General features: G+C 71.9%; 46 protein-coding genes and 1 pseudogene (2 of these 47 running past the window's edge). 31 read left to right on the top strand and 16 right to left on the bottom strand.

All coding sequences use genetic code 11. From position 1 onward, the window contains the following. Window positions 1–342: the beginning of a glycoside hydrolase family 15 protein gene (locus NE234_RS21290; RefSeq protein WP_252782226.1), read on the bottom strand. The gene continues 1,902 nt to the left of window position 1, outside the view; only the first 342 of its 2,244 coding nucleotides appear in the window; its start codon is at window positions 340–342; its stop codon lies off the left edge, out of view. A 241-nt stretch (window positions 343–583) separates the two neighbouring features. Between NE234_RS21290 and NE234_RS21285 the strand changes: the two genes are divergently transcribed. Then, window positions 584–1,429 carry a peptidoglycan-binding domain-containing protein gene (locus tag NE234_RS21285; protein WP_252782225.1) on the top strand — a complete coding sequence of 282 codons (846 nt, stop codon included), beginning with the start codon at window positions 584–586 and terminating at the stop codon, window positions 1,427–1,429. Window positions 1,430–1,500: 71 nt separating this feature from the next. On the opposite strand, the gene NE234_RS21280 is transcribed toward NE234_RS21285, so the two are convergent. Beyond that, window positions 1,501–4,128: a SpoIIE family protein phosphatase gene (locus NE234_RS21280; protein WP_252782224.1), complete on the bottom strand. Its 2,628-nt coding sequence runs from the start codon at window positions 4,126–4,128 to the stop codon at window positions 1,501–1,503. 78 nt (window positions 4,129–4,206) lie between these two features. Here NE234_RS21280 and NE234_RS21275 point away from each other — a divergent pair, with 78 nt between their 5' ends. From NE234_RS21275 to NE234_RS21255, 5 genes are all read left to right on the top strand, one after another. After that, window positions 4,207–4,902: a hypothetical protein gene (locus tag NE234_RS21275; RefSeq protein WP_252782223.1), complete on the top strand. Its 696-nt coding sequence runs from the start codon at window positions 4,207–4,209 to the stop codon at window positions 4,900–4,902. Between the two features lie 146 nt (window positions 4,903–5,048). After that, window positions 5,049–5,792 carry an SCO family protein gene (locus NE234_RS21270; protein WP_252782222.1) on the top strand — a complete coding sequence of 248 codons (744 nt, stop codon included), beginning with the start codon at window positions 5,049–5,051 and terminating at the stop codon, window positions 5,790–5,792. Then, window positions 5,789–6,298: a copper chaperone PCu(A)C gene (locus NE234_RS21265; protein ID WP_252782221.1), complete on the top strand. Its 510-nt coding sequence runs from the start codon at window positions 5,789–5,791 to the stop codon at window positions 6,296–6,298. Before NE234_RS21270 ends, NE234_RS21265 begins: the two co-directional genes overlap by 4 nt. Next, window positions 6,295–7,539: a Dyp-type peroxidase gene (locus NE234_RS21260; protein ID WP_252782220.1), complete on the top strand. Its 1,245-nt coding sequence runs from the start codon at window positions 6,295–6,297 to the stop codon at window positions 7,537–7,539. Before NE234_RS21265 ends, NE234_RS21260 begins: the two co-directional genes overlap by 4 nt. Continuing rightward, on the top strand, window positions 7,536–8,603 hold the full coding sequence (locus tag NE234_RS21255) for a cytochrome c oxidase assembly protein (protein WP_252782219.1): 1,068 nt from the start codon (window positions 7,536–7,538) through the stop codon (window positions 8,601–8,603). Before NE234_RS21260 ends, NE234_RS21255 begins: the two co-directional genes overlap by 4 nt. Before the next feature lie 52 nt (window positions 8,604–8,655). On the opposite strand, the gene NE234_RS21250 is transcribed toward NE234_RS21255, so the two are convergent. The 3 genes from NE234_RS21250 to NE234_RS21240 form a co-directional block, all read right to left on the bottom strand. Further along, on the bottom strand, window positions 8,656–9,624 hold the full coding sequence (locus NE234_RS21250) for an SMP-30/gluconolactonase/LRE family protein (RefSeq protein WP_252782218.1): 969 nt from the start codon (window positions 9,622–9,624) through the stop codon (window positions 8,656–8,658). Window positions 9,625–9,698: 74 nt separating this feature from the next. Then, a complete protein-coding gene (locus NE234_RS21245; RefSeq protein ID WP_252782217.1) occupies window positions 9,699–10,595 on the bottom strand; it encodes a helix-turn-helix domain-containing protein in 897 nt (298 codons plus the stop codon). A 106-nt stretch (window positions 10,596–10,701) separates the two neighbouring features. Continuing rightward, entirely contained in the window at window positions 10,702–11,013 is a 312-nt protein-coding gene (locus NE234_RS21240) for a hypothetical protein (protein WP_252782216.1), read from the bottom strand. Between the two features lie 356 nt (window positions 11,014–11,369). On the opposite strand from NE234_RS21240, the gene NE234_RS21235 reads away from it, so the two are divergent. Both NE234_RS21235 and NE234_RS21230 read left to right on the top strand, forming a co-directional pair. Continuing rightward, a complete protein-coding gene (locus NE234_RS21235) occupies window positions 11,370–11,909 on the top strand; it encodes a CHAP domain-containing protein (protein WP_252782215.1) in 540 nt (179 codons plus the stop codon). A 129-nt stretch (window positions 11,910–12,038) separates the two neighbouring features. Next, window positions 12,039–13,559, top strand: a complete 1,521-nt coding sequence (locus NE234_RS21230; protein ID WP_252782214.1) for an FG-GAP-like repeat-containing protein — start codon at window positions 12,039–12,041, stop codon at window positions 13,557–13,559. A 114-nt stretch (window positions 13,560–13,673) separates the two neighbouring features. On the opposite strand, the gene NE234_RS21225 is transcribed toward NE234_RS21230, so the two are convergent. Further along, a complete protein-coding gene (locus NE234_RS21225; protein ID WP_252782213.1) occupies window positions 13,674–14,117 on the bottom strand; it encodes a MarR family winged helix-turn-helix transcriptional regulator in 444 nt (147 codons plus the stop codon). A 164-nt stretch (window positions 14,118–14,281) separates the two neighbouring features. Here NE234_RS21225 and NE234_RS21220 point away from each other — a divergent pair, with 164 nt between their 5' ends. Beyond that, window positions 14,282–15,739, top strand: a complete 1,458-nt coding sequence (locus NE234_RS21220) for an MFS transporter (RefSeq protein WP_252782212.1) — start codon at window positions 14,282–14,284, stop codon at window positions 15,737–15,739. A 74-nt stretch (window positions 15,740–15,813) separates the two neighbouring features. Here NE234_RS21220 and NE234_RS21215 read toward each other — a convergent pair whose 3' ends face one another. The 3 genes from NE234_RS21215 to NE234_RS21205 form a co-directional block, all read right to left on the bottom strand. Further along, window positions 15,814–17,673: a serine/threonine-protein kinase gene (locus NE234_RS21215; RefSeq protein WP_308206912.1), complete on the bottom strand. Its 1,860-nt coding sequence runs from the start codon at window positions 17,671–17,673 to the stop codon at window positions 15,814–15,816. A 161-nt stretch (window positions 17,674–17,834) separates the two neighbouring features. Next, complete coding sequence (locus NE234_RS21210; RefSeq protein ID WP_252782211.1) at window positions 17,835–18,116, bottom strand: hypothetical protein; 282 nt, start codon at window positions 18,114–18,116, stop codon at window positions 17,835–17,837. After that, window positions 18,113–18,610, bottom strand: coding sequence for an ATP-binding protein (locus tag NE234_RS21205; protein WP_252782210.1), 498 nt, complete (start codon window positions 18,608–18,610; stop codon window positions 18,113–18,115). Before NE234_RS21205 ends, NE234_RS21210 begins: the two co-directional genes overlap by 4 nt. Window positions 18,611–18,785: 175 nt before the next feature. Between NE234_RS21205 and NE234_RS21200 the strand changes: the two genes are divergently transcribed. Together NE234_RS21200 and NE234_RS46015 are read left to right on the top strand one after the other, a co-directional pair. Then, on the top strand, window positions 18,786–19,643 hold the full coding sequence (locus NE234_RS21200; RefSeq protein ID WP_252782209.1) for a helix-turn-helix domain-containing protein: 858 nt from the start codon (window positions 18,786–18,788) through the stop codon (window positions 19,641–19,643). A gap of 17 nt (window positions 19,644–19,660) precedes the next feature. Beyond that, the gene (locus NE234_RS46015; RefSeq protein ID WP_406567040.1) at window positions 19,661–19,762 is read left to right on the top strand and encodes a DUF397 domain-containing protein; all 102 of its coding nucleotides are present in this window, start codon (window positions 19,661–19,663) and stop codon (window positions 19,760–19,762) included. Window positions 19,763–20,128: 366 nt separating this feature from the next. Here the strand turns inward: NE234_RS46015 and trxA are convergent, their stop codons facing one another. Next, window positions 20,129–20,443 carry a thioredoxin gene (trxA, locus tag NE234_RS21195; protein WP_252782208.1) on the bottom strand — a complete coding sequence of 105 codons (315 nt, stop codon included), beginning with the start codon at window positions 20,441–20,443 and terminating at the stop codon, window positions 20,129–20,131. Window positions 20,444–20,469: 26 nt separating this feature from the next. Beyond that, window positions 20,470–20,685, bottom strand: a pseudogene (locus tag NE234_RS21190) (MerR family transcriptional regulator); the annotation flags it as partial. Window positions 20,686–20,843: 158 nt separating this feature from the next. Here NE234_RS21190 and NE234_RS21185 point away from each other — a divergent pair. The 7 genes from NE234_RS21185 to NE234_RS45405 are packed head-to-tail and all read left to right on the top strand — an operon-like array spanning window position 20,844 to window position 36,164. After that, window positions 20,844–21,830: a TauD/TfdA family dioxygenase gene (locus tag NE234_RS21185; RefSeq protein WP_252782207.1), complete on the top strand. Its 987-nt coding sequence runs from the start codon at window positions 20,844–20,846 to the stop codon at window positions 21,828–21,830. Between the two features lie 34 nt (window positions 21,831–21,864). Next, window positions 21,865–22,863: a 2,3-diaminopropionate biosynthesis protein SbnA gene (gene sbnA / locus NE234_RS21180; RefSeq protein WP_252782206.1), complete on the top strand. Its 999-nt coding sequence runs from the start codon at window positions 21,865–21,867 to the stop codon at window positions 22,861–22,863. Between the two features lie 34 nt (window positions 22,864–22,897). Then, window positions 22,898–23,875, top strand: coding sequence for a 2,3-diaminopropionate biosynthesis protein SbnB (gene sbnB, locus NE234_RS21175; protein ID WP_252782205.1), 978 nt, complete (start codon window positions 22,898–22,900; stop codon window positions 23,873–23,875). Between the two features lie 18 nt (window positions 23,876–23,893). Continuing rightward, entirely contained in the window at window positions 23,894–24,094 is a 201-nt protein-coding gene (locus NE234_RS21170) for an MbtH family protein (protein WP_252782204.1), read from the top strand. A 3-nt stretch (window positions 24,095–24,097) separates the two neighbouring features. Beyond that, on the top strand, window positions 24,098–28,843 hold the full coding sequence (locus NE234_RS21165) for a non-ribosomal peptide synthetase (RefSeq protein ID WP_252782203.1): 4,746 nt from the start codon (window positions 24,098–24,100) through the stop codon (window positions 28,841–28,843). Continuing rightward, window positions 28,840–34,935, top strand: a complete 6,096-nt coding sequence (locus NE234_RS21160; protein ID WP_252782202.1) for a non-ribosomal peptide synthetase — start codon at window positions 28,840–28,842, stop codon at window positions 34,933–34,935. Before NE234_RS21165 ends, NE234_RS21160 begins: the two co-directional genes overlap by 4 nt. After that, window positions 34,932–36,164: a cytochrome P450 gene (locus NE234_RS45405; RefSeq protein WP_252782201.1), complete on the top strand. Its 1,233-nt coding sequence runs from the start codon at window positions 34,932–34,934 to the stop codon at window positions 36,162–36,164. The genes NE234_RS21160 and NE234_RS45405 overlap by 4 nt, the downstream gene beginning before the upstream one ends. On the opposite strand, the gene NE234_RS21150 is transcribed toward NE234_RS45405, so the two are convergent. The 3 genes from NE234_RS21150 to NE234_RS21140 all read right to left on the bottom strand — a co-directional run bounded on the left by NE234_RS21150 (window position 36,124) and on the right by NE234_RS21140 (window position 39,648). Then, complete coding sequence (locus NE234_RS21150) at window positions 36,124–37,473, bottom strand: cation:proton antiporter (protein ID WP_252782200.1); 1,350 nt, start codon at window positions 37,471–37,473, stop codon at window positions 36,124–36,126. The two genes, NE234_RS45405 and NE234_RS21150, sit on opposite strands and share 41 nt — an antisense overlap. 15 nt (window positions 37,474–37,488) lie before the next feature. Then, window positions 37,489–37,986: a flavin reductase family protein gene (locus NE234_RS21145; protein WP_252782199.1), complete on the bottom strand. Its 498-nt coding sequence runs from the start codon at window positions 37,984–37,986 to the stop codon at window positions 37,489–37,491. Between the two features lie 72 nt (window positions 37,987–38,058). Beyond that, the gene (locus NE234_RS21140; protein WP_252782198.1) at window positions 38,059–39,648 is read right to left on the bottom strand and encodes a tryptophan halogenase family protein; all 1,590 of its coding nucleotides are present in this window, start codon (window positions 39,646–39,648) and stop codon (window positions 38,059–38,061) included. Between the two features lie 143 nt (window positions 39,649–39,791). Here NE234_RS21140 and NE234_RS21135 point away from each other — a divergent pair, with 143 nt between their 5' ends. The 9 genes from NE234_RS21135 (at window position 39,792) to NE234_RS21095 (ending at window position 51,265) form a co-directional block, all read left to right on the top strand. After that, a complete protein-coding gene (locus NE234_RS21135; protein ID WP_252782197.1) occupies window positions 39,792–40,049 on the top strand; it encodes an acyl carrier protein in 258 nt (85 codons plus the stop codon). A gap of 3 nt (window positions 40,050–40,052) precedes the next feature. Further along, a complete protein-coding gene (locus NE234_RS21130; RefSeq protein WP_252782196.1) occupies window positions 40,053–41,402 on the top strand; it encodes a condensation domain-containing protein in 1,350 nt (449 codons plus the stop codon). A 24-nt stretch (window positions 41,403–41,426) separates the two neighbouring features. After that, on the top strand, window positions 41,427–42,335 hold the full coding sequence (locus tag NE234_RS21125; protein WP_252782195.1) for an ornithine carbamoyltransferase: 909 nt from the start codon (window positions 41,427–41,429) through the stop codon (window positions 42,333–42,335). Continuing rightward, window positions 42,332–43,576, top strand: a complete 1,245-nt coding sequence (locus NE234_RS21120) for an MFS transporter (protein WP_252782194.1) — start codon at window positions 42,332–42,334, stop codon at window positions 43,574–43,576. The genes NE234_RS21125 and NE234_RS21120 overlap by 4 nt, the downstream gene beginning before the upstream one ends. Window positions 43,577–43,601: 25 nt before the next feature. After that, window positions 43,602–44,363, top strand: a complete 762-nt coding sequence (locus tag NE234_RS21115; RefSeq protein WP_252782193.1) for an ABC transporter ATP-binding protein — start codon at window positions 43,602–43,604, stop codon at window positions 44,361–44,363. Further along, window positions 44,363–46,891, top strand: a complete 2,529-nt coding sequence (locus tag NE234_RS21110) for an FtsX-like permease family protein (protein WP_252782402.1) — start codon at window positions 44,363–44,365, stop codon at window positions 46,889–46,891. The genes NE234_RS21115 and NE234_RS21110 overlap by 1 nt, the downstream gene beginning before the upstream one ends. A gap of 74 nt (window positions 46,892–46,965) precedes the next feature. Continuing rightward, the gene (locus NE234_RS21105; RefSeq protein WP_252782192.1) at window positions 46,966–47,985 is read left to right on the top strand and encodes a ketoacyl-ACP synthase III family protein; all 1,020 of its coding nucleotides are present in this window, start codon (window positions 46,966–46,968) and stop codon (window positions 47,983–47,985) included. Between the two features lie 71 nt (window positions 47,986–48,056). Further along, on the top strand, window positions 48,057–49,661 hold the full coding sequence (locus tag NE234_RS21100) for an acyl-CoA synthetase (protein ID WP_252782191.1): 1,605 nt from the start codon (window positions 48,057–48,059) through the stop codon (window positions 49,659–49,661). Further along, window positions 49,661–51,265 (top strand): HAL/PAL/TAL family ammonia-lyase, encoded by a 1,605-nt coding sequence (locus tag NE234_RS21095; RefSeq protein WP_252782190.1) that lies wholly within the window; start codon window positions 49,661–49,663, stop codon window positions 51,263–51,265. The genes NE234_RS21100 and NE234_RS21095 overlap by 1 nt, the downstream gene beginning before the upstream one ends. A gap of 94 nt (window positions 51,266–51,359) precedes the next feature. Here the strand turns inward: NE234_RS21095 and NE234_RS21090 are convergent, their stop codons facing one another. After that, complete coding sequence (locus tag NE234_RS21090) at window positions 51,360–53,087, bottom strand: AfsR/SARP family transcriptional regulator (RefSeq protein WP_252782189.1); 1,728 nt, start codon at window positions 53,085–53,087, stop codon at window positions 51,360–51,362. Window positions 53,088–53,746: 659 nt separating this feature from the next. Here NE234_RS21090 and NE234_RS21085 point away from each other — a divergent pair. The 3 genes from NE234_RS21085 to NE234_RS21075 all read left to right on the top strand — a co-directional run bounded on the left by NE234_RS21085 (window position 53,747) and on the right by NE234_RS21075 (window position 56,414). Continuing rightward, the gene (locus NE234_RS21085; RefSeq protein WP_252782188.1) at window positions 53,747–54,283 is read left to right on the top strand and encodes a helix-turn-helix domain-containing protein; all 537 of its coding nucleotides are present in this window, start codon (window positions 53,747–53,749) and stop codon (window positions 54,281–54,283) included. 577 nt (window positions 54,284–54,860) lie between these two features. Beyond that, complete coding sequence (locus NE234_RS21080) at window positions 54,861–55,160, top strand: hypothetical protein (RefSeq protein WP_252782187.1); 300 nt, start codon at window positions 54,861–54,863, stop codon at window positions 55,158–55,160. Continuing rightward, on the top strand, window positions 55,161–56,414 hold the full coding sequence (locus tag NE234_RS21075) for an MAB_1171c family putative transporter (protein WP_252782186.1): 1,254 nt from the start codon (window positions 55,161–55,163) through the stop codon (window positions 56,412–56,414). A 22-nt stretch (window positions 56,415–56,436) separates the two neighbouring features. Here the strand turns inward: NE234_RS21075 and NE234_RS21070 are convergent, their stop codons facing one another. Continuing rightward, window positions 56,437–57,453: a zinc-dependent alcohol dehydrogenase family protein gene (locus NE234_RS21070; protein WP_252782185.1), complete on the bottom strand. Its 1,017-nt coding sequence runs from the start codon at window positions 57,451–57,453 to the stop codon at window positions 56,437–56,439. 139 nt (window positions 57,454–57,592) lie between these two features. On the opposite strand from NE234_RS21070, the gene NE234_RS21065 reads away from it, so the two are divergent. After that, window positions 57,593–57,671, top strand: the start of a protein-coding gene (locus NE234_RS21065; RefSeq protein WP_252782184.1) for a helix-turn-helix domain-containing protein. 803 nt of this gene lie beyond the right edge of the window; the window shows 79 of its 882 coding nt (coding positions 1–79); it begins with the start codon at window positions 57,593–57,595; the stop codon falls past the right edge of the window.

Genomic DNA, 57,671 nt, shown 5'->3' with positions numbered 1-57,671 from the left:
CGTCACGACGAACCGCAGGTCACGGACGCTCGGCGTGCCCAGGTCGGGATAGTAGACCTCCGACAGGCCGCCGTCCTGCAGGGTGAACCAGATCCTGCTGCCGGTGGCCCGCGCGGTGCCGAAGCCCTCCTTGTCGGCCGGCGCCCAGGTGGACCGCTGCCCGGGCCCGCCCGGTGCCGGACCGCCGGTCGGCGTGCCGCTGACCGCGGCGCCGGCCGGCGTTCTCGATCCGCCGGAGGCGGCGCCGGCGGGGGTTCGCGGCGTTCCGGCGCCGGTCAGCAGCGCCGCGCCGGTGACCGCGGCGCACGCGACGGCTAGCGCTCTGCGGGGGCGCACGGACATGAGACCTCCTCGCGGCGACGGTCGTCACCCGTCATTTGCCTGCTTCGCGGGCGAAAAACCGCATTGGCCTGATTCGGCCGAATTTGGCCGAATCGGGGGCGCCGCTTCCGGGGGCGCCGACATTCTCCTGGTCAGCGGTCGCGGCGGGCGGTTCCCCGCATGGCCCCGCTGTGAGCGGGTATCGCGGACCGCGGTTACCGATCCGACTTTCCCCCTCATTCCAGTCACATAGGAGGTAGCCATGTCCGATACGTCGCTTCCGCCGCCTGCCGGCGAGCCGATCCCCGAACCGGGTCCGAGTGACGCCGACGCCCCCCGCCTTCCCGACCCTCCGGACGACGGCAGGGTCTACGTCGATCCGGTGACGCCCCCGCCGGCCGAACCCACGCACCACGCCGCCACCGCGCCGACGGGCGAGCAACTGGTCGCGTACGCGATGACCCTGCGGGGCACGGCGCGGGGCCGCGTCCGGGAGAACGTCAACGACTTCACGCAGTGGTACTACGGCGACAACACCGCCGCGTCCTGGTGCCTGATCTTCGTCTGCTGGTGCCTGAACCACTTCGGCGCACTCGGCCTGATCGGCGGGAAGATCGCCTATGTGCCCGACCTGAAGAAGCGCGTCGGATCGAAATGGCACACCGACCGGAAACTGATCTCCCGGGGCGACCCGGTCACCTTCGACTTCAACCACAGCGGTGAGCCCGAGCACGTCGGCTTCTTCGTCAAGTGGCTGAACTCGGGCCACACCACGTTCGAGTCGATCGAGGGCAACACCGGAAACGACCAGGTCGCCACGCGCACGAGGTACTGGAGCGACGTGTACGGCTTCGTGAAGCCGGGACTGGCCGCCTCCGACCCGAGCCGGTACCCCGGCGTGATCTACCGGTACGTCGCGGGCGCGCTGATGCACGACGCGCACGTCACCTGGATCCAGCAGCGGCTCGGCGCGCACCGGCACCCGCTGAACGTCGACTCCTACTACGGCCCGGTGACGGCCGCCGCGGTCACCGCGTTCCAGAAGGACGCGCACCTGCCCGCCGATGGAGAGGTGGGCCCCAAGACCTGGGCCGCACTCGCGAACTGACCCCGCCCGTCCGCCGATCCCCGTGACGGTGATCCCTTGATCGCGGCCCGCCGCGACGTCGGCTTCCGGGGTCAGGGGGGAACGGGGCGTACGGCGAGGAGGGCGATGTCGTCGGCGCTGTGGGCGCCGAGTCCGATGAGCAGCTCGTCGCAGAAGACGTCGAGGGGCGCGCGTGCCAGCGCGGCGGTGTGCTGGCGGAGCCGGCTGAGGGAGTCGTCGAGGGACTCGCCGCGGCGTTCGATCAGGCCGTCGGTGAACAGCAGGAGGGTCGAGTGGGCCGGCAGCGGGTCGCATGCGGTCGGGCGCGGCAGGTCGGGGTCCATGCCGATCAGGAGCCCGGCGCCCTCCTCGAGATAGCGGGTGTCGCCCTCCGCGGTGGTCAGGAGGGGCGGGAGATGCCCCGCGGAGGCGTGGTGCAGCTGCCAGGGGCCGTTCTTCGGTCCCTTGACCAGGCCGTAGAGGCAGGTGGCGGTGGCCTGCCGGTACAGGACGTGGCTCGCCAGGTCCAGTCGGCGCAGGACGTCCCCAGGCGGTTGCTGGCGGTCGAGGGCGATCCCGCGGAGCATGTTCCGCAGCGCGCTCATCGCGACGGCCGCCTGCAGGTCGTGACCGGTGACGTCGCCGATCACCAGCACGGTGTCGCCGCTCGGGAGGACGAACGCGTCGTACCAGTCTCCGCCGACCTGGGCGGTGGTGCTAGAGGGCGCGTAGCGGGCGGCCAGCTGAAGGTGCTCGATGTGCGGCAGGTGGGGCAGCAGGGAGCGCTGAAGGCGTTCGGCGGTGTGCCGGGTCTTCTGGTACAGGCGGGCGCTGTCCACCCCGAGGGCGATGCCGCGCACCAGGTCGGACACCAGGGGCAGGTCCTGTTCGGTGAACGGGCGCCCGGCGTCGGTACGGACGAGGGTCAGGGCGCCGAGGACCTCCCGGCGGGCCCGCAACGGGGCGATGATGGCGCTGCTCGCACCCAGCCGGGTGAACAGATCCAGCTGGCGGGCGTCCAGGGGACTCGGTGCCCGGCCCGGTGAGGGGATCTCGGTGAGCAGCAGGGGACCGGCGCCGCGCAGTACCCGGGCCAAGGGCCCGTGCGAGGCCTCCGACACCGGCGGGAGGCGGCCCAGGTAGACGCCGGAGGTCAGGGCCCGGGGATCGCGGTGGACGATGCTGGTCCGCTCCACGTGGCCGTGTTCTTCCAGCAGGTCCACCGCGCACCAGTCGGCCAGCCGCCGGGTCAGGACGTTGCACGCCCGGTTCAGTCCTTCTTCGAGGTCCAGGGTGCTGCTCAGCGCGCTCCCGGCGTCGGCCAGCAGGGACAGCCGCTCCAACGCGGCCTCGTACGTCTCCTCGCCGATCACCCTCTCCGTCTTCTCCGGAGCGGCCGGCGCGTATCGGTCGCCGGACGTCGGGCGAGGCGCGTACCGGTCCTCCCGGGGAGCCCGGGGCGCGGCCGTCCTGGGGGTGAGCTGGGCGACGAACACGGTACGGCCGTCGGCCGCCTCCTGGATCTGGATGTTGAGGCGGACGTGGACCAGCCGGCCGTCGCGGTGCAGCGCCGGCAGCGGTATGGAGTGGCCGAGGATGCGGGGCTGGCCCGTGAGCAGGAGGGAGGTGAACGCCACCATGTGGCGCTCCCGTAGGTGCTCGGGGATCAGCACGGTGACCCGCTGCCCGACGAGATCGTCCGCGCGCCAGCCCAGCAGGTCCGCCACGGGCTCGTTCACGGCGATGATCCGGTCTTCCTCGTCGGCCGCGATCGTCGGCACCGGACTGGCCTGCAGATCACCGGCGTCCCACGCCGCCAGGTCCAGGGGCCTGGTGCTCGGCGTGCCGGGGGCCAGTGTCCACGAGATGGGGTGCTCACCGGCGACCTGACGGGCGACCTCATCGCAGATCCACTGCCAGAAGGCGCGGATCTGCGGAAGGGCCGGGAGCGTGAGCAGGCTCTCCTGCTGGGCGGCCGCGTCGGCGTCCTCCAGCACGCAACAGAACGTGCCCAGGTCCCGGGCGGAGTCCGCCGGGATCGCCAGGGAGACGGAGATCGTGTCCGCCTCGGAGATGTCCTTGTCCACCGCGGCGGCCATGGACCCGCCGATCACATTGCTCAGGTCGTGAGCGACGAGGATGTCCTCCGCCCGCACCGGTGCCCCGCTCGGGTCCGAGCCGTACACGGCGAGGAGCAGTTCGCGCAGGAGCGCCTCCCAGTGCTGCCGCGCCGCCGAGTACAGCGCGTACGGCAGGTCGACCAGCGTCACGGTCACCGCCGGGCCGGGACGCGACATGATCACCTGGGCGGACGCCGGCGGCGGTGGCGGGGCTTCGGGCCACAGTTCGAACCAGGCCGTCTTGCGGCCACCCTCGATCTGCACGCCGTGGGTGGAGGCCAGGGCGTCGACCAGGGCCATGCCCCATCCCGTGGTCGCGTACGGATGGAGCCGGCGCTCCACGAGCGCGCGGCACGGCCGCTCGTCGCTGATGCGCACGTGGACCCGGCCGGCGGCGGCCCAGGCCCGCACCTCGATCTCGGTCCGCGCGTGGATCACCGCGTTGGTCACGAGCTCGCTGGTCAGCAGCAGCGCGGTGGCCACGAGATCCGGTGGGGCACCGTCCAGGGCCGCCCGCACGAACTCTCGAGCCGGCGCGACACTCTCCGGCCGAGGGGGGAGCCGCCGCGACGGCACCCCCGGCGGACTGGGGCTGCCCATACCGACACCATTCCCATAAACGGGGCGCGTAGGCGAGGCGGCGGTCGATGTACTACGGCTTGTAGTTATTGTGAAGTCGTGCGCCCTCCAGCATGGTTCCGCCTGATGCGCGCCGGGGTCTTCGCCGCGGTGTGCGTCGTGCTGTCCGTGACGGCGCATGGCGTGATGCATCCGCGGCCGGTGCCCGCGTACGCCGCTCCGAGCGCGTTCGCCGCGCTGACCGGCGTCGGCTTCTGCCTGGCAGACCGGCGGCGATCCGTCTGGTGGCTCCTGCTCGCGGTCGAGGTCGTCCAGGGCGGCCTGCACCTGTGGTTCAGCGCGGTCTCGGCCGGAGCGTCCGCGCGGTGGGACACCGCGCGGACGTCCATGCCGGGCATGCACCACCCCATCCCCGGCCTCGGGCATCCGGACCGCCTCGTCCCCGGCCTCGGGCATCCGGGCACGCCCCACGCCGGCACGTCCGGCTGGGGAATGCTGATCGCGCACCTCCTCGCCGGCGTGCTGGTCGCCGTCTGGCTGTCGGCCGGTGAACGGGCCGCGTGGCGCGCGCTCACCGCGATGACCCGGCTGCTGCTCGCCCCCGCCCTGCGGGTGCTCGCGCTGCTCAGCGGCGTCTCGATCGCCACGCCGCCCCGGCGGGTGAAGACCGGCCGCGGCCGCCGGAGGCGTCCCCGGCCGCAGATCGGCGCGCTGCGCCACACCGTGGTCCGCCGTGGGCCGCCCGCGTACGAGCGTCGTGCACTCATCCATCTCGCCGTGACCGCGGCGGGTTGACGCCGGCCCGGAGATCGCTCCGGCGTGGAACGCCCGGCCGACATCGGCCGAGGCCGGGGATCGACCCTGCCGTCCGGCCCGCCCGAGGGGCGGACCGGACCCGCCGTGGTCGCACGTCGATCCCATCTGCCGTCCGAGGACCTGCCATGCCCTTCTTCCCCTTCGCGCGCCACCGCGCCCGGTCGCGTCGCCGCGCCGGCGCCCGTACCCGTCCCGTCCCCGTGACCCGGGCACCCCGCCTGATCGCCGCGTCCCTCGTCCTGGCCGCGGCGGCCACCGGGTGCGCCGGGGCGTCGAACGCCCAGTCGTCGCCTCCGGTCCGGATCTCCACGCCCCCCTCCGACCTGCACGCCGCGACCCTGAACACCGCGCTGCACGAACCCGACGTGACCCTCACCGGCGTCTCCGGCAGACCCGTGAACCTGCAGCGGGCCACCGCGGGCAAGCTGACCCTGGTGTACTTCGGCTACACGCACTGCCCGGACGTGTGCCCGACCACGATGGCCGACCTCGCCGGCGCGCTGCGGCTGATGACCCCGGCGCAGCGGGCCCGCATCGCCGTCGTGTTCATCACCACCGACCCCTGGCGCGACACCCCGAAGGTCATCCGCTCCTGGCTGGCCTCCTTCAACCCGTCCTTCATCGGCCTGACCGGCGACTACTCCACGATCGAGGCGGCCGCGAAGTCGGTGGGCGTCCCCCTGGAGCAGCCCAAGCGGACCGGCGCGGACTACGAGGTCGATCACGGCGCTGAGGTGATGCCGTTCGGGACCGACCACCTCGCCCACGTCCTCTGGACGGCGGGCGTGTCCTCCCGCGACTACGCCTCCGACCTGACCAAGCTGCTGGCCCGCATGCCGGCCGCGACCGCCAAGGGCGGCGGCGCGTGACCGCCGGGTTCCGGGCCACGCCGGTCTCGCGGATCACGGCCGGCTCGCGGGTCCCCGTGGGTTTCCGGGCGGCGGCGGGCCTGGTCGCGCTGACGGCCGTCACGGCGGCCGCCTGCTCGTCCGGCTCCACCGGGCCCCGGCTCAAGGTCACCGGCGCGTACGTGCCCCGGCCGGCCTCCCCGGACGTCGCGGCCGCGTACTTCACCGTCACCGACTCCGGGGACACGGGCGACGAGCTCACCGGGGTCACCGCGGACGTCTCCGCCCAGGCGATGATGCACCGGAGCAGCGGGCGGACGATGCGGATGGTCGACCGGGTCCCCGTCCCCGCCCACGGGCGCCTGACGTTCGCGCCCGGCGGGTACCACGTGATGCTCGAACACCCGACGCGGTCGCTGCGGGAGGGCGACCACGTACGGCTCACGCTGCGCTTCCGCCGGTCCGCCTCGATCACCGTCGACGCGCCGGTCGAGCCGGTGGGCTACCGGCCGGGGGCCTCGCCGTGACGGGTTCCGCCGACCGGCACGGGAACGGCGGCGCGGACCGTACGGTGAGCCGTCGCGGGCTGCTCGCGATGTCCTCGCTGGTCGGCGCCGCCGCCGCGGCCACCGTGGGCGCGGGCGCCGCCACGGCCGCGGCGGGGGAGTCCGCCCGGGATCGCGGCGAGCGCCGGATCCCGTTCGACGGCGCCCGCCAGGCCGGGATCCTGGCCCCGTACGCCGCGCACGGCTGGTTCGCGGCCTTCGACGTCGAGCCGGGGCTGCGCGCGGCCGGCCTGACCTCCCTGCTCCGGACCTGGACGGACGCGGCGAGGCGGCTGACCGCCGGCCGCCCGGCGCCCGGCGACGACGCGATGGCGACCGGCTACGGACCCGCGTCGCTGACCGTCACGGTCGGGTTCGGGGCGTCCCTGCTGCGCCACCTCGGCGCGCCGGTGCCCGCCGCGCTCGCCCCGCTGCCGTCCTTCCCGCGCGACGAGATCGACCAGGCGCGCAGCGGCGGCGACCTCGGTGTGCTGTTCACCGCCGACGACGCGATCGTCGTCGCGCACGCCCTGCGGACCTTCACCCGGCTGGCCCGGGGCGCCGCGCACGTCCGCTGGCAGATGAGCGGGTTCAGCACGAGCGACGGCGTGGTCACGGGCCGCGACGCCACGCCCCGCAACCTCATGGGCCAGCTCGACGGCAGTGGGAACCCCCGTCCGGGCGATGCCGGGTTCGACCAGAAGATCTTCGTGGGGCCGTCCGGTGATCCGGCGTGGATGCGCGGCGGCAGCTACCTGGTCTTCCGCCGCATCCGCATGCTGCTCGACGAGTGGGACGCCCTCACCCGGAGCCGTCAGGAGCAGATCGTCGGGCGGCGCAAGGACACCGGAGCGCCCCTGTCGGGCGGAACGGAGTTCACCCCGCTCGACCTGGGGAGGCAGAACGCCGACGGCAGCCTCGCCATCGGCGCGAGCGCGCACGTACGGCAGGCGGCCCCGGAGTCGAACGACGGCGCCGTCATCCTGCGCAAGGGGTTCTCCTACTTCGACGGCGTGCTGCCGGACGGGAGCCCGGACGCGGGGCTGCTGTTCCTGGCGTTCCAGGCCGACCCGGCGGCCGGCTTCACCCGGATCCAGCAGCGTCTCTCGCTCGCCGACGACCTCAGCCGGTTCATCCGGCACACCTCCAGCGCACTGTTCGCGGTCCCGCGCGGCTGCCGGCCAGGGCGCCACCTCGGCCAGGACCTCATGGAGTCACTGTGACGCACGACATGCCCGGTATGCACGACATGCTGGCGCCGCTCACCTGGGCGCGCGCCCTGACCACCTGGCGGTTCGCGCCGATCACCGCGGTTCTGGTGGCCGTGGCCCTGGTGCTCTACCTCGCCGGGGTGCTCGCGGCGCGGCGGAACGGCCGGGCGTGGCCCGTCGCCCGCACCGCGGCGTTCGTCGCCGGCCTGGCCGTGATCGTCGCGGCCGTCATGGGCTCTCCCGCCGTGTACGGCGACGGCGGGCTGTTCTGGGTGCACATGATCCAGCACCTGATGCTGATCATGGTCGTGCCGTGGCTGCTGTGCCTCGGGCACCCGCTCAGCCTGCTCCGGGCGGCCACCCGCGGCCGCGCCCACGACCGCGTCGAACGGATCCGCCTGTCGAAGGCCGCCGCGTTCGCGACCTCACCGATCACCGGGCTGGTCGTCTACGCCGGGGTGCTGTTCGGCGTGCACCTGTCGGGGTTCATGAACGCGATGATGGGCTCGCCCGCCCTCATGGCGCTCGAACACGTGCTGTACGTCGGCGGCGGCTACCTGTACTTCTCGCAGCTGCTGACCCGCGACTCGCCGCCCCGGGAGCTGTCCTATCCGCTGCGGCTGTTCGCCCTGTTCATGGGGATGTCCGCCGACACCATCGTCGGCGTCGTCCTGCTCCAGGCGACCGAACCGCCCTTCCCCGCGTACGCGCGGATGCACCCCTCCTGGGGGCCGGGCCCGCTCGCCGACATCCACGGCGGCGGCGCCGCCATGTGGATCGGCGGCGACGGCCTGATGTTCGTCATGACGATCATCGTCATGCTCCGCTGGCTGTCCGACCGGTCCCCGGAGGCGGCCAAGGCGGGCCGGTTCTTCGAGTCCGTCCGGCAGGCCACCCTCGCCGCCACCGGAGACGAGGCCGCACCCGGCACGGGCGAGGCGGACCGGGCCCGGCTGCGGGGGAGCGCGGACGTCGACGACGACGACGCGGCCCTCCAGGCGTACAACGCGCTGCTGGCTCGGCTCAACGGCCCCGGCGCGAACGACCCGGCCGACCGCCCGCGTACGGCGGGGTGAGCGGTCCGGCCGACCGCCCCCGTACGGGCTGAGCGGGCGGCCGGCCGCGCGATCACCGGCGGCGCAGGCGGGCGACCAGCAGGTTCGGGTCGGTGGCCGTGGTGTAGGCGGCGCTGAGCACGTCGACCCTGCCGCCGCGGACCGCCACCGAGGTCGGGTTCTGCAGCCCGTCACCGGCGTCCAGGACGGTGGAGACGGCGCCGCCGGGCTCGATGCGCACGACCTTGCTGGGGCCGTCGAGGGCGGCCAGGACCTCGTCGCCGCGTCCCGTGAAGGCGAAGTCGTCCACGCCGGTCAGCCCCGTCGCCTCGACCTGCGGGACGCCCGCACCGCCGTCCGGGCGGAACGGGATCCGCAGCAGGGTGCCCTTGTCCAGGTTGGTGACCCACAGGGCACCGCCGCGGACCTTGGCGCCGTTGGCGCCGAGGAAGCCGGTGGAGGCGAGGTCGCCGGACGCGGACCAGACCGTGGGCGTTCCCCCGGTCAGCGGCACGGTCCAGACCCTGCCGAGCACCGAGTCGGTGATGTAGAGGCGCCGGCGGTGCTCGTCGAGAGCGAGCCCGTTGGGCAGGCCGTCGGCGGGCAGGGCGGCGACGCGCCGGACCGTCCCGCCAGGGCCGAGCCGCCACAGCCCCGTCAGGTCGGCGCCACCGGTGGCGTACAGGGCGTACAGCGTGCCGTCGTGGGTCCGTACGATGCCGGTGGTCAGCGGGAAGCCGAGGGCGGGCGTCCTGACACCGCCGTCGGCCGGGGCCGGCAGGGTGGCCAGGATCCGGGTCCGGCCGGTGGAGTCGACGCGTGCGACCTGCCGGGCGGCGGCGAAGGTCACGTCGAGGTCGCCGTCGGGCTCCAGGGCCACGTTCTCCGGCATCTGCCCTGCGGACAGATCGAAGTGGACGGCGATCCTCGCCTCGGCGATGGGCGCGGTGGCCGCCGAGGCCGGGGCCGCGGTGACGGCCGACAGAGCGGCGGTTCCGGCCGCCAGAGCGGTCAGAACGGCACGCGAAAGCCTTGTTCTCATGGTTCCTTCCGAGTTTTCGGGCGCGCTGAAGACAGGCGCCCGCGAGGGGGAGTGCCGCGGTCGCTTCGAAAGGCTCAGCGGCGGGTCAGACGGTCGTCTTCGGCGTCGGGGGAGTCGCGTTCGACGGCCGTGACGGCCCGGGACAGGAGGACGAGGGCGTTCTGGGAGGCCGATCCGGGCTCCGCGGTGGCCACGACGACCCGCTGCCCCTGTTCGGTGTGCAGCGTCTGCTGGGTCACGGTCATCGCGCCGACGAGCGGATGCCGCATGTCGTAGACGCCGACGTCACAGACGCCGACCTTGTGGTCGGACCACATCCCGGCGAACTCCGGGCTCCGCATCGTCAGCTCACCGATCAGCGACGCCAGTACGGGATCGCCGGGGTGGCGGCCGGCCGCGAGACGCAAGTGGCCTACGACATCCCTGGCCTTGCGCGGCCAGTCCGCGTACAGCTCACGGGTGTGGGCGTCGCAGAACACCAGGCGCGGCATGTTGGGGCGCTCGGCCGGCCGGTCCGGGGCCCCGAAGGCCAGGTGACCGGCGTACAACGCGTGTCCCGTGCGGTTCCAGGCCAGCACGTCCCCGCGCCGGCCGAGGACGATGACCGGGACGTCCGCCAGCGCGGAGACCATCTGGCGTATCGCCGTCGTCACCCGTTCCGGCGAGGGCCGGCGATCGGCCGCCGGGCGGCGCGGAGCGGCGGCGAGGTCGTGCAGGTGACGGCGTTCGGCCGCGTTCAGCTCCAGCGCGCGGGCGATCGCGTCGAGCACCTCCGGGGAGGCGTTCGGCGAGTGCCCGCGCTCCAGCCTGGAGTAGTACGACGCACTGACCCCGGCCAGCAGCGCCAGCTCCTCGCGCCGCAGTCCCGGCACCCGCCGCCGCTCGCCGTACGACACCAGCCCGACGTCCTCCGGCCGCAGCCGCGCGCGGCGTGTCCGCAGGAACTCTCCGAGCTGCCGTTTCCCGTCCATGCGGAACAGTCTTCATCCCGCGCGGGAGTCCAACCACACCCTGCCGTGGACAGGCAACCGGGGAATGCGCCTCTCCGGGAGAGGTGCGCGACGGGGCCGGGGATCCTCAGATGACGACCCGGCGAGAGATGACGCCGTGGCCCACCTCATGGTGCTCCCACAGCTCGAAGTGCTCACCGGGCATCAGGAACTCCGTGGCCTCTTCGTCGGTCACCGTCAGCGTGACCATGTGGTAGGTGTCGCCCGGTCGCAGCGGCTCCTGATCCTCCGTGGAGACCATCGCGTTGAAGGACCGGATCCGTTCCGGCTCGTGCCGGTGAGCGCGTACGACGATCGGCCGGGTGGCACTCTGCAGATCCCACTCCTCCTCGGCGGTCGGATCGATGGTGACGAGCGCCCGGAACTTCAGCTGCCTCATGACCTCACCTCCTCAGGCCCTGCCTTCCCGGAATTCCCGGCCCCTACCGGGGCCGGAACGGCGCGGCGGTCTCAGCGGTCACAAATGGCACAGCAGGCCCGCTGGGATCCTTGAATCAATTCCGCCGCGATGAGTAACTCGCGTTATTCGATCGTATGATTCGGGTCACGTGCGTACGGTTTCACGCTGCGTGCTTGCTATCGTGCAGTCAGCATTTCGGCCTGTGCGCTTCGGACGTGTTCTCCGAGGTGGAAGCCGCGAGGAGTGTCCCCGTGTCATCCCCAGTCCTTCGTTATCCGCGATTCTCATTTCGCGGACGTCTTATCAATCCCGTCGTCGGCGTCGCGTCGGCGGGAATGGCTGTGATCCTTCTGGTCGCGGCGATCCTGATCGGAATTCGCCTGCAGCGGTCGCCCACCGCGGATGACGCGTTGAAGGTCGCTCTGTCTCAGGTCGGCACCACCGAGGACGCCGCCGGCGGCAGCAAGTTCAACCAGTGGTTCATGTCCTCGCCGTTCGCGAAGGCCGACGTCGCACGCGACGGCGGATCGATCGGCGACTACGCCAACGCGAGCTGGTGCGACATGTTCGTCACCTGGGTCGGGGCCCAGGCCGGCGTCAAGGGGATCGGCGGCGACGCCTTCACCCCCGCGCACGCCCGGTGGTTCGAACGGCAGGGCCGCTGGGGCACGACCCCCAAGCCCGGAGCCGTCGTGTTCTTCTCCTGGAACGGCGGCAAGGACATCGGCAGCATCGAGCACGTCGGCCTCGTCATCAAGGACAACCATGACGGCACGATCCAGACCGTCGAGGGCAACACCGACAACGCCGTGAAGGTCCGGACCCGCAGCAAGGACTATGTCGTCGGCTACGGCTACCCCGAGTACTCCGCGTAGCCGCGCCCTCTTCGCGTAGCCGCGTCAGCTCCTCCACGAGCCCACGGGAAAAGTAAACCCTTCGTTAACGCGAAGCGTCCCTTATCTGCCGCCGGTTTCTCCACCGCGCGGCGGTTCCTAGGAGGCTTGTTGAAAACTGGCGTCACACGGGCACTCGCGGTGTCCGCCATCACCGCCATGGGGGCCGGGCTGGCCGGCGTCGCCCACGCGTCCCCCCTCCCGAAGGCGGCTGCGCCCCTCAAGGCGGTCCAGCCCTACGACTTCAACGGCGACGGCCATCCCGACCTGGCGCTCGGCAACCCGTACGGCACGGTCAGCGGCCACGCCAACGCCGGCTTCGTCACGATCGTCTACGGCTCCTCGTCCGGCCTGAACACGAGCAAGAAGCAGGTCTTCAGCCAGGACAGCAGCGGGGTGCCCGGCGCCGCCGAGGCCGGCGACCACTTCGGCTACTCGATCACGTCCATGGACTACGACCGCGACGGCTACGCGGACCTGCTCATCGGCGCGCCCGACGAGGACACGACCGCGGGCACGGACGCCGGCTCCGAGACGATCCTGTGGGGTTCGCCGTCCGGGCTGACGGGGTCGGGCTCGGACGCCATCGCCGAGCCCTCGTCGTACGCCGGCGCGGGTCACCGGTTCGGCTACGCGCTGACGGCGGGCGACCTCGACGGCGACGGCTACACCGACTGGGTCGACACGTCGCCGGGCGACGGTTACTTCTGGACCTTCAGCTCGGCCCCGAGCACCGCGCAGGCCAAGGCGCAGGTCAGGGCGCAGGGCGAGACGGCACGCTTCAGCCCGCCCGCGAGGCCGCACCGGCTCCGAGCGAAGAAGAGCGGCATCACCGCGGCGGCGGCGAGCAGCTTCAGCGCCCTCACCCCGGCGATCGGCGACGTCAACGGCGACAACAAACTCGACCTGGTCGTGGGCTGGGTCTCCGGCGCCGACCCGAAGTCCGGCTTCGACGTGTGGGACTTCACCTCTCCGGAGGGCTCGGTCGTCGGTGAGGCGATCACCCGCGTGGACAGCCTCGCCGTGGCCGACTTCGACGGTGACGGCTACGCCGACATCGCCGCCGGCGGCGCCGACGAGAGCGCGGGCACGGGCGGCCACGTCACGGTCTTCAAGGGCGACGCGAACGTCAGCCTGGCGAGCTCGACGACGATCACCCAGGACAGCTCGGGTGTGCCGGGCGCCGCGGTGACCGGTGACAAGTTCGGCTACGCGCTGTCCGCGGGCGACGTGAACAAGGACGGCAAGTACGACCTCGCGGTCGGCGTGCCGTACCGCACCGTCAGCTCCCAGTCGCACGCCGGCGAGGCGGTCGTCCTGTACGGCTCGGCCTCCGGGCTCACCGGCACGGGCGCTCAGGCGGTCTCGCAGAGCTACCCCGATGTGCCCGGTGCCGCGGAGAAGAACGACCAGTTCGGCTGGGCGGTCACCATGCTGAACGTCAACGCCGACGCCTACGGCGACCTGATCGCCGGCGCGCCCAACGAGAACGGCACCGACGGCGCGGTGAGCCTGCTCAAGGGCACCGCCACGGGCGTCACCGGGTCGGGTTCGGCGACCATCGGCGCCTCGACGCTCGGCGTCAGCGGCAAGCACGCCCTGGTGGGCCTGCGCCTCGGCCGTAACGGCTGACCCGCACGCCGACCGGACCGGCCGCCGCACGCCGCGCGGCCGGTCCCCCGTCTCCGGGACGGGGTCCCGTCTCGGGAGAGGGACTCCGCCTTCGGCCCCGCCCCCGGCTCCGTCTCAGGGGCGGGGCCAGGGGCGGCCGCTGAGGCGCTCGATGCCGCTGTTGAAGCGGCGGAGGTAGTCCGCGAACGCGGTGATGTCCTCGTCCGACCAGTCGGACATGATCTTGTCGAGGCTGCCGACGAGGGTCTCGCGCTCCTCGTTCAGCATCTGCTCGCCCTTGTCGGTGATGCGGAACTTGCGGGCCATGCCGCCGGCGGGGTCGGGGATGCGCTCGACCAGGCCGGAGCGCATCGCCGCGGTCGTCTGCCGTTGCAGGGTGGAGAAGTCCAGCCCGAAGGCGTCGCTCAGCTCGCTGATCGACATGGGCCCCTGCATGCGGATGCGGCTGAGGAGAACGTACGCGCTGCGGTCCAGCGCACCGGCGGCCCTGCGCCTGAGGAACTCGTGCCGGCTGAGCAACATCTGCTCGTACTCGACCTCGTACGTGGGCCTGCTCAACTGCCTTCGCCTCCTGGTGGTGCCCAGGCCGCTCGGCGCGCCAGGTCCGGAGAGCGGCCTCCCCTCATGCTCCCACAGTGATGTGCGTCTTACACAAGGTGTGCATTGTGCAAACAGTATGCATAATGCATGCTTGGTGTTCCGCGATCTATGAGGAGTCCCCCTTGGAAGCCCCCCAGCCCACCGCCCGCGCGGGCGGCGTGGTTCTCACGCTGGCCCTGGCCGGCATCACGGCAGCGATCATGCAGACGCTCGTCACGCCGCTGATCCAGGAGCTGCCGAAGATCCTGCACACCAGCTCCTCGAACGCCGCCTGGGTGATCACCGTCACCCTCCTGGCGGGGGCCGTCTGCGTTCCGGTCTTCGGCCGCCTGGGCGACCTGGTGGGCAAGCGCCCGATGCTCCTGGTGTGCTCGGTGCCGCTGGTCGCGGGCTCGGTGGTGTGCGCGCTCTCCTCCTCGGTCGTCCCGATGATCGTCGGACGCGGCCTGCAGGGCATGGGGATGGGCATGGTGCCGCTCGGCATCGCCCTGCTCCGCGACGTGGTCCCGAGGGAGCGGCTCAGCTCCTCCATCGCACTGGTCAGCGCCTCCATGGGGATCGGCGGCGGCCTGGGCCTGCCGATCGCGGCGGCCGTCGCCGAGTACGCCAGCTGGCGCGTGCTGTTCTGGGGATCGGCCGTCCTGGCCGCGGTGGTCGCGATCCTGATCTGGTTCCTGATCCCGAGCGTGCCGGCCGGCGCCAAGGGCCAGCACTTCGACGCGCTCGGCGCGATCGGGCTCGGCATCGGCCTGGTCTGCCTGCTGCTGGCGGTCTCCAAGGGCGCCGACTGGGGCTGGGCGTCGGGGACCACGCTCGGCCTCTTCGCCGCCGCCGTCGTCGTCCTGCTCGCGTGGGGGGCGTGGGAGGTGCGCAGCCGCGAGCCGCTCGTCGACCTGCGCACCACGGCCCGCCCCCGCGTCCTGCTCACCAACGTCGCCTCGATCTTCGTCGGGTTCGGCATGTACGCCTCGATGCTGGTCGTGCCGCAGCTCCTGCAGTTCCCCAAGGCCACCGGGTACGGTCTGGGCCAGTCGATGCTCGCGGCGGGCCTGTGGCTGGCGCCCGGCGGCGTCATGATGATGATCGTGTCCCCGCTGGGCGGGAAGCTCACCAACGCCCGCGGTCCGAAGCTCACCCTGATCAGCGGCGTCCTCGTGCTGGCCATCGGCTACGGCCTGTCGCTGGTGCTGATGGGCTCGGCCTGGAGCCTGATGCTCGCCATGATGATCATCAACAGCGGTGTCGGTCTCGCCTACGGCGCGATGCCCGCTCTGATCATGAGCTCCGTCCCGCTGAACGAGACCGCCGCCGCCAACGGCTTCAACACCCTCATGCGGTCCCTGGGCACCTCGACCGGCGCCGCCGTGATGGGCGTGGTCCTGGCGCAGCTGACCGTCACCCGGGCCGGCTACACCTTCACCTCCGAGAACGGGTTCCGCGCCGGCCTGGGCATCGGCTGTGGCGTCGCCCTCCTGGCCGCGCTCATCGCCGCCGCCATCCCCGCCGCCCGTACCGCCACCGCCCGGCACGCCGCCCCGGAGACGGCGGCCGACCCGCAGCCCGCCGAGATCGACACCTGACGGGCCCGGCCCGGCCGGCACCCCGCCGAACCGCCGGCGGCGCACACACGGCCGATCGACCGACCGCGCCCCCCTCAGACGTGAGGGAGCGCGGCGGCCGCGGACCCGGCGAGGCCGGTCCCGATCGAGCAGAGCCGTGTGGTGGACGGCTTGCCCTCGATGGTGAGGTACAGCATCTCGATCATCTTCTGCTCGTCGCTGCCGTTGTAGTCCCGGTAGACGACCCGTACCAGGCAGGTGTCGTTCCCGTCTCCCTGCGGCGTGATGACGGTGCGGTAGCCATTGAGCCACGTGACGCGGCCGTCCGCCCCGGTGAGGGGCTGACCACGGTCGAACCGCAGCTTGACCTGAATGTCCTCGGTGGTGCTCCGCCACTTGCAGTCCCACGGGCTCTCGGACACCGGGTCACTGGCGTCGATGCCGGGGACGATGTCCAGTGCCTTCCCGCCGAGCAGCGCGCACGCGTTCTGCCGCCCCAGCGAGCGTGCCGGCAGGGACCGCCGTCTGATCGGTCCTTTCCTGATGACGCCGACCGCGCTCGTGGTGGCGGTGTCCGCGATCTTGCACAGCGGCGCGGGCTTGTTGCTGTCCGCGCTGACGATGGCGGTGAAGCCGTCGTCCGGGGCCGGCAGCAGGAGCGTGCGGTCGCACTCACCGCCCGACGCCCGTCCCGCGACGACGCGGACGGGACCCATGGTCCTGACCGAGGAAGCCTGTTCCGGGCCGGGCCCGGCAACGAACTGCACCTCGACGTCCACGACACCGCCTTGACCGGAGTGGACGATCACGTCACAGCGGTTGAAGTTCCCCGCGGCGTCGTCCACCTCGGTCTCGCCGAACTTCCTGAGAGGGCCCGGGGCGATCAGGGCACAGGGATCGGCGTCCTTGATGCCGGGCCGCTCCGACGGCTTCGGCCGCGCGTGCGGATGCTTCCCCGGGGGTTCCCGGGTCAGGTGCCGTAGCGGGTACCAGCCTCCGGCCGCCGCCAACGCCACGACGACCGCGCTCACCACGATGAGACGCGAGCGACGCCGGATGGGCCCCGGTGGGGGACCTGGGTCCCCCACCGATCCGCCCGGCTGCCCAGGTCTCGGCACAGGCACAGACGTGAATTTCTTCGGCGGCGGCACGGGGACGACGTCGATCGGAGCCGGCGCTTCCACCGATTCCGCGAGTTCGGCCAGCCGCCGGTGCGCCTCGGCCGCGTCGGGCCGGTCCGCCGGGTCGGGCCGGAGCATCGCCGCCAGGACGTCGCGCAGCGGCTCGACGTCCTTGAACGGGTCATCGGATTCACTGGGGGCAGGAACCGTACGGACCGGCCGGCCGAGGATGAGCGCGAGGATCGTGACGGCGAGGGAGAAGACGTCCGACGCCGGCTCAGGCCGTCCTTTCACTACCTCGGGAGCGGCATAGGCCGGGGTGTGAACGAGCTCGCCGTTCGGCGTGTTCGTCTCCCGGTGCTCCATCCGGTATGCCGCGCCGAAGTCGGTCAGCTTGGCGGTCTCGTCGGCGATGAGGATGTTGCCGGGCTTGACGTCGCAGTGGACGATGCCCTTGGCGTGCAGGGCCGCCAGGGCGTCCGCGATCTGCGCGCCGATGCCCGCCGCCCACCGAGCCGGTTTCTTCCCCCGCCCATCCAGGCTCCCGTGCGGGACGTGCTCCAGCACGAGCCACCAGGTGACGCCCGTTTCCGTCTCATCCCGTTCGACGTTGTACAGGGTCACGACGTGGGGATGGCTGAAGGCCGCCTGGGCGCGTGCCTCCGCCTTCAGCCGTGCCAGCGCGGCCGCACCGTCGTCGGCCAGGCGTTTGAGGACGACCTTGCGTCTGAGATCGAGGCCCTCGTCCACGGCCTCCCAGAGCTCGTTCGTTCCCCCGTCCAGCGGCCCCTTGGTGATGCGGTACCGCCCCGCGACGAGATCTCCTAAATTCACCGCCACTCCTCCCCGTCAGGAACGCCCGTACGGGATGCCCGATCGACGCTAGTGCGTGACATACCGGGTACGCGCCGTTTCCGGGGAACCCGCACCGCCCTAAGCGGGGACGCCCTGAGCGGAGGCCGTACGCACGACTCACAGTCCGGCCAGGTCGAGGCTCACGGGACCGGCACCGCGAGTTCGGCCGCGCGGCAGCGGAACACTAAATGCCGTGGGTCACGGTCGTAGATGATCGTCGGGTCGGGGCCGAACCTGGCGATGGCGACGTACTCGCGCCGGTACCAGCACCACATCACGAGCCATTGGGAGCACAGGCTCTGGACTTCGGCGAGTTGGGCCGGAGAGGGATCGGGCGGCTCGGGCCGGCGCGGCGAAGGCGGCCACGGGCGATCGGGCCTGGTGATGAGGATGCCGAGGGCGCCGAGGATCCGTCGGATCATGACGTCCCCCGGATCTCGGCGAGTTCGGCGGCGGTCAGGATGACGCCGGGTGCGGCGATGAGGGCGTGCACGGTCTTGCCGTGGTCGCCGTAGGTGACCCAGCGGGCGGCGGCGTGCTGGTCGACGATGGTCAGGCCGCGTCCGCGTTCGGCGAGCAGGCCGCCGTGCTGCGGGGCGGGCAGGGGCTCGGTGTCGGGGTCGCTGACGGCCAGGTGCGCGTACCGATCGGTGACGGTCAGCCGGATGCCGATGGGCCGGATGTCGTCAGGCCAGGTGGGGTGCATCGCCTCGGCGGCGCGTACGGCGTTGGTCGTCAGCTCCGACGCCAGCAGCGCGATCTCGTAGGAGTCGTATGGGCGCCCGGCCACGGCGTCGGCGGCCAAGCGCCGGGCGTCGCGTACGGCGTCACGCCGGACCTGGAGCGAAAGGACCGTGGACGCCGGTTCGGGGGGATATGTCGAGCGGTCGGCAATGACCGCGGGATCGGGTGTCACGGGAGATCAACTCCCTGTAGTCGTGCCGGGTCAGGTGAACCCCGCTGGGTGAGTAGACGCGTTTAGCATGCAGTCGACAGACGTATTCTTCAAGTGAAAGCTTCAAACGAACACGGTTCGTCCTCTAATGTCGGCTTCCCTTTTCGACGGCGCTGCCTGCCCTACGATCGACGCCATGCCACGGAGCACGCCCACCCTCCGGCGACGTCGCCTGTCCGCCGAGCTGAAGCGACTGCGACAGGAAGCCTGCGTCGAAGTTGAGACGGCCGCCGAGGCGCTGGGTTGCTCGACCGACAAGATTCACTGGATCGAGCGCGCAGGCTGGACCAAGCCGCGCTGGCGCGACGTCCGTGATCTGCTCGACGCTTACGGCGTCGCCGATGATGACCCGATCCGCGATGAGCTGATCACGCTCGCCAAAGAGGGCGGGCAGAAGGATTGGTGGACGCCGTACAGCCGGATGCTGTCGAAGAAGTACACCGCCTACATCGGGCTGGAGGCGGAGGCGTCGGAGATCCTCACGTTCCAACCGCTGATCATTCCTGGCCTGCTACAGACTGATGACTACGCCCGCGAGCTGATCAGCTCGGGCGCGGCGGAGTTGTCCGCAGATGAGGTCGAAAAGCGCGTCACGGTCCGCGCGGAGCGTCGGAAGATTCTCGACGGTGAGGATCCGACTCGACTATGGGCGGTGGTGTACGAGGCGGCGCTGCGTTGCCCGGTCGGTGGCCCAGAGGTGATGCGGGCGCAGTTGGAGCGGCTGATCAAGCTGGCGCAGATGCCGAGGATCACCGTTCAGGTGCTGCCGTTCGAGGCCGGCGCGCATCCGGGCTTGTTCGGCCCGTTCACGCTTCTTTCCTTCCCCGAGGGGGACCCGGACGCCGCCTACATCGAGACGATCGGCGGAGAACTGCTTCTCGAAGAGCCCGCGGACGTGGATCCGTACCGTCACGTCTTCCGGCGTCTGAACATTAAGGCGCTGACCCCTGAGGCTACGATCACGTTGCTGTCCGAAGAGGCAGCACGAACCTGACCGGCAGTACCCGAGAGATGTGTGCCATGACCGATCGTGATTCCGCGCGCCTGGACTGGCGTAAGTCCTCCCACTCTGGCCAGCAGGGCGAATGTGTTGAAGTGGCCGTCGTCTACTGACTATCAACAGCACCGGAGGCCCCTGGCGGAGTGGGAAGCCGGGGGCTCTTCATCAAGGGTGCGGGCGGCGCCGGCCGGGCAGAGCGGTCCGCTCGCCGGGCGGTGCGTCGTTTCTCGAGGTGTCTACTGACGCGAGCACAATTCTTCTCTCAGTAGACGGCCCTGGAAGACGACAGGCGACCCCGGCGGGCGCACTGCGGAGGATCGTCCGGCATTTCCTCGGGGCGGCTGCGCGCGGTCGTATCGGATGCTCGGCTAAGGCTTCGGGGTGGCTCGTCGCGTTGGAGGCTGTTCCCTCAGGAGGTACAAAGTGGCCTCTGGCGGGACACGCGCCGAAGACACCCCCCACCCGGCCGGCGAACCGCGTCAGAGGTGGCCGGACAGGTCGGCCAGGAGGCGGCGCTTGGACCTCGCGCCCATGATCTGCTGGACGACCTGGCCGTCGCGGTAGAGGTTCAGCGTGGGGAAGCCCATGACGCCGTAGCGCTCGACGATCTCCGGGTTCTCATCACCGTTGATCTTGGCGATCCGGATACGGTCGCCGTACTCCGCCTCGATCTGCTCCAGGATCGGGGCGATCATCCTGCACGGCGGGCACCACTCCGCCCAGAAGTCGACCAGTATGGGCGTCTCGCCGTGGAGGACGTGCTCGTCGAAGTTCTCGGTCGTCAGCGTGATCATTCGTATCCTCCGGGAAGAAGACCCCGGCCCGAGCGCAGGCAGTCCACGAACGGCCGGGCGTCCTCCAGCGTGAAGCCCGCTCCCAGGAGCGAGCGGATCTCCGACACCAGGCGCAGGTCCGACTCGTCGTACTCGCGATAGCCGTTGGCCGCACGGCGCGCCGGAAGCAGCCCCTGCTTCTCGTAGTAGCGCAGCGCCCGCGTGCTCACCCCGGCGCGCTCGGCCAGTTCGCCGATCCGCATCGACACCTCCCGATCGACCGCCGAACAGCGACGGTAGCCCTTGACACCGGCGTCAAGGTCAAGCCGGGAACCGCGGCCCGGTGGCGGCCCCGGGCCGATCCCCTGCCCAGACGGGCTTCTATGGGTCTCATATAGAAGTCTTCGGTCCCCTGGACGGCATGAGTGAGAATTCGGCAGTCGGAACCGAGTCGGACTTCCGTGTGGTGCTCTCGGACGCCGAGCGAAACGAGTTGGCGGCCATCGCCCGCGAACTGACGCAGACCCCACCGGCACTGGTGGACGACGAGAAGTGGCTGGCGGTCGCCTACCGGCTCGCGGCGGCCGTCCCGATCCGGGTCCGGCAGGAGCTGCGCCGGTTCCAGCACGACCCCGGGCTGGACGGCGTGCTGTTGCTGTCGAACCTGGGGCTGGACGACGAGAGCCTGCCCCAGACCCCCACGCGGCGCGGTTCGGTCGAACGCGACGCGACGCTGCCGGCGGCGACGCAGGCACTGATCGCGCTCTGCCTCGGCGAGATGATCGCCTACCAGAAGGAGAAGGACGGCGCGCTGGTCCAGAACGTGGTGCCGGTCCAGGGGCAGGAGCGGACGCAGAGCAACGCCGGCTCCGCCGACCTGGAGATGCACGTGGAGAACGCCTTCCACGCGCATCGTCCCGACTACGTGATGCTGATGTGCCTGCGCAGCGACCACGAGAACCGCGCCGGGCTGCTCACCGGCCCGCTCCGCCGGGCGTTCCCGCACATCCCCGTCGCGGTACGGGAGGTGCTGTGGCAGGAGCGTTTCGAGACCGAGGCGCCGCCGTCGTTCGTCGCCTCCGGGGCGAAGAACCTGCGGCACGCGGTGTTCTCCGGCGCGTCCGGCGATCCGAACATCCTGGTCGACTTCAACGCCACCAGGCCGCTCGACGACGAGGCGCGGGACGCCATGGACGTGCTCAAGGAGCACCTCGCCGCCGCGGCTCAGACCTTCGTCCTCGGCCCCGGTGACCTGGCCGTGGTCGACAACCGGATCACGGTCCACGGCCGCAGCGAGTTCGTTCCGCGCTACGACGGCCGGGACCGCTGGCTGCACCGCAGCTTCATCCACCTGGACGGCCGGCGGTCGCTGGGCTCCCGGGTCGGTGACAGCCAGGTCATCGCCTAAGCCACAGCGCAGCACGATGCGAACGGAGACGGGAATGCGGACGAAGCCGGTCAGCGGAGTCCTGGACACCATCGGGAACACGCCCCTGGCCGAGCTCAGCGCGCTGATGCCGGGGTTCAGGGGCCGGGTGTTCGGCAAGCTCGAGTTCTTCAACCCGGGCGGCAGCATCAAAGACCGCTCCGCGGCGGGAATGATCCTCGAGAAGATCAAGTCCGGTGAGCTGGAGGCGGGCCGCTCGGTCATCGTGGAGTCCAGCTCGGGGAACCTCGCGATCGGCCTGGCCCAGATCTGCCGGTACTTCGGCCTGCGGCTGATCTGCGTGGTGGACGCCAAGACCACCGAGCAGAACCTGGCGATACTGCGCGCCTACCAGGTCGGCCTGGACGTCGTCACCGACCCCGACCCGGTGACCGGGGAGTTCCTGTCCGTGCGCAAGAAGCGGGTGTGGGAGATCGTCGAGGCCACGCCGCACGCGTACTCCCCGGACCAGTACTCGAACGCGCTGAATCCCAAGGCGCACGAGCGCACCATGGCCGAGATCGCCACCGCGCTCGACGGCCGGGTCGACTACCTGTTCTCCGCGACGAGCACCACGGGCACGCTGAACGGCTGCGCCGCCTACGTACGGGAGCACGGCCTGGACACGACGCTCATCGCGGTGGACGCGGTGGGCAGCCTCCTGTACGGCGACGAGGCGGCTCCGCGGCTCATCCCGGGGCATGGCGCCTCCGTCGCGCCGGCGCTTCTGGACCGGTCGATCCCGGACCAGGTCGTCCACGTCAGCGATCTGGACTGCGTCGTCGGCTGCCGCAAGCTCGTGGGCCGGGAGGCGATCCTCGCGGGCGGGTCCTCCGGGGCGACCGTCGCGGCGCTGGCGCGGGTCCGCCGACAGGTCCCCGACGGGGCCACCTGCGTGCTGATCTTCCCGGACCGTGGGGACCGGTACCTCGACACCATCTACTCGGACTCCTGGGTCACGACGCAGTTCGGCGAGGTCGCCCACCTGTGGAAGGAGGACGAGGTCGAGGTATAGGCCGGGCATAGCGGGCACTCGGAGACTGAATCCCGTGACGACACGGCTGCTGGTCCTTGCCCAGAAGGAGATCGAAGACATCCTCGCCGGCTCCCCGGCGGCGGTGGTGGACGCGGTGCGGACGGCGTACCGGCTGCACCACCGGGAACAGACGGCGGTGCCGCACTCGACGTTCCTGCGGTTCCCCGGCGACACGGTCAACCGGATCATCGGCCTGCCGGCCTACGTCGGCAGGCCCGTCCACGCGGCCGGGATGAAGTGGATCGCGTCCTTCCCCGGCAACATCGCGGACGGACTGCCACGGGCGAGCGCCGCGATCATCCTCAACTCCCTGGAGACCGGCCGTCCCACCGCGCTGCTCGAAGGGTCGCTGATCTCGGCGCACCGGACCGCGGCGAGCGCGGCCCTCGCGGCTCAGCTGCTCGGCGAGGCCGAGCCGACCGGCATCAGCCTGATCGGGTGCGGCGTGATCAACCAGGCGGTCCTGCGCTACGTACGGCACCTGCTGCCCTCGGTGACACAGGTCCTGCTGCACGACGTCGATCCGGCACGCGCGGAGGCGTTCGCGTCCGGGCTCCCCGGCGGGCTGACGGTCCGCCCGACCACGGATCTCGACGCCGCGCTGGCCGGGAATCGCCTGGTCTCCTTCGCCACCAACGCCTCGACCCCGCACACCGGCCTCGACGCCTGCCGGCCGGGGACGGTCGTCCTGCACGTGTCGCTGCGGGACCTGCGTCCGGAGGCGCTGCTGGCGGCGCGGAACGTGGTCGACGACCCCGACCACGTCGACCGCGAGCGCACCTCCGTGCACCTCGCCTCGCAGCAGGCGGGGAACCGCGACTTCATCCACGCCACCATCGGCGCGCTCCTCGACGGTGAGCCCCTCCCGGCCGGGACCGGGCAGGTCACGGTGTTCTCGCCGTTCGGCCTCGGAGCGCTCGACATCGCGGTGGCCGAGATGGTCCGGCGGGCCGCGGAGAACAGCGGCGCCGGCCAGTCCGTGCCCTGGTGATCCAACAGGAGATATCTCATGTCGCAGAAGCAGGTGACGTACCTGGTCGTCGTCAACGACGAGGGCCAGTACTCGATCTGGTGGGACGGGCGCGAGCTGCCGGCGGGGTGGCACGCCGAGGGCACGCGGGGCGGCAAGGAGGAGTGCCTCGCGCACATCGACGAGGTGTGGACCGACATGCGCCCGCTGAGCCTGCGCCGGCGGATGGAGAGTGTCTGACCGATGTCCGATGAGGAGATCCGCCCGCTGCCCGGGCTCATCGCCGCGCAGGTCCGCCGGACGCCCGACGCCTTGGCCGTGCTCGGTCCGGGCGGGCGGCGCTCCTACACGTATCGCGAGCTGGAACGCCGGGCCGAGCAGGTGGCGGCGTTCCTGCGCGGCCGGGGGATCCGGCCGGGAGCGCGCGTGGCGGTGCGCATGGCGCGAAGCCCCGAGCTGATCGCGGCGCTGCTGGGCGTCTGGAAGGCGGGCGCGGCGTACGTGCCGATCGACCCGGCCGGTCCCGCCGAACGGTCGGCGCGGATCCTCGCCGACGGCGCCGCCGCCGCCGAGCTGACCCCCGAGCTCTTCGCCGAGATCCCGGACGGGCCCGCCCCGATCGCGGAGGACCCGGCCGGGCCGGTCGCCCACGTCCCCGCCGGGGGCGACGAGGCGTACGTGATGTACACGTCGGGCTCGACCGGGACGCCCAAGGGCGTGGTGATCACGCACGCCGGGATCGCCAACCGCGTCCTGTGGACCGTGCGGCGGCACGGGCTCGGCCCCGCGGACCGGGTGCTGCAGAAGACGACGATCGGCTTCGACGCCGCGGGCTGGGAGATCTGGGCGCCGCTGGTGAGCGGCGGCGTGGTCGTCCTCGCGCCGCCCGGAGCCGAGCGCGACCCCGCGGTCATGCTGCGCGCGGTCGCCGAACACGGCGTGACGGTGCTCCAGGTGGTGCCGTCCGTGCTCCGGCTCCTGGTGGAGGAGGACTGGACCGGCTGCGATTCGCTGCGGCTGCTGTTCTCGGCCGGGGAGGCGCTGCACGCCGAGCTGTGCCACAAGGTGCTCGCCAAGGTGGACGTGGAGCTGTGGAACACCTACGGCCCGACGGAGTGCTCGATCGACGTCACCGCGCATCGCTTCGACCCGGCACAGACCACGGGCCCGGTCCCCATTGGCCGTCCGCTGCCGGGCCTGCGGGTCGTCGTGCTGGACGAGCGCGGCCGGCCGGTGCCGATCGGCGTGCCCGGCGAGCTGTACGCGGGCGGGGTCGGCGTCGCGCTCGGCTACCAGGGGCGGCCCGCGCTGACCGCCGAGCGGTTCGTCCCCGACCCGTTCGGGCCCGCAGGGGCGCTGCTCTACCGGACCGGTGACCAGGTCCGCTGGCGCAGTGACCGGACCCTGGAGTACCTCGGCCGCCTCGACTCCCAGCTCAAGGTGAACGGGGTGCGCGTCGAGCCCGGCGAGGTGGAGGCGGCCCTGAGCGCGCACCCCTCGGTACGGGCGGCGGCCGTGGTCGCCGTCGACGGGAGGCTGGTCGCCTATGTCGCCGGAGCGGCGCCGTCGCGCGAGTTCCTGTTCGAGCGGCTGCCGGCGGCACTGGTGCCCGCGGTGTTCGTCGAGCTGGCGGAGCTGCCGCTCACCGCGAACGGGAAGGTCGACCGCGCCGCCCTGCCGGCACCGGACCTGAGCCGGCCGGCCTACACCGCGCCGCGCACGATCGCCGAGAAGGAGGTGGCCGGGGCCTGGGCCGAGCTGCTCGACCTGCCCCAGGTCGGTGTCCACGACGACTTCTTCCATCTCGGCGGCTCGTCGCTGCTGCTGACGCGGCTCGCCGGACGGCTGGGCGACGTGCCGCTGCCGGCCCTGTTCACCGCGACCACGGTGGAGGCGCAGGCCCGGCTGCTGGAGGACACGGCGGACGTCCCGCCGGTGACGCGGGTGAGCCGGAGCGCGCCGCTGCCGCTGTCGGTGGCGCAGCACCAGTTCTGGCTGCTGGACCGGATGAACCCGGGCGGTTCGGAGTGGAACGCGCCGCTGTTCGTCCGGCTGCCCGCGGCCCTGACGCCGCAGGACGTGGACGCGGTGCTGACCGCCCTGGTGGAACGGCACGAGATCCTGCGGACCCGGTACGTCGCCGACGACGGCGAACCGCGTCAGGTCATCGACCCGCCCGCCCCGGTCGGCGCGCGGGTCGTGGACGGCCCGGTGGACCTGGAGGACGAGCTGGGGCGCGGGTTCGACCTGGCCGAGGGGCCGGTGTGGCGGGCGGTGCTGTTCCGCAACCCCGGCGAGGGCCACCTGCTGGCGCTCGTCATCCACCACATCGCCTGCGACGGCTGGTCCTCGGCCGTGCTGGCGCGCGACATCCGCGACCTGGCCGAGGGCCGGCGGTCGGCTCCGCCGCCGATCCAGTACGCCGACTACGGGGCCTGGCACCGCAGGCACGGCGTCGACGAGAGCCAGCTCGCCTACTGGCGCGAACAGCTGGCCGGCCTGAAGCCCCTGGAGCTGCCCACCGACCGCCCGCGTCCCGCCCGCCGGGACGCCCTCGGCTCCGCGGTCACGTTCGCGGTGCCCGCCGAGCTCATGGCGGCACTGGAGACGGTGGGGCGCCGCCGGCAGGCGACCCCGTACACCGTGCTGCTGACCGCGCTGGCCGCCCTGCTGGGGCGGTACGGCGCGGGCTGGGACGTGCCGATCGGCACGTCGGTCACCGGCCGGACCCGCCCGGAGTTCCACGACGTCGTGGGCGTGTTCCTCAACACCGTGGTGATGCGCTGCGCGCTGGAGGCGGACCTCACCTTCGCCGAGGCGGTGAGCCGGATGCGCGACGTGACGCAGGGGGCGTTCGCGCACCAGTCGCTGCCGTTCGACTGGCTCATCGACGAGCTCCAGGCGGAGCGCGATCCGTCGCGGACGCCGCTGTACCAGGTGATGTTCAACTTCCACGAGGCGGGCCTGACCGGGGTGGCCAACGCCGCCGCCGACCTGGAGGCCGCGAGCAGGGCCTGGCGGGTCGCCCGCACCGATCTCACCCTGGTGCTGGAGCGGCAGGACGACGGCTCGGCCTTCGGGTTCCTGGAGTACGCGACGGCCCTGTTCGACCGGGGGACCGTCGAACGGATGGGGCGGCATCTCCTCGGCCTGCTCCGGGCGGTCGCGGCGGACCCGGCCGTACGCCTGGCCGAGCTGGACGTGCTGACCGACGAGGAACGGGCGCGGCTGGCCCGGCCCGCCGAGCGGCGGCCGGTCACCTGCGTGCACGGCGACATCGCCGGGTGGGCCGAGCGCGACCCCGACCGGATCGCGCTCGTCGGCGGGGGTACGTCGCTGACCTACGGCGAGCTGGACCGCCGCGCCGTACGGCTGGCCCACCGGCTGCGCGGCCTGGGCGTCGGGCCGGAGACCGTGGTCGGGGTCTCCCTGCCGCGCGGCACCGGCTTCGTGGTCGCGGCGCTCGGCGTGTGGAAGGCCGGCGGCGCGTACGTCCCGGTGAGCCCGGCCGACGCGCCGGAGCGCCGGTCGCACATCCTCGAGGTCACGGCGGCACGCGTGGTCATCGACGAGGACTTCCTCGCCGAGGCCGAGTCCGGCGCGGCGCCGCCGGAGACCGGACCCGGGGCGGGGGTGCCGCTGTCGGTGCCCGACCCCGGCGCGCTGGCCTACGTCATGTTCACCTCCGGGTCGACCGGCCGCCCCAAGGGCGTCCAGGTGGAGCACCGCTCGCTCGCGACCATGCTGGCCGCGGCGCGCGACAACCTCGCCTTCGGCGAGCGCTCGGCGTGGCTGGCGATGGCCGAGTTCACCTTCGACATCTCCTGCGTCGAGCTGTTCCTGCCGCTGTCGTCCGGCGGCCGTACGGTGATCGCGGACGCCGAGCAGGTCCTGGACCACGCGGCCCAGCTCCGGCTCATGGACGAGCACGCGGTGACCCACCTGCAGGTCTCCCCGCCGCACTGGCAGATGCTGATCGACGCCGGGTTCGGCGCGCGGGACGTCACCGCGATCACCGGCGGCGAGGCGACGACCCCCGCGCACCTCAGCGAGATCGCGTCCCGGGTCCGGGTGTTCTTCAACGAGTACGGGCTCACCGAGACGACCATCGCGGCCACCCGCTGGCGGGTCCCCGCGAACGCCGAGACGGCGTGCATCGGGCACCCGTACCCGCACGTGTCGGTGTACCTGCTCGACGAGGAGATGCGGCCGGTGCCGCCGGGCGCGATCGGCGAGCTGTACATCGGCGGCGCGGGCGTCGCGCGCGGATACATGGGCCGGCCGGGCCTCACCGCCTCCCGCTTCGTACCGGATCCCTTCACCGGAGGCGGGAACCGGCTGTACCGCACCGGGGACCTGTGCCGCGAACGGCCCGACGGCGCGCTCGTCTTCGCCGGCCGGGCCGACCGGCAGGTGAAGGTACGCGGCCGCCGGGTCGAGCTCGGCGAGATCGAGGCGGTGCTCACCGAGTACCCCGGCGTGCGGGCCGCGGTGGTCGCCCTGCGCGACGACCAGGTGGTGGCGTACTGCGTGGGCGAGGTGCCGGCGCCGGCCGAGCTGATCGCGCACGCCGGCCGCTTCCTGCCGGACTACATGGTGCCCGGCCGGGTCGTCCCCATCGACCGGATCCCGCTCAACCGCAACTCGAAGATCGACTACGAAGCGCTGTTCCGGCTGGAGCAGCCCCCACAGGAGAAACCAGATATGACCGGTGCGCCCAGGAACAGGGTTGAATACCGCATCGCCGGCCTGTGGGCCGACGTCCTCGACCGCTTCGTCGGCGTCGAGGACGACTTCTTCCAGGCCGGCGGCACGTCGATGCTCGCCACCCGGCTCGTCTCGGACGTCCGGCGGGAGTTCGGCGCGAAGATCTCGATGCGGGCGTTCTTCGACAACCCGACCATCGCCGGGATGGCCGTCCTCGTCGAGGAGGCCGTACGGGCCTCGGTCGAGGAGGAGCTGGCCGCGCAGGAGGGCAGCCCGGCATGAGCACCGTGGACCAGGTGGTCCGCGAGCGGCTGGAGGGGACGCGCCGTCCCGATCCGGGCGTCGGCCGGGCCGAACGCGGTGCGGAGGCGCCGCTGTCCTGGGGGCAGCGGCAGTTCCTGGCGCTGCACGCCGCCGCTCCGGAGAACCCGGAGTACCTCGTTCCCATGATGTTCCGGCTGCGCGGCGCGCTGCGCGTCCCGGCCCTGGCCGAGGCGTGGACGCGCCTGGTGGCCCGGCACGAGATCCTGCGCACCACCTACGCGTGGGACGGCGACGGGCCGCGGCAGCTGGTCCACGAGCCGGGCGCGGTGGACTTCGCGGTCTGCGAGGAGGGCGGCGCGGCCGACCGGGACGTGCGCACCCGGGAGATCTTCGAGCGGGAGACGGCCATCCCGATCGACCTGGAGCGGCGGGCGCCGCTGCGGGTGCGGCTGATCCGGTACGCGGAGGACGACCACGTCCTCCTCGCGCTCTTCCACCACATCGCCTGCGACGCCATGACGCACGGGATCGTCGCGGGAGAGCTGTCCGAGCTCTACGCCGCCGCCGTCGGGAACCGGCCGGACCGGCTGCCGCCGGTGTCCGTGCAGTACGCCGACTACGCGGCGTGGGAGCGTTCGCAGACCTTCGACCTCGGCTACTGGCGCGAGCAGCTCGCCGACCCGGTCCGGCTGGAACTGCCCACGGACCGCCCGCGCCCGGCGGAGCGCGACTGGACCGGGGCCACGGTGCCGGTCACCGTGCCCGGCGACGTGGCCCGGCGGATCCGCGACCTGGCCACGCGCCACGGCGCCACGCCGTACGTCGTGCTGCTCACCGCGTTCCAGGCGCTGCTCGCGCGCTACACCGGCACGCCGGACGTGGCGGTCGGCACGGCCGTCTCCGGCCGGAACCGCCCGGAGCTGGAGCGCCTCGTCGGCTACGCCTTCAACACGCTCGTGCTGCGCGCCCGGTGGGACGGCGGGAGCTTCGGCGAACTGCTGGCGGCCAACCGCGACCGGGTCCTGGACGCCCTGGACAACGCCGACACGCCGTTCCTGGCGGTCGCCGACGAGGTGCGCCCGTCCGGGGATCAGGGACTGTTCCAGGTGATGCTGGACCTGCGCGCCGGACCGGACCCGAGCCTGACGCTGCCCGGTGTCACCGCCGAACCGCTGCCGACGGGCAAGGGCGTCGCGCGGTTCGACCTGACGCTGCACCTGCGCGACGCGGAGGGGGCGATCTCCGGCGAGCTGGAGTACGCCACGGCGCTCTTCGACGAGGCGACGGCGGTCCGGATCGCCGAGCACTACGCCCTCTTCCTGGACCGGGCCACGGCGGACCCCGACGCCCCGGTCGCGCTCATCGACTTCCTGCCCGAACGGGAGCGGCGGTGCCTGCTCCGCGCGCCCGAACCCGCCGCCGGCCTGCGGTTCCGCCTCGCCGGTGCGCCCGACGCGGTCGCGGTGGCGGCCGGCGACGCCGAGGTGACCTACGCGGAGCTCGACGCGCGCGCGAACCAGTACGCCCACCACCTCCTGCGCGAGGGCGCCGGACCGGACTCGATCGTGGGCGTGCGGATGCGCCGCACGCCCGACATGGTCGCCTGCCTGCTCGGCGTGTGGAGGACGGGCGCCGCGTACGTGCCGATCGACGTCTCCTATCCCGAGGACCGCGTCGCCTACATGCTGGCGAACTCCGGCGCGACCGTCGTCGTGGACGAGGACGCCGACGTCGGCGCCCTGCCCACGACACCGGTCGCGTACGACGCCGACCCCGACAGCCTCGCCTACGTCATGTACACGTCGGGGTCCACGGGACGGCCCAAGGGCGTGGCGGTCACGCACCGCGGACTGGCCAACTACCTGGCCTGGGCGGTCAGCCGCTACGCGGGGCCCCGCGGCGGAGCGCCGTTCTTCTCCTCCATCGCCTTCGACCTGGGCGTGCCGAACCTGTTCGCGCCCCTGCTGGTCGGCCAGAGCGTCCGCCTGATCCCGGACGACTTTGACCCCGCCGAGCTGGGCGAACTGCTCGCGGCCGGCGCGCCGTACGGGTTCGTCAAGCTGACCCCCGGCCACCTGGACCTGCTCAGCCGGCAGCTGACGCCGGAGCAGGCGCGGTCGTTCGCGGACCTGGTCATCGCGGCCGGGGACGAGTTCCCGCACCGCCTCGTACGGCGCTGGGCCGAGCTCGGCGGGCCGCCACTGGCCGCGGAGTACGGCCCCACCGAGATCACGGTCGGCAACTCCGCGCAGTTCGACGTCGGCGAGTCGACCACCGAGCTGGTGCCGATCGGCGCGCCGATCCCCGGCACGACCATGTACGTGCTGGACGAGGCCATGCTCCCCGCGCCGGTCGGCGTGGTCGGCGAGGTCTACATCGGCGGCGTCGGCCTGGCCCGCGGCTACGTCGGCCGCCCCGGCCTGACCGCCGAGAAGTTCCTGCCGGACCCGTACGGCGAGCCGGGCTCGCGCCTCTACCGCACCGGCGACCTGGCCCGCGTCCTGCCGGACGGCTCGGTCGACTTCGCCGGCCGCGTCGACCACCAGGTCAAGCTGCGAGGCTACCGGATCGAACTCGACGAGATCGAGGCCGTGCTCACCGCCGACAGCGGCGTACGGGACGCGGTCGTCGCCCTGCGCGAGGACCGGCTCGTCGCGTACGTCGTCGGCGACGCCGAGCACGAGGGCCTGCGCCGGCGGGCCGCGCGTGCGCTGCCGTCGTACATGGTGCCGTCGGCGTTCGTCACGCTCGACGCGATCCCGTTGACGGCCAACGGGAAGGTCGACCGCCGGGCCCTGCCCGCGCCGGGGCGCGAGGCGCTGACCGACACCGGGTACGCGGCGCCGAGCGGTCCGACGCAGGAGCTGATCGCGCGGATCTGGTCCCAGGTGCTCAAGGTCGACCGGCCCGGCGCCGAGGACAGCTTCTTCGACCTCGGCGGCGACTCGATCAGCGCCGTGGGGCTGGCCGGCGCGCTGCGCGACGCGGGCTTCGACCTCGGCGTGAAGGACGTGTTCGCCGCGCGCACCATCGCCGCGCTCGCGGAGCTGGCCGACGGCGTCGGCGCCGCGGAGCCGTCGGACACCACCGTCGCGCCGTTCGCGCTGCTGGACCCCGCCGACCGCGCCGCCCTCCCCCCGGACCTGGCCGACGCCTACCCGATCTCGCTGACCCAGCGCGGCATGCTGCTGGAGATGCTCGCGGGCGGCGAGGAGAACCACTACCACAACATCACCGCGTTCCGGATCCTGGACGCGGTGCCGTTCTCCCTGGACGCCTTCCTCGCGGCCGCGGACCTGATCGTCGCGCGCCACGAGGTGATGCGCACCGCGTACGACCTCACCTCCTACTCGGTGCCGTTGCAGCTGGTGCGGCCGCACGCGGAGATGCCCGTCGGGTTCACCGACCTGCGGCACCTGGACCCGGACGCCCGCCACGCGGAGCTGCTGGCGCACTGCGCGGCGGAGCGCGCGGTGCTGTTCGACCTGGAGAACCCGCCGCTCATGCGGATGCACGTCCACCTGTGTGACGACGAGAGCTGGTGGCTGTCCATCACCGAGTGCCATCCGATCCTGGAAGGCTGGAGCTACCACTCCCAGCTCATGGAGATGCTGCGCGCCTACCAGCGGATCCGCGACGGCCTGCCGCCCGAGGACGCCGAACCCGTCGCCGCGCGGTACGCCGACTTCATCGCCACCGAGCTGAAGGCGCTCGACTCGGCCGAGGACCGGGAGTACTGGACGGGCGTCCTGACGGAGCACGGCAGGTTCACCGTCCCGGACGCGTGGGCCGACCCGGCGGGCGGCACGGAGCGCTACCAGCTCACGATCCCGCTGCACGACATCGAGGAGGCGCTGCGCGCGCTGGCGACGGCCGCCGACGCGCCGTACAAGAGCGTCCTGCACGCCGCGCACCTGTACGTGCTGAGCCGCCTGACGCCGGAGAAGTCGTTCCACAGCGGCGTCGTCTGCGACGGGCGGCCCGAGCTGCCGGGCTTCGACCGGGTCTCGGGGATGTACCTCAACTCCGTGCCGTTCCCGCACTCCCGTGGCGCGCGGAGCTGGCGGGAGCTGGTGCGGGAGACCTTCGACTCGGAGATCACGATGTGGCCGCACCGGCACTTCCCGATGCCGGCCATGCCCGCGCTGGCCGGCGGCGGACGGCCCGTGGACGTGCTCTTCCACTACCTCGACTTCCACCAGGTGGACCGGACGCTGGTGGACGTGGAGGCCTGCATCGACGACAGCCCCAACGAGTTCGGCCTCGTCGTCGGCACGCCGAACAAGGGCAACCTGAGCATCGCGAGCACGCCCGCCGTGCTGAGCCAGGACAACGCCGCGCGGCTCGCAGGCCTCTACCGCGCGGTCCTGGAGGCGATGGCGGCCGACCCGGACGGCGACCCCCGGAGCCTCGCGCTGCCCGGATCGCCCCGCCTGCACGGCGCCGAGCGGGAGCCCGGCGACCTCGGCGACCTCCTCGCGAACGGGGACCCGGACGCCGTCGCGGTGATCGCGGACGGCCGGACCCACACCTTCGGCGAGCTGGCCGACCGCGCGAACCGGGTCGCGTCTCACCTGCGCGAGCGCGGCCTGGGAACCGAGTCCACCGTGGGCGTCCTGCTCGACCGGGGCTTCGACCTGGTCGCCTCGGTCGCCGGGGTGCTGAAGGCCGGCGCGGCGTACGTCCCCGTCGATCCGGCGCACCTCACGGACGGGCCGGTCGAGGCATTCGGCGGCACCGCGCTCGTGCTCACCTCGGCGAAGCACGCCGGCCGGGTACGGGAGGCCGAGCCCGTCCTCGTGGCGGAGCTGCCCGAGGCACCGTCGGTCGCTCCCGCGACGGATCCCGACGCGGCGGCGTACGTCATCCACACCTCGGGCTCCACGGGCCGGCCGAACGCCGTCACGGTCACGCGGCGGGCCCTGGCGAACTACCTCGACTGGGCCGTCACCACCTACGCCGGGAGTCCCGGCGGGGCGCCGGTCTTCTCCTCGATCGCCTTCGACATCACCGTGCCGAACCTGCTCGCCCCGCTCCTCGCCGGGCAGCCGGTGTGCGTGCTCCCGCAGGACCTGGACCCGGCCGACCTCGGGCCGGAGCTGCTCCGGCACGCGCCGTACGGCTTCGTGATGCTGACCGCGAGCCACCTCGGCCTCCTGCTGGACCGGCTCGGGCCCGAGGCGACCAGGGGACTCGCCGGCGTCCTGGTCTCGGCCGGCGAGGCGCTGAACCCGTCCATCGCCGGGCGGCTGCCCGGACTGCGCGTCGAGTACGGGCCGACGGAGGCGACCGTCGGCGTCTGCGGCGAGCGCGTCGACGGCACCATCACGGCGCCGCTGGGCGCGCCGATCCCCGGCACGGTCGTCCAGATCCTCGACGCCGAGCTGCTCCCGGTGCAGACCGGAGTGGTCGGCGAGCTGTACGTCGGCGGGGCCGGGCTCGCGCGCGGGTACGCCGGCGCGCCGGGCCGGACCGCCGAGCGCTTCGTGCCCGACCCGTACGGCCCGCCGGGCGCGCGGCTGTACCGGACCGGCGACCTCGCCCGGATGACGCCGGACGGCCGCCTGGAGTTCGCCGGCCGGACCGACGACCAGGTGAAGGTGCGCGGCCACCGGGTCGAGCCCGCGCAGGTCGAGGCCGCCCTGCTGGCCGATCCGCGGGTCGAGCGCGCCGCCGTCGTGCTCCACGACGGGGCGCTCGTCGCGTACGTGGTCACCTCGGCGGACGCGGAGGACGTCCGCGGCGCGCTGACCCGTGTCCTGCCGGGGTACCTGGTCCCGGCGGCCGTCATCGTCCTGCCCGACCTGCCGCTCACCCGCAACGGCAAGCTGGACCGCAACGCCCTGCCCGCGCCTCCGCGACCCGGCGCCGGCCGGGGCGGGCCGCCGGCGAGCGACGCGGAACGGATCCTCGCCGAGATCTGGTCCCGCCTGACCGGCGCGCCGGTCGTCGGTGTCGAGGACCGCCTGTTCGACCTCGGCGCGGACTCCCTGCTGATCCTGCAGGTGCTCGCCGAGGCGGAACGACGGGGCCTGGACCTGCCCCGCGGCCTCCTGCGGGCCAACGCCACGCTCGGACAGATCGCCGCCGAAGCCCAGGAGATCCAGTGACGAACACCTCGCCGGCCGGCGTGAAACCGGCCGCCGCCGACGTCGAGGCGCTCGACCTCGACGCCGTGGACCTCTCCGACGTCACGACGTTCCGCGACATCGACCTGGTCGCCCTGTGGCGCCGCTTCCGCGACGAGCGGCCGGTCCGGTTCCAGCCGCCGCGCGGCGACCGGCCGGGGTTCTGGGCCGTGTCCCGCTACGCGGACGTGATCGCGGTCTACCGCGACCACCGGAGCTTCACCACCGAGCGGGGCAACCTGCTCACCACGCTGCTCACGGGTGGCGACTCGGCGTCGGGGAAGATGCTCGCGGTCACCGACGGGCAGCGGCACCGTGAGGTCCGGCAGCTGATGCTCAAGGCCTTCTCCCCGCGGGTCCTGGGCCACGTCGCCGAGCGGATCAAGGTGCGCATCCGGCGTCTCGTCGCCGAGGCCATGGAGCGCGGCGAGTTCGACTACGCCGTCGACGTCGCCGAGCAGATCCCCATCGGCACCATCTGCGACCTGCTCGACATCCCCGAGGGGGACCGGCAGGAGCTGCTCGGCCTGAGCAAGTCGGTCCTCAGCTCCGACACGGCCGCGCCCGACCAGACCGAGATGGTCCTCGCCCGCAACGAGATGCTGCTGTACTTCACGGACCTGGCCGCCGAGCGCCGCGAACACCCCGGCGAGGACGTCGTCAGCACCCTGGCGACGAGCTTCCTCACCCACGAGGAGGTGGTCTACAACTGCTACAGCCTCATCATCGGCGGCGACGAGTCCAGCCGGCTGAGCTCGACCGGCGCGATCCACGCCTTCGCCGGGCACCCGGAGCAGTGGGCGGCGCTGAAGAACGGTGACGTCTCGGCGGAGTCCGCGGTGGAGGAGATCCTGCGCTGGACGACGCCGGCCATGCACTTCGGCCGCACCGCCCGCGTCGACGTGGAGGTCGGCGGCACGCTCATCCCGGCCGGCGACGCCGTGACCGTCTGGAACACCTCGGCCAACTACGACGAGCGGGTGTTCCCCGAGCCGGAGCGGTTCGACCTGGCGCGCACCCCGAACAAGCACCTCACCTTCGGTCACGGCACGCACTTCTGCATGGGCGCGTTCCTCGGCCGGGAGCAGCTGCGGGCGATGGTGGAGACGGTGCGCGAGACGGTCGGGGTGATCGAGCTGCTCGGCGAGCCGCAGCAGGTCTACTCCAACTTCATGTACGGGTACTGTCGTCTGCCGGTGGCGTTCCGGTAGAAGAGGAGCGGAGCCACTCGTCCATCTCGGCCTCGCGCAGGCGTTCCTCGGCGCTGTCCCCCTTCGCCACCGACCGGCGCAGCAGCGGGGGAGCGAGCAGGGACGTGGCGATCCCGATGAGGACGATGACCGTGGCCCCCGCCGGGCTGACCACACCGAGCCGGAGTCCGGTCGCGGCGATGACGATCCCCACCACGCCGCGCGAGTTCAGGCCGGCGCCGAGCGCGACGCGCTCCCAGCGCGGCAGGCGGCAGGCCGCGCCGCCGAGGTGCGCGCCGGCGAACTTGGTGGCGACCGCGACCGCCAGGACCGCCAGGAACGCGAGGAGGATCGGGAGCCGGCCGAGCACCGTCAGGTCCATCTTGAGGCCGGCCGTGGCGAGGAAGATCGGTGCCAGGACGGACATGACCACGGTCTCCAGGCCCGCCAGCCGCTCCCGCGCCTCCGACCCGGCGGCGCTGATCAGCACCCCGCCGATGAAGGCGCCGAACACCGGATCGAGCCCGAACGCCGCCGTGGCCGACGCGCTCAGGAGCATCACGCCCACGGCGACCGCGGTGGCCGGGCCGGGACCGGAGGCGAGACGGAACGCGTACCGGACGACGCGCCGCCCGGCGAACGCCATGACGAGGATGAATCCGACGAGGTAGCAGAGCGTCATGGACACCCGGCCCGCGATCGCGCCGTCGCCCGCCATGGCCGCGACGATGGACAGCAGGAACCACCCGAACGCGTCGTCGACCACCGCCGCCGCGATGATCAGCTGACCGATGTCCCGGTGCAGCAGCTTCATGTCGGCCAGCGTCTTGCTGATCACCGGGATGGCGCTCGCGCACAGCGCGGTCCCGATGAACGCGGCGAACGCCGTGGTCGAACCGTGGACCCCGTGCAGGGCGGACGGCAGCAGGAACCCGGTCGCGAGGCCGGCGCCGAGCGGTACCACGAGCGAGGCCCCGCCGACCCAGGCCGCCGCACGGGCCCGGCGCCGCAGGAGGGACAGGTCGAGGTGGGCGCCGGTCAGGCCGACCAGCAGGACCGACCCGAGCAGGCTCACCGCGTCCAGCAGGCCGCTCTGGCCGGCCCGCGGCGGGAACAGCCAGCCGGAGACGTGAGGCAGGGCCTGACCGAGCACCGTGGGGCCGAGGAGCACGCCGGTGACGAGTTCTCCGGCCACGGCGGGCAGCCCGACGCGCTCGGCCAGCCGGCCCATGCCCAGCGCCGCCAGGGCGAGTAATGCCAGTTGAAGCAGGAAGACGAGGCTCTGATGCGAGGAGAGGGACGGCGGAGTGGTCGTCAGGGCGAGAGGCATTGACACCTCGAATCGTCAGATCCCTCGGGACAGGAGCACGGAGGCGGGCCACTGCGCAAACTCCCGCAAACCGTACATCAGAGGTCGGACATCGCCACGTTCGTTGATCCGGGTGACCTGCCCGTAGACGACGGTGTGGTCACCGATGGTGGTCTGGTGCAGCAGGCGGCAGTCCGCGGTGCTGTGGGCGACGTCCTCCAGGTGCGGACCCTCGGCGCCCGGGTTCATCGTCCAGCGGACGCGCTGGAAGCGGTCCGGGGCGCCGGAGGCGAACAGCTCGGCGGCCGCCTGGGCGTCGGCCCGGAGCAGGTTGAGCGCGAAGCCGCCGTGCTCCAGGATCGCGGTCAGCGTCGGGCTGCCCCGGCGCAGGCACACCAGGAGGCACGGCGGGTCCAGGGCCACGCTCGCGATCGAGGTGCAGGTCATGCCCCACGGCCGGTCGTCGGCTCCGACCGCGGCCACGATGCCCACCCCGGTCGGGAACGCCGCCATCATCGTGCGCAGATCACCCATCACGGTCCCTTCCACGGCCGGCGGGGGACGTACGCCCCCGCCGGGCCCGTGCGCATGGAACGGCGGCCACCCTCACACGTTGTGGAGCTGCCGCAGGTAGTCGTAGTTGCTGGGCAGGGTGGTGACGAGCTCCTGCTGCTCCTGCTTGACCTTCTCGAACAGCGGCGCCGCGCCCTCCACCGCCGACGGCCGGTGCGCCAGTGACGGCAGGACCTGGTCGGGGAGCAGGCCGAGACCGGTGAAGATGCAGTAGTAGCTGCCGTTCGTCCAGAAGTTACGGAACTCGGCCTCGAAGTTGCCGTAGTAGCCGTCCTCGCTGGTCGTCGGGGCGTTCACCGGCAGGCCCGCCCGGTACATCGCGACCTTCTCCTGGATCGCCTCCGGGAGGTGCAGTTCCTTGTTCGCCTGCCAGAACGGCGTGTCCGCGCGCGGGGCGAAGTAGAAGTGCGCCTGGATGAAGTCCCGGGTGTCGTCGAACATCGTCTCGATCTCGGTGTTGAACCGGTCGATCAGGATCGGGTCGAAGTTCTTGTTCGGGAAGTGCTTGGCCAGGTGGTAGATGGCGGCGGTGATGAAGTAGATCCCGGTCGACTCCAGCGGCTCCAGGAAGCAGGAGGCCAGGCCGATGCTGACGCAGTTGCGCACCCAGGCGCGGCGGTTGCGCCCGACGCGGAAGCGGACCTGGTTGAACTGCGTGTTCTCCGGGTCGATCCCCCACATCTTCGCGAACTCCAGCGTGGCCTCGTCCTGGGTCGCGAAGCGGCTGGAGTAGACGTAACCGGTGCCGTGCCGGCCGAGCATCGGGATCTTCCACGACCAGCCGGACTTCATCGCGATCGCCGAGGTGTACGGCTCGACGCCGGTCTTCTCGTCGTCGTTGGGGAGCGAGGTGGCCACGGCGCGGTCGTTGATCAGGTGGTCGCTCATGTCCATGAACGGCTCGCGCAGGGCCTGGTTGATGAGGAGGCCGCGGAAGCCGGAGCAGTCGATGAACAGGTCGCCTTCGAGGACCTGGCCCGACTTGGTGTGCAGGGCGGTGATGAAGCCGCGCGAGTCCTGGTCGAGGTGCGTCATCTCGTCCTGGACGTGGATGACGCCCTGCTTCTCGGTCGCGAAGCGGCGCAGGAAGTCGGCCACGAGGTGCGCGTCGAAGTGCCAGGCGTAGTTGGTCGCCCGCCGGCCGTCGAGCCAGCGTGGCGCCCGGTTGGCCTGCATCATCGGCGGCTCGCGGAAGCAGGCGTAGTCGAACGGCTCGTCGGTGCGGCCGGCCTGGAAGTCGTTGAACCAGTAGTGCGACAGGGGGACGCCGTCCTGGGAGGGCAGCAGCCCGAAGGGGTGGAAGAAGTGGTCGGTGCGCGAGCCCAGCGGCCGGGCCTGCGTGCTGCTCTCGCCCGGCGTGCGCCAGTTGATGAATTTGACGGCGGTCTTGAATGCCGCGTTGCATTCGGGCATCCAGTCCTCTTCCCGCAGGCCGAGGAAGTCGAAGAACGCCCGCTGGAGATTGGGGACCGTGGCCTCTCCCACGCCGATGCGGGGGATCGCGGGGGCCTCCAGCACGGTGATCTTGACGTTCTCCTCGAGCGCCTTGCCCAGGTACGCGGCCGTCATCCAGCCCGCCGTACCGCCGCCGAGGATCACCACGTTGCTAATTCGATTGTCCATCGATGACCGTACCTTCCCTATTTAGGCGGCAATAGGTGTTTATCGTGTATTGGATCGCTATATCTGCCCTATAGGTGGCCGATATAGGCCGCGTATAGGTGGTCGGCCGAAAATTGACGCCGATTATCGAAAGGGAGGCGCGCATGGTCGAGCGAGCTGTCGCTCTCGACGAGCCGCTTCGCGCGGAGATCAAGGACATCGTCTGCGACATCCTGAAGACGAGCCCGGACAACGTCACGCTGAACAGCCGGTTCATCGAGGACCACGGCGCCGACTCGCTGCAGTACGTCGACGTCCTCGCGTCGATCGAACGGGTCTGCGGGGTCCTGATCGATCCGGAGGAGATGGTCCGGATGACCACGCTGGCCGGCATCTACGCCGTCATCGAAGAGGCGCTGTAGGACATGCCGGTCGTTTCCAAGCCGCTGTCCGTCATTCAGCAGACCATGTGGCTGGAGCATCGGCTGGCCCCGGCGAGCGCGGCGTACAACCTGGTGCTCGCGATCCGCATCCGTTCCCCGTACGACGTCGCGGCCCTGGAGCGGGCCGTCGAGGCGGTGGGCGCGCGGCACGAGCTGCTGCGGACCCGGTTCGTCGAGCTCGACGGTGAGCCGCGCCGGGTGCCGGCCGGCGAGCCGCTCGCCCGGCTGGAGGTCCAGGACGTGACGGCGGCCGGCCTGCGCGCCGCCGCCCGCGCCTACGTCGACCGTCCCTTCGACCTGGCCGAGGGCGCGTTCCGGGTCGGGCTGCTGCGGCTGGCCCCCGACGACGCCGTGCTCCTCCCGGTCGCGCACCACATCGCCGGTGACTTCGCCTCCCACTGGCTGATCGTGCGCGACCTGCTGGCGGCCTACGGGCAGGGCCGCCTGCCGGAGCCGTCCGGCGACTACGACCTGTTCGTCGACGAGGAGGCCCGGGTGGTCGCCTCGGCGGTCGGAGCGCGCTCCCGCGCGTACTGGGCCGAGCGGATCGAGGGTGCGTCGGCGGCGGAGCTGCCGGCCGACCGGCCGCGCCCGGCGCTGTCCCGGCACGTGGGCGCCACCCGCAAGGTCCGGCTGGCCGCGGACGTCGCCGAGCGGCTGCCCGGCGCCGCCGAGGCCGCGGGCGTCACGCCGTTCGCCTACCTGCTGGGGACCTTCGCCGCCCTGGTCCGGCGGTACTCCGGGCGGGACGACTTCCTCATCGGCTGCCCGGCCACCAACCGGATGGGCCGCGAGCTCCGGGAGGTCGTCGGCGCCTTCGTCAACCCGGTGCCCATCCGGGCGCGGTTCACCCCGGCCACGACGTTCCGGGACGCGATCGTCTCGGCCGGTGCGCAGATCCGCGCCGGAATGCTGCACGTGCGCTACCCCTGCGGGCTGCTCGGCGGCGGCGCGCCGCTGTTCCGCCTCGCGGTCCTGCTGGTGGCGATGGACCGGCGCGAGCCGAACATCCCGAACGCGGCCGCCGGCGAGGACACCGGCCCGACGGTCGAGTACGGCGGCCTGACCGTCGCGCTCATGGACGTCCCGTCGCAGGAGGGGCAGCTGGACCTGGTCGTCCGGCTCGAACAGAGCGACGCGGGCATCGACATAGTCTGCGCGTACGACTCGGACCTCTTCGACGCCGCCACCATCGACCGCTTCGCCGAGCACTACCAGCGCTTCGTCCGCGCCGCGGTCACCGACCCGGACGCCGTCGTCGCGGACGCGGACCTGACCGGGGACGACGAGCTCGCCGCGCTGCTGGCCCTGGGCGGAGTATGGAACGCGTAGATGCCGCCCCATTACCAAGGACGCATGAGACATCTGATCTCGGTATCGGACCTGCCCGACGACGATCTCCATGACGTGGTGGCACGTGCCGTGCGGTTCGCCGCCGGGCACCGCGAACGCAGCCTGGCCGGGCGGATCGTCGGCACCTACTTCCGCAAGACCTCGACCCGTACCCGGACCGCGTTCACCGCGGGCGCGCTGCGCCTCGGCGCGCAGGTGATCGCCTACGGCCCGGAGGACATGCAGCTGGTCACGGGGGAGACCGCCGAGGACACCGGCCGCGTGCTGTCCGGCATGATCGACGCCCTCGTCGCGCGCACCACGGGCAGCACCGAGGAGCTGCTCGCGTTCGCGGCGCAGGACACGATGGCGGTGATCAACGCCATGAGCGCCGCCGAGCACCCGACCCAGGCACTCGCCGACCTGACCACCCTGCAGGAGCACTTCGGCCGGATCGAGGACCTGCGCGTGCTCTACGTGGGGGAGGGCAACAACAGCGCCACCGCCCTCGCGCTCGCGCTCAGCCGGTACCCCGGCGTCCATTTGGAGCTGCGCACGCCGCCGGGGTACGGCCTGCCCGCCGAGTACACCGAGCGGGCGCGGGCGAACGCCGAGCGCAGCGGCGCCGTCGTCACCGAGCGGCACGACATGCGCGACCTGCCCGGCGACTTCGACGCCATCTACACCACGCGCTGGCAGACCACCGGAACGAGCAAACCGGACCCGGACTGGCGGCGGGTGTTCGCGCCGTTCCAGGTCTCCGCGGAGCTGTGGGAGACCAGCCCGAAGGCCGTCTTCATGCACGACCTTCCCGCGCACCGGGGCGACGAAGTGACCGCCGACGTGCTCGACGGCCCGGCCAGCGTCGCCTTCCGGCAGGCCGAGCACAAGATGCACAGCGCCATGGCGGCACTGGAGTGGTGCCTCGCGTGACCGCGATCGCCGACAAGACGCCGATGACCCTGCGGCGGAACCGCGACTTCGGTCTGCTGTGGGTAGGCGCGGGTTTCTCGTTCCTTGGCTCGCGGGTGACCGCACTGGTCTACCCGATGCTCGTGCTGTGGAGCAGCGGGTCCAAGACCACGGCCGGCCTGATCGGCTTCACCGCGCTCCTGCCGCAGCTGCTGATGCAGCTGCCCGCCGGGGCGTACGTCGACCGCTTCGACCGGCGCCGGCTCATGCTCGTCTGCGAGCTCGGCTGCGTGCTGGCCCTCGGCAGCCTCGCCATCCCGGTCGCCACCGGACGGCTCTGGATGCCGCACCTGTTCGCGGTGGCCTTCATCGAGGGCAGCCTGCTGGTCTTCTACCAGCTCGCGGAGCGCTCCGCCGTCCCGCATCTGGTGGTCGCCGAGCAGCTCGGCGCGGCCTACAGCCGCAACGAGGCGCGGACGCGCGGCGCCGCGATGATCGGCCAGCCCACGGGCAGCGGCCTGTTCGCGGTCGGCAACGCGATCCCCCTGGTCTTCAGCGTGGGGGCCCACCTGGTGTCGCTGGTGTCGCTGCTCGGCATCCGGACGCGGTTCCAGGTCGAGCGCGGTACGCCGCCGGCCGCCGTGCGCTCCGAGATCGCCGACGGGCTCTCGTGGCTGTGGCGGCAGCGCTTCCTGCGGACCGTCATGCTCGTCCTCGCGGGCACGAACATGCTCTACCAGATGCTGGTGTTCGCGCTGCTGCCGTTGTTCCGCGACGAGGGGCGGCCGAAGGGGCTGGTCGGGGTGGTCCTCGCCTGCTCCGCGGTCGGCGGCCTGCTGGGCGCGCTCACCGCGACCAAGTGGATGCGCGTCTGGAGCCTACGCCGCATCCTGCTCGTCGGAACAATGGTGTGGGCCATAGTGACTCCCCTCCTCGCCGCCGCACACAATGTCTTTGCAATGGGCGCGGTTTTCGCTGCTAGTGGCTATGTCGGGGGAGTGTTCAACGTGCCGGCGATCGTGTACGTCATGCGGATAACCCCACCGACGATGCAGGGGCGGGTCTCCAGCGTCGCGAACCTGGTGAGTTCCGGTGCGATGGCACTGGGCTGGGTGGCGGCGGGCCTTCTCCTCACGACTCTCACGCCGCGACAGGGCATTGCCGCGATAGGCGCGGCAATGGCGCTCATGGCGGTGCTCGCGATGTTGAGCCCGGCCATCCGCGGTGCCGACGGCGCCGCAGAGACCGAGCCACTCGCCTGACGAGAATCGAAAGGGAACAAGGTCAATGGCGCGCAGAGGTCCGGCTCTTCCGAGGGCGGCCGTTCGATTGGAATCGGTGACGAAGACGTACGGCAAAGGCGCCGGGGCGGTCACCGCGATCAACAACGTCTCCGTCACCATTCCCCCCCAGACGTTCACCGCGGTGATGGGGCCGTCCGGATCGGGGAAGAGCACCTTCCTGCACTGTGCCGCCGGGCTCGACCGGCCCTCGTCGGGGTCGGTCTACCTCGGTGACATCGACGCCGACCTGTCCAGGCTGTCCGAGACGGAGCTGACCGAGCTCCGCCGTGAGCGCATCGGGTTCGTCTTCCAGGCGTTCAACCTGCTCGCCGCGCTCGACGTACGGCAGAACGTCACCCTCCCGCTGCGGCTGGCCGGCCGCCGCGCCGACCGGGCATACCTCGCCGAGGTCCTGTCCCGGGTCGGGCTCGCCGAGCGGGCCCGGCACCTGCCCTCACAACTGTCCGGCGGCCAGCAGCAGCGGGTGGCCATCGCCCGGGCGCTGATCACCCGGCCCGAGGTGGTGTTCGCCGACGAACCCACCGGCGCGCTGGACACCGTCACCGCACGGGAGATCCTCAAGCTGCTGCGGCAGGCCGTGGACACGATGGGCCAGACCATGGTGATGGTCACGCACGACCCGGTGGCGGCCTCGTATGCCGACTCGGTGCTCTTCCTGGCGGACGGCGGCATCGTGGAGGCCGCGTCGAACCTGTCCGCCGACCAGATCGCGGACCGGATGACCCGGCTGGGGGCGTGGGCCTGATGTTCCGACTCGCGTTGGCCACGCTCCGGCAGCGCAAGGGGTCCGCCGTCGGCGGGTTCCTCGCGCTGTTCTGCGCGGCCATGATCGTCTGTGCGTGCGGCGTGCTGCTGGAGACCGGCATCCACGGGTCCATCCCCGCCGAGCGGTACGCCGGGGCGCCGGTCGTCGTCTCCGCCGACCAGCAGATCCACTGGACCAAGGTCAAGGAGAAGAACAAGAAGGGGAAGCACAAGGTCAAGCGGAAGACCAAGTCGAAGGCGCTGAGCGAGCGCGCCTGGCTGTCGACCTCCGTCGGCGACCGGATCGCCGCCCTGCCGGGCGCCAAGGTGGTCGCCGACCTGACCTTCCCGGCGAACGTCGTCGAGCACGACGGCTCGGTGCTGTCCGGCGTGGACGGCAGGCCCTCGTGGGGCCACGGCTGGTCGTCGGCGGCGCTGACCCCGTACCGCCTGCGGTCGGGCTCGGCGCCGCAGCAGGACGGCGACGTGGTGCTGGACGAGAAGCTGGCCGACCGGGCCGGGCTGAAGGTCGGCGACCAGACGGTCGTCCAGTCGACGTCGTCGCCGAAGACCTACCGCGTCGTCGGCATCGCGCGACCCGACGTCGACGTCAAGCAGCAGTCCGCGATGTTCTTCGACGAGGCCGAGGCGCGGCGGCTCGCCGGCCACCCCGGCCTGGTCGCGGGCTACGGGGTGTTCGGCGTGAGCGGCGCGAAGGTCAAGGACGCGGTCGCCGGCACCGGCGCCGTCGTCGCGACCGGGGACGGCCGCGGCCAGGTCGAGTTCATCGACGCCGCCAAGGCCCGGGTCAAGCTGACCAGCATGGGCGGCGCCATCGGCGGCACCTCGCTGATCGTGGCGGTGCTCGTGGTGGTCGGCACCTTCGCCCTGTCGATCCAGCAGCGCTACCGCGAACTCGCGCTCCTGCGCGCCGTCGGTGCGACTCCGCGCCAGGTGCGCCGGATGATCAGCCGTGAGGCGCTGGTGCTCGGCCTGACCGCCGGGGTCCCCGGCGCGCTGCTCGGCATTCCGCTGGCGAGCACGATCCGCGCCAAGTTCGTCTCGCTGGGCGCCATCCCCGACGCGCTGCGGCTGTTCCGCGGCCCCCTGCCGGTCCTCGCCGCGCTGGTGGCGACGGTGGGCGCCGCCTGGGTGGCCGCGCGGGTGACCGGGCGCCGTACCGCGCGGATCAAGCCGGCGGAGGCGCTGGCCGAGGCGGCCGTCGAGCGCCGGACCGTGGGCTTCGGGCGGGTGGTGGCCGCCCTGGTCTTCACGGCGGTCGCGGTGATCATCACGGTCGTGCTGAGCTTCCTGCACACGGAGCCGGCCGCCATGCCCGTGACGTACCTCAGCATCCTGCTGTGGATGATCGCGGTGGCGCTGTGGGGCCCGTTCATCACCCGCGGCGCCGTGGTGGTTCTGGGCGGGCTGCTGCGGGCCTTCCCGGTCGGCGGTTTCCTCGCGGCGCGGAACTCCCAGGCCAACAGCCGCCGGGTGGCGTCGGTGATCACACCGCTGGCCCTGCTCATCGGCATGCTGACGACCATCCTGTTCGTCCCCGTCACGATGAACGACGGGGCCCGCGCCCAGACCAAGGACGGCGTGAAGGCCGACTACCTGGTCGGGTCGAGCGGTCCCGGCGTTCCCGCCGCCGCGGCTCAGGAACTGCGCGCGGTGCCGGGGGTGAAGGCGGTCACCGAGGTCCTCCAGACGATCATCTGGGTCGGCAAGGACAAGCGCTCGGCCCAGGGGCTGACCTCCGCCGGCGTGACGCAGATGGTGGATCCGGACGTGACGTCCGGATCGCTGGACCGGCTCGCCCCCGGCACGATCGCGATGAGCGAGCTCGCGGCCCAGGGGCGGCACATCGGCGACGCGGTCCAGGTCACCCTCGGCGACGGGGTCAAGACGCAGCTCCACTTGGTGGCGATCTACAGCCGCGGCCTGGGCTTCGGCGACACGCTGCTGGCCCACGACGACATCGTCGGCCACGTGGACGATCCGCTGGCCAAGACGGTGATGATCAACGGGTCGGTGAGCGTGCGCGACCTCCGCTCGCACCTGAAGGGCTTCCCGGGGCTCCAGGTGCTGGACCGGTCCGGCTACGACAAGGTCCAGGCCGCGCGGGAGCAGACGAACGCCGAGGTCAACCTGGTCTTCATGGGGCTGATCATCGCCTTCGCCGCGATCGCGGTCGTCAACACCCTCGCCATGGCGACGGGGGACCGGACCCGTGAGTTCGCGCTGATGCGCCTGGTCGGGACCACCCGCCCGCAGGTGTTCGGCGTCCTGCGGTGGGAGCTGTCGCTGATCATCGTGGTCGCCGCGGTCCTCGGCACCGGCGCCGCCTGGCTGACGTTGACCGGGTTCAACGCCGGAATGGTCGGCTCCGGAACCCCGAGCGTCGTCCTGGGGACGTACGCCGAGATCCTGGCCGGCGCGATCGTCCTCGGCCTGGTGGCCTCGTTGGTCCCGGCCCGGATGATGCTGCGCCGGAACCCGGCCGAGGACATCAACGCAAGACGGTAGGCGAGACGGTAGGCGGCGGACGCGGTCGACCGGCGAGGCCCTGCCCGGGGCAGGGGATCGAGGAGGGAAACGGCGTGATCTGGAACGACCTCTCCATCGCGGCGACCGCGTCCTGGCTTCCGCCGGCCGTCGGCGTCGAGGAGCCGCTGGCGTCGGGGGCCTACGACCCCGAGGACGCCGAGCGGCAGGACTACACGTCCGTGACCGTCGCGGGCCCGGGCGAGAACGTCGCGGACATGTGGTCCCGTGCCGCGCGGCTCGCCCTGTCCCGGTCGGACTTCGACGTGGACGGCGTCGACCTGCTGCTGTGCGCGGGCACCTTCGGCGCGGGGGTGGACGGCTGGAACGCCGCCGCGTACGTCCAGCGCGAGCTGGGGATGACCGGTGGGCTCGCCGTCGAGGTGCGCGGCGGCTCCAACGGCGGCCTGGCGGCCCTCGAACTCGCCGCGTCGTTCCTGACGCGGCCCGGGGCGAACGCCGCGGTCATCACGGCGGGCGACCTGTTCCCCGCTCCGTACTTCGACCGGTGGCGGGCCGAGCGGTTCCTGTTCGGGGACGGCTGCGCCGCCGCGGTCCTGTCGACCGGGGAGGGGTACGCGCGCCTGGTCGCCACGGCGAGCACCAGCGACCCGTCCCTGGAGGCGATGCACCGGGGCGACACGCCGATCGGCCCGTTCGACCCGGACAAGAAGTTCCCGATCGACCTGCGCGAGCGGGCGAAGGAGTTCCAGGCCGGCGGGATGGCGAAGGAGGAGATCTTCAAGCGGCTGTCCGCCGGCCCACGCGTCGTGGTCCGCCAGGTCCTGGCCGAGTCCGGGGTCACCCTCGACGAGATCGAGCACATGATCGTCCCGCATTTCGGCCGTACGATCACGATGCTGCAGTGCCTGTTTCCGCTCGGCCTCCGGGATATCGAGCGCACGACGTGGGATTTCGCCCGATCCACCGGTCATCTGGGGCCGGCCGACCAGCTCGCCGCGCTGAACCATCTCCACGAGAACGGACAGCTCAAGCACGGACAATACGTCCTGATGCTCGGCGTCGGCGCCGGATTCAGCTGGAGCAGCGCACTTCTCCAGATAGCGGACATTTAGTGAGATATAGCTGTTTTATAGAATGAGTTTGAAGATAGCGGACATATAGAACGAACAACGATCCTGCTGGTGTGAATCAGCCCTGGATCAATCCCGCGGCAGCGATCCATCGATGGGCGCGGATATCCGGATCGGATCCCGCCATCATCCATGACGACGGCACCCTCACGTTCACGGAGCTGAGCCGCCGCGTCCGTCGGACGGCCGCGGTCCTGGCCGCGGGCGGGGCGCGGCGCGGCTCCCGTGTCGCCTACCTCGGCATGAACAGCCCGCTGTTCCTGGAGACGCTCCTGGCCGCCGCCCATCTCGGAGCGGTCTTCGTCCCGGTGAACTTCCGGCTCGCGCCCGACGAGGTCGCCTACGTGCTCGGCAACGCCGGCTGCCACAGCGTGGTCGCCGAGGACGGCCACCGCGAACTCGCCGACGGCATCGCGGACTCGGTACCCGTACGCCGCTTCTATCTGGACGGCGAGGACGGCGACGGACGCTGGCAGCCGATCGGCGGGAACCCGGCGGACCCGGTCGCCCCGGCGGACTTGACCGACCCGGCCGCCCCGGCGGACCCGGTGCCGGTCGGCGCCGACGACGTCGCCCTCCTGATGTACACGTCCGGCACCACCGGCCGGCCCAAGGGCGTGATCCTCACCTACGGCAACCTGTGGTGGAACCAGGTCAACGTGCAGGCCGCCATCGACATCCGCCCGCGCGCGGCCACCCTCGCCGTGGCGCCGCTCTTCCACATCGGCGGCCTGAACGCCTTCACGCTCGGCACCCTGACCCGCGGCGGCGCGGTCGTCCTCCGCCGTGCCTTCGATCCGCAGCGATGCCTCCAGGACGTGGCGCGGTACCGGATCGCGAGCACGTTCATGGTGCCGGTCATGTTCGCGGCGATGCTCCGGTCGGAGGACTTCGCGCGTACGGACCTGTCCTCGCTGCGCGCGGCGGTCGTGGCGGGCGCGCCGGTGCCGCCGGCGCTCGTCGCCGAGTACGCCGAGCACGGCGTGGCGTTGCAACAGGCCTGGGGCCTGACCGAGACCGCCCCGTTCGCCACCTACCTGCCGCCCCACCTGGTCCGGACCCACCCGGCCTCGGCCGGCTTCGCGATGCCGTACTCCGAGGTCCGCGTGCTGTCGCCGCGGACCGGGCTGCCGGTCACCGACCCGGGCGTGCCCGGCGAGCTGTGCGTCCGCGGCCCGAACGTCATGCGCGGGTACTGGAACGACCCGGAGGCCACCTCCGCGGCCATCGACGCCGACGGCTGGTTCTCCACCGGCGACCTCGGATTCCTCGACGAGCAGGGGCTCTGCTACATCGTCGACCGGCTCAAGGACCTGATCATCAGCGGCGGTGAGAACGTCTCGCCGGCCGAGATCGAGCGGGTGCTCGCCGAGTTCCCCGGCGTACGGGACGTGGCCGTGGTCGGCGTCCCCGATCCGCGGTGGGGCCAGACGCCGGTGGCGGTGCTGTGCCACGGGGGCGAGCCGCCCACTCTCGACGCCGTCCGGGCCTTCACCTCCGAGCGCCTGGCGCGCTTCAAGCTGCCGACCGGGGTCGTCCATCTCGAAGCCCTGCCCCGCAACGCCAGCGGAAAGATCGACAGGGCTGCGCTCCGGGCGCTGGTGACCGGGGGATCCGGGAACGGCACGCGAAATCTCATGGAGAAAGGTAGGAGCTAGTGACAAGTCTGCTGATCGACGGCCATAGCCTGACCCTCGCGGACATCGTCGCGGTGGCGCGGCACCCCGGCACGGTTCACCTGGAGCTGGCCGATGAGGCCGCTCGCCGGATGCAGCTGTCCGACGAGCTGAAGACCAAGCTCATCGAGACGGACATCCCCATCTACGGCGTGACCTCCGGGTTCGGGGACAGCAACACCCGGCAGATCGGCACGGCCAAGGTCGAGGAACTGCAGCGGAACCTGATCCGCTTCCTCGGGTGCGGCGTGGGCACGTACGCCGCGCCGGACGTCGCCCGCGCGACCATGCTCGTACGGGCGAACTGCCTGGCGCGCGGCCACTCCGGCGTCCGGCCCCAGTGCGCCGCGAACCTGCTGGAGTGCCTCAATCACGACATCCTGCCGCTCATTCCCGAGCAGGGCTCCGTCGGCGCCAGCGGTGACCTGGTGCCACTCAGCTACATCGCCGCGCTGCTCACCGGCGAGGGCACGGTCCTGCACCACGGCGTCGAGCGCCCGGCCGCCGAGGCGCTGGCCGAGGTGGGGATCGAGGTCCTCACCCTCGGCGCGAAGGAGGGCCTGGGCCTGGTCAACGGCACCTCGTTCATGTCCGGCTTCGCCGCCCTCGCGCTGCACGGCGCGGCCGAGCTGGCCTACGCCGCCGACCTGTGCACGGCCATGGCGTCGTCGGTCCTGCGCGGAAATCCCGGTCACTTCGCGGCGTTCCTGTTCGAGCAGAAGCCGCACGACGGCGTGATCGCCAGCGCCCGTACGATCCGGCGGTTGCTCGGCGGCGCCAACGCCCAGGGGCCCGAGGCCGCGCACATGTCCGAGGACGGCTTCCGCGAGCTCGACGACCCCATTCAGGACCGTTACTCGATCCGGTGCGCGCCCCACGTCATCGGGGTGCTCCGCGACACCGTCGAGTGGGCCGCGCGCTGGGTGACGGTGGAGGTCAACTCCTCGAACGACAACCCGCTGTTCGACGTCGCCGAGGGCGCGGTCCGCAACGGCGGCAACTTCTACGGCGGGCACGTCGGCCAGGCCATGGACGCGCTCAAGACCGCGGTCGCCAGCGTCGCCGACCTGCTGGACCGGCAGCTGGAGCTGGTCGTCGACGAGAAGTTCAACAACGGCCTGACCCCGAACCTCATCCCCGCGGTCGCGCCCGACAGCCACGAGGCGGGTCTGCACCACGGCTTCAAGGGAATGCAGATCGCGGCCTCGTCGCTGGCCGCCGAGGCGCTGAAGAACACGATGCCGGCCACGTCCTTCTCGCGCTCCACCGAGGCGCACAACCAGGACAAGGTGAGCATGGGCACCATCGCCGCCCGTGACGCCCGCACCGTGCTCGCGCTGGCCCAGCAGGTCGCCGCCATCCACCTGCTGGCCCTGTCGCAGGCCGCGGACCTGCGCGGTGACGAGATCGTCAACCCGGCGGTGCACGCCGCCCGCGGGCTCGTACGCGAGGTGTCTCCGCACATCGACGGCGACCGGCCGCTGCGGGGCGACGTGGCACGGGTCGCGGAGCTGGTGACGTCGGGCACCCTGCGGCAGGTGCTGGCCGAGCCGGCCCCCTTCGCGGAGGCCCTCTCCGGGCGGTGACGGCGGGCGCCCGCGGGCGCGCGCCGAGTCCCCTCCCGGCCGGTCCTCGGCGGACCGGCCGGAAGGGGACGGCGGGCGGCCCCGCCGGGGATTCTCAGGACGAGAGCTCTCCGACGGGGTCGCCCAGGCCGTTGGCCCAGAGGTACATCAGCTCGTGCATCCGGTACCGGGGCCCGGCGGCGTTCAGCAGGCCGCGTTCGGTCAGTTCGTCGAGGATCTGTGCGACGTCCACCGCGATGTACTCGTCGCGGACGGTGGTCCCGCTCTGGCCGAGCCGGCGCATGACGGCCTGGTGCGCGACGTCCAGACGCGAGTAGCCGCGCTGAAGACGCTGGCGTAGGTCCAGGTCCCCGGCGTGCAGTTCGTCCATGCGGCGGTCCACCGGATGGAGACGGTCGGCCAGGTCGGCCACCCGCCAGCCCGGATTGGCGACCAGCCGCGCTCCGGCTATTCGAAGGGCCATGGGCATGCCGCCGCAGTAGCGGAGGACCTCGCCGGTGGCCTGCTGTTCGGCCTGGAGCCGCCGTTCGCCCACGATGGCGCCGAGCAGTTCGCGCGCCTGCTGCGGCGTCAGCGGATCCAGGTTGAGCACGCGGGACCCGGGCGGCGCCGCCGCGGGCGTCTGCGTGGTGATGATCGCGGCACTGGGGCCACTGGTCGGCAGGAACGGCTGGACCTGCTCCAGCGTCTCGGCGTCGTCGAGGACGATCAGCATTCGCTTGGTGGCCAGCAGGCTGCGATAGAGCTGGATCCGCCAGTCCAGCCCGGTGGGCAGCATCTGCGGCGGGGTGCCCAGGGCGACGAGGAATCCGCCGAGCACCTCCTCGAGACGGCGGGGCTGATCGGCCGGCGAGTGCAGCTCGGCGAACAGGTGGCCGTCGGGGAAGCTCGTCGCGTCCGCGTGGGCGGCGTGGACGGCCAGCATCGTCTTGCCGATGCCGGGCATGCCGGTGATCACGATCGGTTCCGGGGACTTCGCGCGGAGCCAGGCCGCGATCGAGGCCCGTTCCGGCTCGCGTCCGGTGAAGTCCCCGAGGTCGCGGGGGAGCATCGCGGGGGTGACGCCCGACCAGGCCCCGGCCCTCGGCAGGGCCAGCGCGCCGGTCAGCAACTGCTGGTAGGTCTCCGTCAGCTCCCGTCCGGGGTCGACGCCGAGCTCCTCGACCAGCAACGTGCGGCCCTCGTGGTACGCCGCGACCGCCTCCGCCTGCCGGTCACAGCGGTACAGGGCCGTCATCAGCTGGGCCCTGAGGCGTTCGCGCAGCGGGTTCGAGGCGACCAGCCCGGTCAGCTCCGCGGTGAGCTGCCGGTGGCGTCCCAGGGCCAGGTCGGCCTCGATCCGCGCCTCCAGGGCGGTCATCCGGGCCTCCTGGAGCCGGGGGCCCTCCATCTCGATGAGGCGGGCCGTGGCGTCTTCGAGGGCGCGGCCGCGCCACAACCCCAGTGCTCGCCGCAGGACGGCGGCGGCCTCGGTGTACCGGCCGTCCCGGAGGGCCTCCGCGCCCGCCTGCGAGAGCTCCTCGAACCGGACGTGGTCGCAGTCCAGGTCGTCGATGTTCATCTGGTAGCCCGTGGTCAGCCGGTTGATGACCAGCTCACCTCTTAAGAGCTTGCGGAGGCGCGAGACGTAGGTGTAGATCTGCGCGCTCGCGGTGGCCGGCCGGTGCCAGTCCCAGAGCCGCTCGGTGAGCTGCTCGTCCGACACGACCCGGCCGCCGGCCAGCAGGAGCGTGGCGAGCACGGTCCGCTGCTTCGCGCCGCGCAACGCCTCCTCGTGGTCGCCGTCGGTCACTCGGATGGGCCCGAGGATGCGGAACTCCATGTCAGTTTCCCTTCCAAGGGAACTACGGGCGGCCGAGCGCATGTCAAAGTGACTCGGCGGCCACGTCATGGCGGGGGTGTGAAGAGAACGCCGCCTTTTGGCGCGTTCCTATGACACGGCGGACATGAAGCGTCACCTCGTGCTCGCCCGATGCGCGTCGGTCGGGCGGTCAACGGGACGGCGGCCCGCGGTCGTGGTGTCGTGCGAAGGGGTCGAACCGGCGGACGAGCGTGTTTTATGGCGGGCCGAACTCGGCCACCGGCGAACGGTCGCCGCCCGCTACCGCGGGTCGTCGTTCCGCCGGCGCGGGGTCCGGTGGGCGCCTCTCCCCGGTGCTCTCGCCGGTCCTCACGCCCCCGAGCGTGCCCGGCGACCGGAGTGCGGGTGTGCCACCGCCCGCGCAGGCCAGCGCCGTAGGACACGGGACTTGACGGAGTTCTTGCAGACTTCGGCCGCTAGCCATCGCCGCCCCTTGTTGCTTCGCGTCGCTCCGTCACCCATAGTCGTTGATTAAGAGCAACGCCCCCAGTTGCTGTGAGAGTAGAAAGCGGATCAAGCTGTGTCAACAGTTTTCGGTTGGCCGAGATGGCCCGTAGATTTATCCGCACATATCGGCTTGTCGTGGTCGCTCACCGTAGGGATCCCGGAAGGAGGGGACTGTGACCCGTAACGGCGGATCCGCCGGGGATGGTGCGACGGAGCGGGGCTCCGTCGACCTCGCCGCCAAAATCGATCACCTGTTCAACACCCTGTATCCGGCTGGACGCGGCCCGTACTCCTATAAAGAGGTCGCCGATGGGATCGCCGCGCGCACGGGTGAGCGTGTCAATCCGACCACTCTGTGGAAGCTGCGCACGGGTAAGGCCGATAACCCCACCAAACGGGTCATCGAGGGACTCGCGGCGTTTTTCGGTGTCGATCCGGGTTACTTCTTCGACGACGAGGTCTCCCAGGCCGTCGGCGACGAGCTGGAGACGCTCGCGCTCCTGCGCGACTCGGGGATCCGCCGGGCCCACCTGCGGGCCCTGGCCGGCCTGTCCCCGGAGGCCGTGCAGGTGGTGGCCCAGGTCATCCAGAGCACCGCGGCCCTGGAGGCCAGCCACGGCCGGCCTCGCCCCGCGCGCGATGCCGCCGGCCCGCGGCCCGCCGATCGCGACGGCGACCGGGGTGACGGCCAGGGAGAAGGAGGGGCGTAGCGTCCCCCGTGTGGACGTATCCACGCGGTGCGACTCGGCGGGTGCTAAGGGTAGTTAGCGGGCTGTTTGTGGCTTATTCCGACTGCTTGGTGGTTTCTAGAGAACCGTAGCTACATGCCGTTTCTCTACGGATCCGCTCTGTAGAACACCAGGCCCCGTTGCGACGTTCTGAATAGTTGTTCCTTCAACGTTCATAAAAAGCGTCCTTACTCAGAACCTGAGTCAAGGCTATGATGATCCTGACTCGATCAGTCAGCGGACAAGTGCTGGCAAAAGGCCGATGATCAGTGGCTTGAGAGGTCCGGTGGTGGGAAGACGTCAGCGGTCAAGGGCCGGCCGTGACATCCGTCAACGATGCAGTGAGCTGATCAGGGAACTGGAAGCCGCGGGCGTGATACCGACTCCTTTCAGTATCGCCGCTCTCACGGAGCAATTGGGGCGGCATCGCGGACGCCCCATCCAGCTGATTCCTCTGCCCTCGACCCCCCAGGCCCTGTGCGGTCTGTCGATAAGCGCGGGACCGACCGACTACGTGTTATACACACGCTCCACCTCGCCTCTGCACCAGTGCCACATCGTGCTGCACGAGCTGGGTCACCTCGCGTTCGACCACCAGGAGGGCGGGTTGGAGGCGAGCGACCTCGCCCGCCTCCTCGCGCCGAACCTGGACCCGAGCGTGGTCGACCGGGTGTTCGGCCGGATCGCGCACGCCACACGTGCGGAGAACGAGGCGGAGACGTTCGCCGATCTCGTGCTGGCGCCCCGGGTCTTCACCTCCGAGGTCGACGCGCTGCCGCAGGCCCCGGAGCCACCCGGTGAGATCGCCGCGGTCCTCCGCAACATCGAGCGTGTCTGGGGGACCCCGGGGGATGCCTAGATGAGCGAACTCCCCTACTGGGTGGCCGTCGCCGTCATCTGGGGCATGGCCCTGTGCACGTTCCGCAACCTCGTCCGGAACCGCCGGTCGCCCCAGCGCCTCGTCAACGGCGTCTACCTCGCGGCTCTCAGCCTGGGGGTCGTGGCGATGTCGCAGCGGGTCCGGCCCGTCATCGACCGGGTCGCCGACGTGCCCGGCCTGGGCCGCTGGCTCGCCTTCAGCCTCCTCACCGTGGCCACGTGCGCCTACTGGATCCTGGTCACCTACGTGACCGGGCGCCCCGGCGCTCCGCCGCCCAGGATCCGGGCGCGCGTCACGACGGCGGGCGTCGTCATCGTCGTCATGGGAGTCTCACTCCTCGGGGACGGCTCCCTGGACGACAGCCACTTCCATTTCATCGCGATGTACGGGAACAGGCCCGGCATCGCCGGATTCTTCCTGGCCTATCTCGCGTACGACGCCGCCATGCTGATCGACATGCTCCGCCTGGGCCGGCGGTGCGTCGGCCACACCCGGCAGCCGTACCTCCGGCTGGGCATGCGTCTCCTGGTGCTCGGCAACTTCTGCGGGCTGGCCTACGTCGCGTACGCGGTCGTCACCGTCCTCATACGCTTCTGGTCCCTGCCGATGCCGCCGGGCAGCGGGAGCGCGGCGCCGTCGCTGCTGGGAGTCGTCGCGGTGGCGCTGATCCTGGCCGGGTCGACCATCAGCGGATGGGGGCCCTGGGCGACCAGGCCCTGGCGTACCGCCGCGCAACTGTGGACGCTGGCGCGCCTGCGCCCGCTCTGGCGCGCGCTGACCGCGCAGATGCCCGAGCTCAAGCGGCAGCAGCCCGCGCTGCACAACGTCGAGCACCGGCTCTACCGGCGCATCATCGAGATCCGGGACGGTCTGGTCTTCCTGGAACGCTACGCGGATCCGCGGCTCAGGCAGCAGAGCGCCCATGCGATCGAGGCCGGAGGACGGACGTCCGCGGCGGCCGAGGCGGCGATCCAGGCGCGCCTCATCGCGACCGCCCTGCGCAGCCGGGCGACGGCGGCGGGCGCCGACGGCGTGCTCCCGGAGCACACCGGCGAGGACCTCCCCGCCACGACGACGGGGGCGGTCCTCACGGAGGACATCGCGACGGTGCCGACCGCGCCCCTGCTGCGGAACGAGGTCACCTACCTGACGACCCTGTCCCGCGCCTTCGCCCGCCTGGGACGGGCGTCCGCCGCCGAGCGGCGCGAGCGCCCTGGACCGTCACCTCGATGACCTGAGCGGACGCCCGCGGATCTCAGGGCTGCAGCAGGGCCTTGATGGCTCGGCGCTCGTCCATCGCGGCGTACGCCTCGGCCACCTTCTCCAGCGGCAGGGTGAGGTCGAAGACCTTCCCCGGTTCGATGCGGCGCTCCCAGACCCGCTCGAGCAGGTCCGGCAGGTAGGCCCGCACCGGGGCGGGACCGCCGCGCAGGCCGACGTTCTTCCAGAACATGTGCTCCTGCGGGAGGTCGGTGACATGGGGGACGCCGACCCAGCCGACCATGCCGCCGGGGCGGGCCGAGCGGAGCGCCTGCACCACGGAGTCCTGGGTGCCAACGCACTCGAGGACGGAGTCGGCGCCGACGCCGCCGGTGAGCTCCATGACCGCTTCGACACCGGCGTCACCGCGCTCGGCGACGACGTCCGTGGCTCCGAACTCGCGGGCGACCGCCTGCCGGTCCGGGTGGCGGCTCATCACGATGACCCGCTCGGCGTCGAGCTCGGACGCCGCGAGGACACCGCAGAGGCCGACCGCGCCGTCGCCGACCACGACCACGGTGCCGCCGGGCCGCACGTCCGCGCAGACCGCGGCGTGCCAGCCCGTGCACATGACGTCGGAGAGGGTCAGGAGGCCGGGCACGAGATCGTCCGCCGGCTGCTCCGGAGTTGCGAGCAGGGTGCCGTCGGCGTTCTGGACGCGGATGAGCTCGGCCTGGCAGCCGTCGTAGCCGGTGCCGCGCTGACAGTTCGCGTGCGCCCCGGCCCGGCAGATCGGGCAGGTGCCGTCGCTGGTGAGGAACCCGCCGACGACGAACTGGCCGGGCCGTACCGACGTCACCGCCGAGCCGACCTCCTCCACGACGCCGACGTACTCATGGCCGATGGGCGTGGGCTGCGGCACCTCCTGGACGCCGCGGTAGCGCCACAGGTCCGAGCCGCACACACAGGTCGCGACGGTACGGACGATGGCGTCGGTCGGGTCGACGATCACCGGGTCGGCGCGCTCCTCGAAGCGGATGTCGCGGGGGCCGTGAATGATCGTGCCGCGCATGGGCAGCTCCTGTCTGTCGTGATCGGGGGAAGTAGACCTTCCCCAGGAAACGGTCTTCCGATCGGTGGCGGCAGTGTCTGTCGTTCCAGGTAATCCCAGTACCTGCTTCACCGTCTCGCCCCCGCATACCGTGGAGTCCATGGACGACCGCGCCGAGATCCAGGACTTCCTCGCCTCCCGCCGGGCCCGCATCACCCCCGAGCAGGCGGGCCTGCCGG

The sequence above is a fragment of the Actinoallomurus rhizosphaericola genome (assembly GCF_024055675.1).
GTDB classification, from domain to species: Bacteria; Actinomycetota; Actinomycetes; order Streptosporangiales; family Streptosporangiaceae; genus Actinoallomurus; species Actinoallomurus soli.
The sequence above is the reverse complement of the archived record's forward strand: the minus strand, read 5'-3'. Positions and strand labels throughout refer to the sequence as shown.

What these genes read in the sequence shown, in the direction of transcription:
- NE234_RS21285 (WP_252782225.1), top strand. Translation starts at nt 584, where the DNA reads ATGTCCGATACGTCGCTTCCGCCGCCTGCCGGCGAGCCGATCCCCGAA.
- NE234_RS21280 (WP_252782224.1), bottom strand. Translation starts at nt 4,128, where the DNA reads ATGGGCAGCCCCAGTCCGCCGGGGGTGCCGTCGCGGCGGCTCCCCCCT.
- NE234_RS21270 (WP_252782222.1), top strand. Translation starts at nt 5,049, where the DNA reads ATGCCCTTCTTCCCCTTCGCGCGCCACCGCGCCCGGTCGCGTCGCCGC.
- NE234_RS21250 (WP_252782218.1), bottom strand. Translation starts at nt 9,624, where the DNA reads ATGAGAACAAGGCTTTCGCGTGCCGTTCTGACCGCTCTGGCGGCCGGA.
- NE234_RS21245 (WP_252782217.1), bottom strand. Translation starts at nt 10,595, where the DNA reads ATGGACGGGAAACGGCAGCTCGGAGAGTTCCTGCGGACACGCCGCGCG.
- NE234_RS21240 (WP_252782216.1), bottom strand. Translation starts at nt 11,013, where the DNA reads ATGAGGCAGCTGAAGTTCCGGGCGCTCGTCACCATCGATCCGACCGCC.
- NE234_RS21235 (WP_252782215.1), top strand. Translation starts at nt 11,370, where the DNA reads ATGGCTGTGATCCTTCTGGTCGCGGCGATCCTGATCGGAATTCGCCTG.
- NE234_RS21210 (WP_252782211.1), bottom strand. Translation starts at nt 18,116, where the DNA reads ATGATCCGACGGATCCTCGGCGCCCTCGGCATCCTCATCACCAGGCCC.
- NE234_RS21200 (WP_252782209.1), top strand. Translation starts at nt 18,786, where the DNA reads ATGCCACGGAGCACGCCCACCCTCCGGCGACGTCGCCTGTCCGCCGAG.
- NE234_RS46015 (WP_406567040.1), top strand. Translation starts at nt 19,661, where the DNA reads ATGTGTGCCATGACCGATCGTGATTCCGCGCGCCTGGACTGGCGTAAG.
- trxA (WP_252782208.1), bottom strand. Translation starts at nt 20,443, where the DNA reads ATGATCACGCTGACGACCGAGAACTTCGACGAGCACGTCCTCCACGGC.
- NE234_RS21185 (WP_252782207.1), top strand. Translation starts at nt 20,844, where the DNA reads ATGAGTGAGAATTCGGCAGTCGGAACCGAGTCGGACTTCCGTGTGGTG.
- sbnA (WP_252782206.1), top strand. Translation starts at nt 21,865, where the DNA reads ATGCGGACGAAGCCGGTCAGCGGAGTCCTGGACACCATCGGGAACACG.
- NE234_RS21170 (WP_252782204.1), top strand. Translation starts at nt 23,894, where the DNA reads ATGTCGCAGAAGCAGGTGACGTACCTGGTCGTCGTCAACGACGAGGGC.
- NE234_RS21165 (WP_252782203.1), top strand. Translation starts at nt 24,098, where the DNA reads ATGTCCGATGAGGAGATCCGCCCGCTGCCCGGGCTCATCGCCGCGCAG.
- NE234_RS21160 (WP_252782202.1), top strand. Translation starts at nt 28,840, where the DNA reads ATGAGCACCGTGGACCAGGTGGTCCGCGAGCGGCTGGAGGGGACGCGC.
- NE234_RS21150 (WP_252782200.1), bottom strand. Translation starts at nt 37,473, where the DNA reads ATGCCTCTCGCCCTGACGACCACTCCGCCGTCCCTCTCCTCGCATCAG.
- NE234_RS21145 (WP_252782199.1), bottom strand. Translation starts at nt 37,986, where the DNA reads ATGGGTGATCTGCGCACGATGATGGCGGCGTTCCCGACCGGGGTGGGC.
- NE234_RS21140 (WP_252782198.1), bottom strand. Translation starts at nt 39,648, where the DNA reads ATGGACAATCGAATTAGCAACGTGGTGATCCTCGGCGGCGGTACGGCG.
- NE234_RS21135 (WP_252782197.1), top strand. Translation starts at nt 39,792, where the DNA reads ATGGTCGAGCGAGCTGTCGCTCTCGACGAGCCGCTTCGCGCGGAGATC.
- NE234_RS21130 (WP_252782196.1), top strand. Translation starts at nt 40,053, where the DNA reads ATGCCGGTCGTTTCCAAGCCGCTGTCCGTCATTCAGCAGACCATGTGG.
- NE234_RS21125 (WP_252782195.1), top strand. Translation starts at nt 41,427, where the DNA reads ATGAGACATCTGATCTCGGTATCGGACCTGCCCGACGACGATCTCCAT.
- NE234_RS21115 (WP_252782193.1), top strand. Translation starts at nt 43,602, where the DNA reads ATGGCGCGCAGAGGTCCGGCTCTTCCGAGGGCGGCCGTTCGATTGGAA.
- NE234_RS21110 (WP_252782402.1), top strand. Translation starts at nt 44,363, where the DNA reads ATGTTCCGACTCGCGTTGGCCACGCTCCGGCAGCGCAAGGGGTCCGCC.
- NE234_RS21090 (WP_252782189.1), bottom strand. Translation starts at nt 53,087, where the DNA reads ATGGAGTTCCGCATCCTCGGGCCCATCCGAGTGACCGACGGCGACCAC.
- NE234_RS21075 (WP_252782186.1), top strand. Translation starts at nt 55,161, where the DNA reads ATGAGCGAACTCCCCTACTGGGTGGCCGTCGCCGTCATCTGGGGCATG.
- NE234_RS21070 (WP_252782185.1), bottom strand. Translation starts at nt 57,453, where the DNA reads ATGCGCGGCACGATCATTCACGGCCCCCGCGACATCCGCTTCGAGGAG.